This is a genomic window from Saccharopolyspora ipomoeae (assembly GCF_029952525.1).
Lineage (GTDB): Bacteria > Actinomycetota > Actinomycetes > Mycobacteriales > Pseudonocardiaceae > Saccharopolyspora > Saccharopolyspora ipomoeae.
Genome location: NZ_JASAOF010000001.1, coordinates 686368 through 738504 on the forward strand (window position 1 = coordinate 686368; position 52137 = coordinate 738504).

Below are 52137 nucleotides of genomic sequence, written 5' to 3' on the forward strand. Positions count from 1 at the left end.
ACCTGACCCCACTGCCGCATCGGGTCGCCCGCGCCCGGGTCCTCGACCTTGATGACCTCGGCGCCGAAGTCGGCCAGCAGCTGGCCGCAGAACGGGCCCGCGATGAGCGTGCCCGCCTCGATCACGCGGACGTCGGAGAGCGGACCGCTCCTGGTTGCCGTCACTGGTTGTCCTCCTCTTTCTCCTCCGGGCGCAGCAGGGTCGCCCGGGCGGCGAGCACGTGCGACTGCATGACGGCCTGCGCCCAGTCGCCGTCGCCCGCCGCGATGGCCTCCGCCAGCTCGCGGTGCTGGGTGAAGCTGCGGTGCAGCTCGGCGGTCGTGTAGCGGTGGAACGTGCGGCGCACCAGCGGAACCTCGATCACCCGCGACAGCAGCTCGGGCAGCAGCCTGCGCCCGCCCGCCTGGTGGATGAGCTGGTGGAATTCGAGGTTCAGCCGGGTGATCTCCTCGTGCGCCCCGTCGTCGTCGAGCCGGTCCAGCTGCCGCTCCATCGCGTCGCAGAGCTCGTGCAGCCGGGCGGCGTCGGCCTCGCCGCGCAGGGCGGCGTGCCGGGCCGCGTAGCTCTCCAGGACGCTGCGCAGGCCGAACATCTCCTCGAAGTCCTCGGCGCTGAGCGAGACGACCTCGGCGCCGCGGTTGGGCACCACCTGCACGAGCCCGTCGGCCTGCAGCCGGCGGATGGCCTCGCGCACCGGGGTCCGGCTCAGGCCGAAGTCCTCGGCGAGCTGCTCCTCGCGCAGCCGGGACCCGGCCGGGCGTTCGCCGTTGAGGATGTCCTCGCGAAGCGCCTGGTAGGCCCGCGCGGCGGCTTGTGACACGTCCCACGTCCTTTCAAGATTGTGCACAACCTAGCAACCCGATTTGTTCGTGAACAGACCTTGCGCCTGGTTGTTTCGAAGTTCAGGATGGCTTCGAACTCAGATTGTGCACAACATGGAGGCGATCGTGACCGCAGCGCTGCCGTCCAGCGTCGAGATCGTGGAGGTCGGGCCGCGCGACGGCCTGCAGAACGAGAGCACTCTGCTGCCGACCGCGACGAAGGTGGAGCTCGTCGAGCGCGCGATCGAGGCCGGGGCGCGACGCATCGAGGCCGTCTCGTTCGTGCACCCGCGGCTCGTGCCGCAGATGGCCGACGCCGAGGCCGTGATGGCCGCCGTGCCGCAGCGCGACGACGTCTCCTACTCGGGCCTGGTGCTCAACCGGAAGGGCTTCGACCGCGCGCTGGACACCGGGTTGACCGAGGTCAACGTGGTCGTCGTGGCCACCGACACCTTCAGCCGGCGCAACCAGGGCGTCACCACCGAGGAGGGGCTGCGCACCTGGGAGGACATCGCCGCCCGCGCCCACGAGGCCGGGGTCCGGCCGGTGGCCACGATCGCCGTGGCGTTCGGCTGCCCCTTCGAGGGCGCGGTGAGCAGCGATCACGTCGTGGAGCTGGCCCGCCGCATCGCCGACGCGGGGCCCTTCGAGATCGCGCTGGCCGACACCATCGGCGCCGGAGTGCCCACCCAGGTCACCGAGCTGCTCACCCGGGTCCGCGAGACCACCGGCGCCCGCCTGCGCTGCCACTTCCACAACACCCGGAACACCGGCTACGCCAACGCCTTCGCGGCCACCACCGCCGGAGTGTCCACCCTGGACTCCAGCATCGGCGGCATCGGCGGCTGCCCCTTCGCCCCCGACGCCACCGGCAACATCGCCACCGAGGACCTCCACTACCTCCTGGCGGGCATGAACGTCCGCACGGGCCTCGACCTGGAGCACCTCTCCCGCACCGGCACCTGGATCGGCGAACAACTCGGCAAGTCCGAAGTCCCAGCCCTCCTCGGCCGAGCAGGCCCCTTCCCCCCGAACTGACCTCAAGCCGAAAACCCCGGTTCTCAACCCGTTAAGAACCCCGGCTCTCAGTGGTCTCACCTCAGCAGGGGACAGTTTTTCCTCGAATCACCCCATGATCATGTCCGTTATGCCCGGACAGTTTGGACTAAAACTGTCCCCTGCCTGCGCTCCACCGCTACCAACCCGTTCGTCCGCGTCAAGAACTGCGGTTTTCATCGCGCGAAAACCGGGGTTTTCGACGCGGCCGACTCCTGCGGGATGACGGGACGACGAGGTCGCGGTGGCGGGGCGGGATGTCGATGTCGGTGGCGGGATCGCGGTGGCCGGATCGCGGTGGTGGGCTGGGTGGGGGTGTCCACGGGGGTTCTGGTGGTGGGTTCGGGGTGGGAGCGTGGTGGGGTTCGCGTGGAGCGGGTTCCGGGTCGAGGGAGGGGTGGGTGTTGTGCGGTACGCCGAGGGGGTTGCTGAGGGGATCTGGGGGTCCGGGGCCGAGCGGGTGGGGTACGTGCCGTCGGTGACCGTGGCGCCTGTGGTGGAGGCTTTGGTGGCCTCCGACGGGGGTGCGGACGGGGTGTCGCGGCGGGTGACTCCGCTGTCCCGCGAGGAGGAGGCCGTGGGGGTGATCGGGGCCCTGCCGCTGGCCGGGCGTTTCGGGGCTGTCGTCATGCAGGACAACGGGTTCGGGAACGCGCTCACCGCGTTGACCACGTTCTCGCTGGCCTACCACCTGCCGCTGCTGATCTTCGCGAACACGCGGGGTGGGCTCGGCGAGTACAACTCGATGATCCACTCGATCAGCGGGCACGCGCCCGAGCTGCTGCGGACCGTCGGGGTGCCCGTGTTCGAGCTGGACCGCCGCTCGTCGCCGCAGGACTGGCACGACACCACCGCCGAGGCCGGCGTGCACGCGCGGATGACCTACCGGCCGGTCGTCGTGCTCGCCTCCTTCTGGAACACCGACGGGAAGGTCGCCTGATGCGCCGCCTCGAAGCCCTGCAACACCTCGTCGAGCTCACCGAGAACCGCCCGGTCGTGGTGACCTGCGCGGCCACCAGCCGCGAACTCGCCTCGATCGCCGACCGCGACAACCACCTCTACCTGCTCGACTCGATGGGCCTGGCCGGATCGGTGACGACCGGCCTGGCGATGGCCGTCGAGGAAGTTCTCATGAAAACTTCCCCACCTCACGGACCCCGTCCTCAGGGGTGGGGTCTCGTGGGGTCGGACAGTTTTCATGAAAACTTCGCACCCCCCGTCGAGAAGGTGATCGGCATCGAGGGCGACGGCTCGCTGCTGATGAACCCGAACGTCCTGCCCACCGGCGGCTTCACGCGCCCCCGCGCGCTGCTTGTCCTGCTGGACAACCGCGCCTACGGCTCCACCGCCGGTCTGCCCACCTACACCGGCAGCATCGACCTCGGCGCGATGGCCGAGGCCGCGGGCTGGGCGGTCGGCCGCGCCGACGACCCCGCGACGCTGCGCGCGGAGTTCACCCGCCTGCTGGCGTTGCCGGGCCCGTGCTTCCTGCACGCGCGCATCGAACCCGGCAACGCCGCCGACATCCCGAAGCTCCTGGCGGACCCGGTGATGCTCACCCACCGGTTCCAGCGCTGGCTGGCCGCAGCACTCGGATCGTGACGGTGGCCAGAGCCATCGTCACCGCGCCGACCACACCGGTGAGGGCGAAGGCGGCGAAGCCGAGCTCGGCGTGGCCCGCTGCCAGCAGGGTTCCGCCGAGCCAGGGGCCGAAGACCGCGCCGAAGCGGCCCATCCCGGCGACCCAGCCCAGCGCGGTGTCGCGGTCGGCGGGATCGTGATGGGCGCCGACCGTCGCGTAGACCATCGTCTGGCCGCTGAACAGCAGCAGCCCGGCGAAGAACACCACGACGTACAGGGCCGCGACCGGGAGGTGGACGCCCAGCAGGTAGACGAAGACCGAGGTCAGCGCGAACCAGATCACCACGATGCGGCGGGCTCCGACGGCATCGGCGAGGCGTCCGGCGACGAGCATCCCGACGATGCCACCGACGTTGAGCGCCGTGGAGAACAGCAGCGAATCCCCGGTCTCGTAGCCGAGCTCGCCCATGATCTTCGGCAGCCACTGCCCCACCCCGTACACCAGCATCAACCCGGCGAACGAGGTGAGCCAGAACAGCAGGGTCGTCGGCCACTGCCTCCCGCGGAACAGCGCCTTGAGGCTCTCCCACCTGTCGGTGCGCTCCGGCGCGCGGACGACGTCGAGCCCGTGGTCCGCGGCCACCGAGGCCGCGGCCTCGCCGTGCCCCCGACCGGCCAGGATCGCCGGGGACTCGGGCAGCATCCGGAACGCCACCGGCAGCAGGACCAGAGCCGGAACGGCGCTGACGAGGAAGACCCACCGCCACCCGGCGGATTCGACCAGGCCGAGCGCGATCAGCGGTGCGATGGCGCCGCCGGCCTGGTGCGCGGTCATGATGACGCCGGTGGCCAGGGCCTTGCGCGCCCCGGTGGTGAACTCCATGCCGTAGGCGATGGCGATCGGCAGCAGCGCGCCCAGACCGAACCCGCACAACAACCGGAACAGACCGAAAACCGCTGCGCTGGGCGCGATTCCGCATCCGATGGTGGCGACCGTGAACAGCCCGACCGAGGCGAACACGGTCGGGCGACGACCGACCCAGCGCGTGACGGTGCCGGACAGGATCGTGCCCACCAGCATGCCGAAGGTGGTGTAGCTGCCGATGTTGCCCGCCAGAGCGTCGGTGAGGCCGAGGTGACCTCCGTCGATCATGTCGGGCAGCACGGATCCGTAGATGAACGTGTCGATTCCGTCGAGCAGCACCAGCGCCCAGCACACGGCGACGACGACCACGCGCCGTCGTGCCGCGACCGGGGACGCCGTCAGCTCCGGTGATGACGGGGCCTGCGACATGGTGGCTCCTAGTCGACGGTGGGGGTTCCGTGGGTGTGGAAGGACTCGATGGTCTGCAGGCCCCAGGCCTGGCCCTTCTTGCGCTCGGCCTCGGTCCAGGTGACCAGCGGCCAGTCGGGCGCCAGCACCAGCCGGGTCAGCGGGTTGCACAGCTCGACGCGGTTGCCGCCGGGCTCGTAGACGTACAGGAAGAAGGTCTGCTGGATGGCGTGCTTGTGCGGCCCGGTCTCGATGAACACCCCGGTGTCGACGGCCAGGTCGGCGGCGCGCAGCACGTCCTCGCGGCTGTCGGTGGCGAAGGCCAGGTGGTGCAGGCGGCCGCTCGACCCGGTCCAGTCCTCGGTGTGGACGAGGTCGTAGGACTTCTGCGTGAAGGTCTGCCAGCGACCCGCGATCCGGCCGGAGTCGAGCCGGATCTGCTCGGTGGGCCGGGCCCCGAGCGCGTCGATGAGGAACCCGCTGGACTCCTCGACGTCGGCGGCCAGGTAGTTGATGTGGTCGAGCCGCCGGACACCGACGCCGCGCCCGGGCTTGGCCTCCGGCTGGTTCTTCAACGCGGGCGCGGAAGGTGCTTCGTACCAGTCGGTTTCGTAGTAGAGCGCGATCTCGTGGCCGTCCGGGTCGGCGGTGACCCACAGCGGCCCGACACCCGGTTCGTCACGCACCCACCGCCCGCTCGCGCCGGTGGCCTCCACGGCGGCCTTGCGGCGTTCGAGCGCTTCGGGCGAGGAGCAGCGCAGCGCGGTGCGGCCGATACCGGCCTTCTCGCGGCCGGTGACGATCAGGCTGTGGTGCTCGTAGTCGTCCCAGGTCCGCAGGTAGGTGTGCTCGCCGTCGCGCTCGACGACGCTGAGGCCGAGGAAGTCGGTGAAGAACGCGACGGTGTCCTGCGGGCACGGCGTGAACAGCTGCGCGTGGCCGAGGTGGGCGACGTCGCCGAGCGGCGGGCGCGTGGGTGCGTCGGCGACCATGCGCTTGAGGCTGGAGAGGTTCTCCGGAACTGTCATGGGATCTCCTCACACGGGTTCGGGGGTCTGCAGCCGGAGCTTGCGGGTGGCGGGGCCGAAGATCGCGAGGGCGAGGGCGCCGACGATCCAGGTGCCCGCGATGAAGTAGAAGACCGTCATGTAGCCGAAACCGCTGTAGAGGGCGGCGATGATGAGCGGTCCGGCGGCGTTGGACAACCGGCCGATGCCGTAGGAGATGGAGGTGCCCAGCGAGCGACCGCGGGTGTCGAACAGCTCCGGCGAGTAGGCGTAGGCCAGGGCCGTGTAGCCGCGCTCGAACAGGTTCACCATGAAGCCGAACACGACGACCATCACCGGCACGAACGTCAGCCCGTACAGCAGTCCGGAACCGGCGATGATCAGGCCGAACACCACCAGGCACCACTTGCGCTCGAAGCGGTCGGTGACCTGCGCGGCCAGGAACGACCCGAGCGGCGCGCCGACGGTGGTCAGAGCGACGAAGAAGATGGAGTCCTCGACGCTGACGCCCTCGGCGGCCAGCAGCGTCGGCGCCCACGAGGAGAACCCGAAGAAGCCGATGGTCTGCGTGATCCACAGGACCGACAGCAGGATCGTCGGGAACAGGAACCGCTTGTCCTTGAGCATCCCCAGGCTCGGCTTGGCGGCCGGTTCCGCCGCGACCGGTTCCGCGGCGGCGGGCAGCTCACCGTGCTCGGCGGTGGCCCGGGCCTCCAGGTCTCGCAGCACGGTCTCGGCCTCGTCGTGGCGGCCACGGGCCTCCAGCCACTGCGGCGATTCGGCGAGCCCGCGCAGGAACAGCAGGAACAGCACGCCCAGCGCGCCCCACAGGTACACCAGGCGCCAGGTCTGCTCGCCGAGCGGCACCACCAGGGACGCGATGAGGTTGGTGGCGGGCGTGCCGCAGATCCCGATCATGATCACGTAGGCCTGGTACTTGCCGCGCTGCGCGCGCGGGAACACCTCGTTGAGGTAGACCACCGCCACCACGGTCATCGCCGACAGGCCCGCGCTGGTCAGCACGCGGAACACGCCCATCGACAGCATGTCCCAGGCGAACACGGTGGCCAGCGACCACACCGAGAACCACACGGTCGTCAGCGTCAGGGTGCGCTTGCGGCCGAGCCGGTCGGCGAGGCCGCCGGCCACCACCGAGCCGAGGAACATGCCCACGAACGACAGCGAGGTCACGTAGGCGATGTGGCTGACGTCGGACCCCCACAGCACGCGCACCTTGGGCGCGGTGATGGCGAAGGTGTTGATGTCGGCGAACTCGAAGAAGTAGGCGAACGCCAGCGCGGCGATCGTGGTCTTGTGGAACTTCGAGATCGGCAACCGGTCGAGCCGGTTGGCCGAGTTCGTAGCGGAGTGCGGCACTGCGGTCTCCTGGGGGAAGGGGGCGTCGCTCAGGCCTCGTCGGGCCAGTACAGGCGCATCGGGTTGTCCACGAGCAGCGCCCGTTGCTGCTCGGCGGTGACGGCGATGTGCCGGACGTGGTCCAGCAGCAGCCCGTCGTCGGGCATGTGGTCGGTGAGGTTGGGGTGCGGCCAGTCGGTGCCCCACAGCACGCGGTCGGTGAAGGTCTCCACGACGCGGCGGGCGAAGGGCACGACGTCGGTGTAGGCGTGCTGCTCGCCGTCGAGCGCGGGTGGCCCGGTCCGGGTGAGGCGCTCGGGGCAGGAGACCTTGACCCAGGCGCCGGTGTCGGCGACGAAGTCGAGGAATCCGGCGAACTCGGGGTCGTCCAGGTCCCGGCCGACGTCGGGGCGGCCCATGTGGTCGATCACCAGCGTCACCGGCAGCGAGGCGAAGAAGGCCCGCAGCTCGGGCAGGTCGGGGGCCTCGAAGTAGAGGACGACGTGCCAGCCCAGCGAGGCGATCCTGGCGGCGATGGTCTGCAGCGCCTCGGTGGGCGCGGCGTCGACGAGCCGCTTGACGAAGTTGAACCGCACGCCCCGGACCCCGGCCGCGTGCAGGCGTTCCAATTCCTGCTCGCTGACGTCGGCGTCCACCGTGGCCACTCCGCGCGCCCGGCCGCCGGAGGATTCCAGGGCGTCGACCAGGGCGCTGTTGTCGCTGCCGTGGCAGGTGGCCTGCACGATGACGTTGCGGGACAGGCCGAGGTGGTCGCGCAGCGCGAACAGCTGCTCCTTGCCCGCGTCGACCGGCGTGTACTTGCGCTCGGGCGCGAACGGGAACCGCGCGGCCGGGCCGAAGACGTGGCAGTGCGCGTCGACGGCTCCGGCGGGCGCGGTGAAGGCGGGCGCGCTCGGGTTCGGGTGGAAGGGCAGCCAGCCCGGGGTCACGTCAGTCGACATAGGTCAGTCCCGCCTCGGCCAGCTTGGGGCGCATCCCGTAGAGGTCCAGGCCGAGCTCGCCCGCCTGGAACTTCTCCCGCTTGCCGGCCTCGTTCGCCTCGCGCTCGGCGGCGGCCTCGGCGACCTCGGCGGCCTTCGCGGCGGGCACCACGACCACGCCGTCGCTGTCGGCCACGATGACATCACCCGGGTTGACCTGCGCGTTGGCGACCACGACCGGCACGTTCACCGAGCCGAGGGTGGCCTTGACGGTGCCCTTGGCGCTGATCGCGCGGGAGAACACCGGGAAGTCCATCTCGCGCAGGTCGTCGACGTCGCGGCACCCGCCGTCGATGATCAGCCCGCGCGCGCCCCGGGCCCGCAGCGAGGTGGCCAGCAGCTCGCCGAAGAACCCGTCGGAGGATTCGGTGGTGCACCCGGCGACGACCACGTCGCCGTCGCGCACCTGCTCGGCGGCGACGTGCAGCATCCAGTTGTCGCCCGGCTGCAGCAGGACGGTGACGGCGGTGCCGCAGACCTTCGCGCCCTGGTAGACGGGCCGGATGTGGGGGCGCATCAGGCCGATCCGGCCCATCGCCTCGTGCACCGTGGCCACGCCGAAGCGCGACAGGGCCTCGACGGCCTCGCGGTCGGCGCGCTGCACGGCGGTGTGGACGACTCCGATTTCCTGCACTGCGAATTCCCTTCAGCGGTGATGAGTTTCAGCGACCCTGGGCGGTGAGCAGCGCGTCCAGGCGGGGGTAGGCGCGGCGGGCGTTCCCCTCCTCGACGGCGGCGAGGTCGGCGGCGGACAGCCCGGCGTTCTCGACGTAGCGGCGGGTGTCGTCGAAGTGGTGGCCGGTGCGCGGGTCGACGCCGCGCACGGCGCCGATCATCTCCGAGGCGAACAGCACCGACGAGTGCGGAACGACGTCGAGCAGCAGGTCGATGCCGGGCTGGTGGTAGACGCAGGTGTCGAAGAAGACGTTGCCCAGCAGCGCTTCCTCGGGTTCGGGCTTGCCCAGCGCCTGCGCGAGCCCGCGAAAACGCCCCCAGTGGTAGGGAACCGCGCCGCCGCCGTGCGGGATGACCAGCCGCAGCTCGGGGAAGTCGGCGAACAGGTCCCCCTGCAGCAGCTGCATGAACGCGGTGGTGTCGGCGTTGAGGTAGTGCGCGCCGGTGGTGTGGAAGGCCGGGTTGCAGCTGGTCGAGACGTGCACCATCGCGGGCAGGTCGAGCTCGACGAGCTTCTCCCACACCGGGTACCAGTGTCGGTCGGTCAGCGGCGGCGACGTCCAGTGCCCGCCGGAGGGGTCGGGGTTGATGTTGACCGCGACCGCCCCGAGCTCGGCGACCCGCTCGATCTCCCCGAGCACGGTGGCCGGGTCGACGCCGGGCGATTGCGGCAGCATCGCGCCGAAGGCGAAGCGGCGCGGGTAGAGCTCGGCGACCCGGTGGCACAGGTCGTTGCAGATCCGGGCCCACGTCGAGGAGGTCTCGTAGTCGCCGATGTGGTGGGCCATGAACGAGGCGCGCGGCGAGAACACGGTGACGTCGATGCCGCGCTCGTCCATCTGCTTGAGCTGCTGGGTCTCCAGCGACTCGCGGATCTCGTCGTCGCTGATGACCGGCCCGGCCGGGTCCGGCCGCCGCGCCGGGTCGTCGAGCCCGGCGACCTGCGCGTCGCGCCAGCGACCGAGCGGCTCGGGCGCGGTGGTGTAGTGACCGTGCACGTCGATGATCACGCGAAGCGCTCCTTCTCGAACTTCGAAAACCACTGATGTTTCCCGATTTCCATCGGTTCCTCGGCCTTCGGCGACACTCCGGGGATCGATCCTCTTCCCGGGTTCCGCCGTTCCGGTGGGGGCGAAGTTCTCATGAGGACTTCGCCCCCTCCGGAACGAAGACGTCTCCGGCCATCAGCAGCCGCGCGGTGCGCAGCAGCGCCGAGCGCACGACCCGCTGCGGGTCGTCGGGGTCGAGCCCGAGGGTCACGCTGAACTCGCCGGTCGGGTGCTCGACGGACACGGTGGGCTCGGTCCCGGTGATGCCGCGGGCGACGTCGTGGGCGACGCTGCCCTCCAGCACGCAGGCGGTGGCGGCGGTGACGGCGGCCAGCACGCCGATGGACTGGTGCGCGACGCGGGGGATGAGGCTGCGGGTGCTGATGCTGCCGCCGCGCGCGGGCGGGGCCACCAGCGTCATCTTCGGGTAGTTCCTGTCGCCGACGTCGCCGAGCCCCATCGCGTGCCCGCACACCAGGCGCAGCGCCTCGACGCGGGCCTTGAGCTCCTCGTCTGCGTCGATCTCGGCGGGCGTCTCGTAACCGGTGGCGCCGAGCCGCTCGGCGGCGACGATCACCAGCGGCTGGCCGTTGTCGATGAGCGTCACCTCGACGGCCCCGAGCCCGTCGACCTCGACGGTGTCGCGGACCCGACCGGTGGGCAGCAGCGATCCGGCGACCGACCCGGCGGTGTCGAGGAAGCCGATCTCGATCGGCGCCGCGGTGCCGGGAACCCCGTCGATGCGGGCCTGACCTGCGTAGTCGACGTGCCGGGTGCCGTCGGCTCCCGCGGGGGTGCGGACCGTGATCTCGGCGATCATGCCGGTGTTGCGGGTGAGCACGCGGGCGGTGGTGGTCTCGCCGGCGGGCTCGACGATGCCGGTTTCGAGGGCGAAGGGCAGCACCGCGGCGAGCATGTTGCCGCAGTTGGCGGTGACGTCGACGGTCTCGCCGCCGGGCTGGATCTGCCCGAAGGTCCACTCGACGTCGACTCCGGGCCGGGTGCCGGGGGCGACGATGCCGACCTTGCTGGTCAGCGGGTGGGCGCCGCCGATGCCGTCGATCTGGCGCTCGTCGGGCGAGCCGAGCGCGGCCAGCAGGACGGCGTCGCGGGCGGCGTCGTCGGCGGGCAGGGCGCGCTCGTCGAAGAACGGCCCTCGCGAGGTGCCCCCTCTCATGAGCAGGCACGGGATCGCGGTCTGCGAACCGGCGTCGACGGGCATCGGTGCTCCTCACTCAGGTCGGTGTGCCAGCGAACCTAAACGATGGACAGGATTGTTCACAATCCTTTCGACAAAATTCAGCGCGGATATTGCGCACCACTTCTGAGCAGCCGCGACCCACCGGCCGCGCCAGGGCGGCTACCGTTCAGGGGATGCGTGCTCAGGAGAAGCGAGCCGTCGAGGCGGTCACCGACCACCTCGCGGGCCTCGATCGCGCGCCCGACGCGCTGTCCCTGGCGCAGGTCATCGGCACCGCGCTCGGCGCGACCGGCTGCGCGTTCACCATCGCCGGCCGACGCCACCAGTGGGGCAACGGCGCCGAGCGGTGGCACACCCAGCCCGTCTCCTGCGACGGCGAGGAGCAGGCGCTGCTCTCCGTCGCCCCGGAATCGGCCGGACCCGTCGACGCCCTGGCCGCCGCGCTCGGACCGCCGCTGCTGGCGATGCGGCTGGCCGCCGAGACCGACCGGCTGCGCCGCGACGGCGACGCCGCCGCCCGCGAACTCGTCGACGACCGATGGCGCACCACCGTCGAGATGGAGCAGGAGCGGCGGAGCCTGGAGCGCGACCTGCACGACGGCGCGCAGCACCACCTGGTCGCGCTGAAGATGTCGATGGCGCTGGTCGAGCACACCGGAGCCACCGAGGAACGGCTCGCCCAGCTGGAGTCCAAACTGGACGCCGCCGAGAAGGCGCTCACCGACACCGCCGCCGGCATCCTGCCGATCCCGCTGTCCACCGAGGGCCTCGCGGGCGCGCTGGCCGCCGAGCTCGCCGCGCACAGCGACGTCACCCTGGACACCACGGGTTTTCGCCGCCGCTACCCGCCGCTGGTCGAGTCCACTGTGTACTTCGCGTGCCTGGAAGCGGTGAACAACGCCCACAAGCACGCCCCCGGCGCGGCAATCGCGGTCGTCGTCCGCGACACCGCCCGCGGCCTGGAGTTCGGCGTCTCCGACGACGGCCCCGGATTCGCCGCGACCCACGCCCGCCTGCCGAACCTCTCAGCCCGCATGGCCACCGTCGGCGGCACGATCGACATCCGATCAAGCCCCGGTCAGGGCACCACGATCACCGGTTGCGTTCCCCGCTGAGCAGTCCCTCGGCGGTTCGGATCAGGACGTCGCAGACCGAGGCGTCGCGGCCGCCGGTGATCGGGCGGACCGCGTGCGCCCGCCAGCGGTTCGCGGCCCGCTGCGCGGCCACCGACACCTGCTCGTCGTTGGCCTCCGGTTCCAGGCCCAGCCGCGAGCGCGGGTCGGTGCCCTCGGCGCCGAGCAGTCGCGCGGCGTCGTCGGCGACCCCGCGCAACAGGCGCGTCTCCCCGCTCAGCAGCTCGTCGAGCAGGTCGAGCTCGGTGATCTCGTGCGCCTCGGCGGCGATCCGGTCCACCGACCAGCGCAGCGGGTGATCGGCGGGCAGCCCCGGCAGCAGCGCGCGAGCGGAGGTGATCGCCCGCCGCGCGGCGAGCACCGGGGCCCAGGTGACCAGCCTGCGCGCGACGTCGTCCACGCACGACGACTCCGAGAGCTCCACCCGCTGCGCGGCCCGGCGCAGCGCCGCCCGGAACTCCGGCGCGGGCGGGACCCGGCACAGCACCGCGTCGACCGAGCCGCGCGGGCCGTCGTCGGCCAGCAGCTCCTCGGCCAGCTCGCGGTCGGCCGGTCCCTCGGCGAACACCACGGTCACGCCGAGCAGCGAGGCGCTGTCGAGCTCGGATGGGTCGGCGCCGCCGGCGTCGGCGACCACGGCCAGCCGCGGCGGCTGCACCAGCCGCGCCGCGATGGCGTCCCAGCGGGCGCGGGCCGGTCCGGCACCAGCGGCCTCCTGCCCTTGTTTGACCAGGTCGGTGACCCGCTGGAACAGGGCGCTGCCCTCGCCCTGGGAGGTGATCGCCGAGCTCGTCCGGTCCGCCAGCCGCACCGACACCACCGCGGCACCGTCGGTCACCGCGCACTCCAGCGCCCCGCCCAGCACCGCGATCCGCTCGGCGTCCTGGTGCAGCGCGGCCCGCAGGTCCGCCGCCGACAGGACGCCGACGTCGGTGCGCAGCCGGGCGCGCAGCTCCTCCTCGCGACCGAACTCCACCGCCACGGCCGGGTCGTCGCGGTGGATGCCGTCGCCTGCCAGCAGGTTCAGCACCGCCGCGACCGCGTGGTAGAAACCGGACTCGATCTGCCAGCCCACGCGCCTGCCCAGGTCGCCGGTGAAGCGAACCGGGTGCGGGAGCGTCGCCGCCAGCTCCTCCAGCGCGGCCTGCGGGCCCTTGTCCGGCAGCATCGCGGGGTACACGCCGCGCACGACGGTCCGGAACGTGTCGAGCATCTCGTCCACCGCGACCCCGATCTCGGCGATCCGCGCCATCTCACCGCCTTCGGCGAGCTGCTCGCCGAAACCCCGCAACCTGCGGCGCAAGTCGTCGAGATCGCGCAACGTCGAGGTGGTGATCGAGCGGACGAGCCTGCGCCGCTCCAGGTCGCGCACGTGCGCGAGCCGCTCGCGCGCGGCCGTGACCTCGGCGCGCAGCGCGCGGAACCGCTCGTCGGCGTCGTCGTGGTCGGCCCGCAGCCGGTCCACGTCGGAGGTCACGGCGAGCCAGCCCGCGGTCTCGCGCACCGCGGCCTGCTCCTTGGCGCCCCAGCGCCGCGCCCCGGCGACCAGCAGAACTCCCCCGCCGCGCACGGGTTCCCGGAACGAATCGCGATCCAGTCCAGTGTGGATCGAATGCGACGAGGCGGCGACGACCTCGAAGCCCTCCGGCCGGTCGGCGGCGGGAACGCAGTAGGCCGCCTGGCCGCCCACGGTGCGGGCCAACTGGCCCACCAGCTCGTCGGCCAAGCGGTCCTGCGGGACGGACGTGACGAGCTCGTGCGGACGCCGGTTCTTGCGCATGCGGCCTAGCTCTCGATCCGGCTCGACCTCAAGTAGGCGAGCACGGCGAGGACCCTGCGGTGGTGCATCGCCTGGTCGCGGGGCAGGCCGAGCTTGGTGAAGATCGACGCGGTGTGCTTCTCCACGACCTTCGGGGACACGAACAGCTCCTTGGCGATCGCGTTGTTGGCGTGCCCCTCGGCCATCAGCCGCAGCACGTCCAGCTCCCGCTCGGTCAACGTCGAGATCGGGCTGTCGGCGCGCTTGGACGGCGCCTCGACCAGGCGTTTCGCCAGCGTCGGCTCGATGACGATCTCTCCGGCGGCGATCCGGTCCAGGGTGTCGGCGAGCACCTGCACGCCCGCGACGCGCTCCTTGAGCCGGTAGCCGATGCGCTCGGCGCCGATCTCCAGGACCCGCATCAGGTAGTGCGTCTCGGCGTAGTGCGACAGCAGCAGCAGGCCGGTCTCGGGGCTCCGGGCCCGGATCTTCTCGGCGGTGGTCAGCCCGCCGTCGGGTTCCGGCGGCATGCGGATGTCGAGCACCGCGACGTCCACCTGCTCGGTCGCCACGATCCCCAGCAGCGAGTCGCCGTCGCCGACGCAGCCGACGACCTCGTGGCCGGCCGCCTGCAGCAGCAGGACCAGTCCTTCCCGGAACAGCGCGCCGTCCTCGGCGATGGCTACCCGCACAGCAGCACCGCCCGCAAGTTCCGCCGGACCGACGAACCCGGTCGTTGCTCGGTGATGCGCACCCGCACGACCCTCCTGCCTCGCACTCGTACCCGCACGGTCGTACCGGGCTCCAGCGTACGCAGGTGATCGGCGACCAGGAGACCGGTCCGCATCCGGGCCTGCGCGTCCAGGTCGTGCTCCGGCAGGTCGAGCTTGATCCGCAGGTCGTAGCGCTCGGCCACCGACACGCAGGCCGGTTCCAGGCCCTCGGTGAGCACCGGCGGGTGGAGGGCTCCGCCGAGCTGGCGCAGGTTCTCGATGAGCACGTAGACCCGCTCGCGCAGCACCTCCACGCGGGAGGTGAGCCGCAGGTCACCCACCATCGCCGAGAACAGGTCGAGCTCGACCGCCAGCGCCGAGAGACCCGCCGCGGGGCCGTCGTTGAGCGCGCGTTCGAGCTCGAAGCGGTGCTCGGCGGCACCGCGGCCGGGCACGCGCAGCCATCCGGGCAGCAGCCGCCTGCCGCCCACGTCGTACCTGCCCGCACTCCCGACCATCGTCCCAGCCTCGCGCACGCGGACGCGTGGCAAAAGGGTGCCAGCCCGTTGCGGAGGTAGGGCTATCCCTCCCCTGGCGCGACTCGCCTAGTCTTGACGAGACTGGAGTTGTGATTATCTTTTGCTGACGCGAAGGGAGCACACAAGGTGCGTTACGGCGTTGGCATCGACCTCGGGACTTCGTTCACCTCGGCTGCGGTCAGCGGCCCGGGCGGGACCCGCATGGTGTCGTTGTCGCCGGAGGTGGTCATCCCGTCCGTAGCGCACCCGGCCCCGGACGGGACGCTGCTGACCGGGAAGTCCGCTCTGGACTCGGTGTCCGATGCTTCCCAGGTGGCGCGGAACTTCAAGCGCAGGCTCGGCGATCCCACGCCGCTGGTGCTCGGCGGGTCCGCCTACTCCCCCGCCGCGCTGATGGCCGCGCAGCTGCGCTCCGTCCTGGACGCCGTCACCGCCGAGATGGGCGCTGCACCCGATTCGGTCGCGCTGACCTACCCGGCGATCTGGGGCCCGTACCGGCAGGAGCACTTCACCGAGGTGCCGAGATTGGCCGGTGTGGAGGACTTCCGGCTCATCACCGAGCCGGAGGCGGCCGCGACCCACTACTCCACCGAGCGCAGGCTGGAGGACGGCGAGGTCGTGGCCGTCTACGACCTCGGCGGCGGCACGTTCGACACCACGATCCTGCGGATGCGCGGTGGCAGGATGGAGATCCTGGGCACGCCGGAGGGAATCGAGCACCTCGGCGGCATCGACTTCGACGAGGCGCTGCTGGCCCACATCGACCAGAAGCTGGGCGGCGCGATCGGGCGGTTGGACACCAGCGATCCGCGCGCGGCCTCCGCGCTGGGCACCATCCAGGCGATGTGCGTGCGCGCCAAGGAGGAGCTGTCCACCGAGCCGGACGTGCACCTGACGATCCCGCTGCCGTCGGGGCCGCGCGGCGTGACGGTCACGCGGCTGGAGTTCAACGAGATGATCCGGCCGTCGGTGCAGCTGACCACCGAGGCCCTGCACCGCACCACCGCGTCGGCCGGGCTGCGCGCGGAGGACCTCTCGGCGGTGCTGCTGGCCGGGGGTTCGTCGCGGGTTCCGCTGGTGGCGCAGATGCTCTCGGAGGAGTTCAACAAGCCGGTCCGGGTCACGCTGCACCCGAAGTTCACCGTGGCGCTGGGCGCCGCCCGCACCGCGACCCAGCCGCGCCCGGCCCCCGCCCCGGAGGCGAGCGCCGAACCCGTTGCGGCTCAAGAGGTTCCGAGCACTTCGCAGCGCAAGCGCAGACCTTGGCTGGTTCCCGCGCTGGCGACGGCGGCCGCGCTGGTCGTCGGCATCGCCGCCACGATCTACGCCACCGGCCAGGGCGGGCCCGGGACGACGTCGCCGGGCGCGGTCGCCCAGAAGCCCGCCGCTCCGGGCGGTCCGCTGAAGGTCTTCGACGGCAAGACGCTGGAGCCCTTCGCCGGTTATCTCGGTTCGGACGCGAACTGGGGCGGTTCCTACATCTTCGACGAGGGCACCGAGCAGGGAACGGCCATCAAGGCGGTCGACGACCCGGTCAACAAGGGACTCCGGGTGTCCTGGCTGGACGACAAACCGGCCCAGGTCTACCTGCAGACCAACAGCCCCCGCGGCCCGCTCGACCTCACGCCCTACTCCGCCAACGACGGGGCGCTGGTCTTCGACGCCGTCGTGCACGCGCCGCCGGTCGGGGACACCACCAAGATCGGCATGCACTGCGAATACCCCTGCCGCTCCGAGGTTCCCGCGAGCCACCTGTTCGCGAACATGCCGCCGGAGCAGCGCGCCACGGTCAAGATCCCGCTGGCCTGCTTCGTCGACGGCGGCCTGGACCCGAAGCGCGTCAACACCCCGTTCCTGGTCTGGTCCCAGCGCAGGATGGACATCACCTTCGCCAACGTCCGGGTCGAGGCCGAAGTCCACGACGCGACCCCCTGCAACGCCTTGAGCTGAGGACTGGCGGAAGAGGGCGCGGCTCCGCCGCACGCCCCACCAGCGCCTAGGCCGCCATCGGGGTGGCGAAGCGGGTGCGGAGCGATCGGATGGCGTGGTGCAGGCGGCTCTTCACGGTGCCGACCGGGACGCCGAGGTGGGTCGCGGCGGAGGCCGTGGTGCGGTCGGTGACGTAGACCTCGACGACGGCGCTGCGGTGGGCCGGGGACAGGTGGTCGAGGAGTTCGTCGACGACCATCCGGCTCTCCACCTCGTCGCTCGGCGCGGACTGCACGGCCTTGTTGGCCAGGTCCTCGCCCTCGAAGGCGACCTCGGTGGGCCGGGCCTTGCGGCTGCGGTGCTGGTCGACGGCCACGTTGTGGGCGACCCGCAGCAGCCAGCCGCGCACGGACCCGTTGCCGTTGGACAGCCGGTCGGCGTGCCGCCAGGCCCGCAGCCAGGTCTCCTGCACGATGTCCTCGGCCAGGTAGCGGTCACCGGTGAGCCGGGTGGCGTAGGAGAGCAGCGCGGCTCCGTGCTCGCGAATGACACCGTCCATGTCGGTGGCGACGGGCCGAATGGCGTTCTTGGTGTCCATTGCGCTGTTCCTCTCTCGACGGGTGATCCGGGAAGCCCTACCCGGCCGTGTCTTAAGAGGAATGCTTTCGCGTTTCGCGTGGGGAGTCGTCGGGTCTGTCCCTCCGTTCCCCGGTGCTGTCCCGCACTTTCGAGGGAGGCTGCCCCGCAGATCGCGGTAGGGCTATCCCCCACCCGACGACCGCGCCCGCCCGACGACGAGGCGCGTCATCGGGTTCAACGCGCGCTCCCGCCGCCGGATACGCGTGGGGGCGATCACCCCCGGTCGACCTCGGCCCACAGGCTCGGCAGGTTCACCACGATGCCCTCCTGCGTGCTGCGGGCGATGACCACGACGGCCTCCTCGGCGGGGTCGGGGTTCTCCTCGCGGTGCGGGACGTAGGGCGGGACGAAGATGTAGTCGCCGGGCTCGGTCTCGATGCGGACCTCCTCCTCGCCTTCGGCGAAGACGAACACCGGGTGCCCGGACACGACGTAGATGGCGGTCTCGGCCTCCCCGTGGTGGTGGTCGCCGGAGTTGGTGGCCGGGCCGACGTGGGTGCGTCCCATCCACAGCTTCTCGGAGCCGACGGTCGTGCCGGAGATGGCCTCGAACCGGCGCATCCCGGAGGTCTGGTTGGTGTCGGAGCTCAGCGTCCCGCCCCGGATGTGCTCGAGCTTCTGGTGCCAGTCCGCGGTTCCGTCGCGCCGTTCGTCGTTGCCTGCCAAGGAGCTCTCCTAGCTGTTCCTACATAGTGGTCGGGCTTGCCCCACAGCCTGCCACGTCCCTAGCTTGTGGAACGTTCTTTTCGCAATGTGGGAAGCAAGATCGGAGCATCGGATGGCCGTCGAGTTCGTGGGGATGATCCGCACCGCCGACACCTCGGAGATCCGCCCGCCTTCCGGGCCGGCCGTCGACCGCGACTACCTCCGCCGGTTCGCCCAGGCCCACGAGGAGGCCGGGTTCGACCGGGTCCTGATCGGCTACCACTCGTGGGACGCCGACGGTTTCGCCGTGGCGAGCTACGCCGCCGCGCACACCGAGCGGCTCGGGTTCCTGCTCGCGCACCGCCCGGGTTTCGTCGCTCCGAGCTTGGCGGCCCGCAAGCTGGCGACGGTGGACCAGCTGATCGGCGGGCGGCTGGCGGTGCACGTCATCAGCGGTGCCAGCGACACCGAGCAGCGGCGCGACGGCGACTACGCGGACAAGGCGGCCCGCTACCGCCGCACCGACGAGTACCTCGACGTCGTCCGCCGGGTCTGGGCATCGGACGAGCCGGTCGACCACGAGGGCGAGTTCTACCGCCTCGCGGGCGCCCGCTCGGAAGTCAAGCCGGTCAACGGCGCCCTGCCGATCTACTTCGGCGGCTCGTCGGCCGACGCCTACCGGGTCGGCGGCAAGCACGCCGACGTCTTCGCCCTGTGGGGCGAGCCGCTGGCCGAGACCGCCGAGCAGATCGCCGCGGTCCGCAAGGCCGCCACCGAGCACGGCCGCAACCCCGACGACCTGGGCTTCTCGGTGTCGTTCCGGCCGATCATCGGCCGCACCGACGCCGAGGCGTGGGAGCGCGCGCACGGCATCCTCAACACGATCACCTCGCGCACGTCCGGCGAGTCGGGCGCGATGCTGGCGTTCCCGGCCGCCGAGCGCGGGGTGGGCTCGCAGCGGCTGCTCGACGCGGCCGGCAGGGGCGAGGTCCACGACCGCGCGCTGTGGACGGCCCCGGCCCGGGCCACCGGTGCGGCCGGGAACTCGACGGCCCTGGTCGGCAGCCCGGAGACGGTCGCCGAGGCGCTGCTGGACTACGTCGACATCGGGGTCACGACGCTGCTGATCCGCGGCTACGAGCCGCTGGAGGACGTCGTCGACTGGGGCCGCGACCTGCTGCCGCTGGTCCGCCAGGAACTCGCGAAACGCTGACCCGGAAAGGAACCCGGTGTTGTCCTCCCTCCCCGCACGCCTCGCCGTGCTCGTCGCCCTGCTCGCCACCGTCCTCCCGCTCGCCGCCTGCGGTTCGGGTGCGGACAAGCCGGTGCTGAGGGTCGGCGACCAGACCGGCGAAACCGAGTCCCGCCTGCGCGCTGCCGGACTCCTCGACGACCTGCCCTACGAGATCGAGTGGGCCCGCTTCCCGGCCGCGGCCAACCTGCACGAGGCGCTGCGCGCCGACGCCGTCGACATCGGCTCCGCCGCCGACTCCCCGACGGTCGCCGCGATCGCCGGAGGCTCGCCGATCAAGGCGGTCGCGGCCTGGAACAACGGCGGCAAGGGCACCTACGTCCTGGTCCCGAAGGACAGCCCGATCCGCACGCTCGCGGACCTCAAGGGCAAGCGCATCTCGCCCAGCACCCGAGGCAGCGTCGCCCACTACCTGGTCCTCGGCGCGCTCAAGCAGGCCGGGCTCAGCGAGTCCGACGCGACGCTGAACTACCTGTCGCCGACGGACGCCAGCTCCGCGTTCTCCACCGGCAGCATCGACGCCTGGGCCACCTGGGGCGTCTACGCGGCCCGAACCCGGGGCGAGCTCGGCGCCAGGGTCCTCACCGACGGCACGGGCATCAACAGCGGCCTCAGCGTCCTGTCCGCCACCGACAAGTCCCTCACCGACCCCGCCAAGCGCCGGGCCGTCGCCGACTTCGCCGACCGGGTCGACCGGAGCTACACCTGGGCCCAGCGGAACCCCTCGGCGTTCGACGACTGGTACTCCGGCTTCGCCCGCCAACCCGTCGAGATCGCCGCCCAGATCCGAGCGGAACAAACGTCCTACCGCCGAATCCCGGTGGACGGCGCCTTCGCCGACCAGCTCCAAACCACCTACGACACCTGGACCCGTGCAGGGGTCCTCCAAGGCCGGAAGAACCTCCACGACTACGTGGACGGTTCCCTGCAAAATCCCTGACCCGCCATGCGGTGACGGATTGCTCCCGTAAGCAGGGGTCCGGATTACGGGAGCAATCCGCCCTCGCCCGCGTTCACGGACCGAACATCCCGCCCGGGAATCGTCAGGCCGATGCCGATCAGGAGCGCGGGCAGCACGACGTGACCCCAGCGCGACATCACGGGCCGGGTGGCGAAGTGCCGCCCCGCGGCGGGAGCAGCCCCGGGATGGCCCGGGATCGGACCGATAGCCTCGGGCGCATGAGTGATGCGTGCGTGTTCTGCGGGATCGTGGCCGGTGAGCTGCCGAGCGTGAAGGTGGCCGAGGACGAGACGACGTTGGCGTTCATGGACATCCACCCGGCCTCGGACGGGCATCTGCTGGTCACCCCGAAGCGGCACAGCCAGGACCTGTTCGACATCCCCGCCGACGACCTCACCGCCGTCACCCTCGCCGGTCAGCGCATCGCGAAGGTGGCGGCGGAGGAGTTCGGAGCCGACGGCGTCAACCTCCTCAACTGCTGCGGCTCAGCCGCCTGGCAGTCGGTCTTCCACTTCCACCTCCACGTCATCCCCCGTTACCGCGACAAGTCCCACGACACCCTCACCCTCCCCTGGAAGCCCCACGTCCCGGGCGACGCGAACCTCCTCACCGACCTCGGCAACCGCCTCTCCAACGCCCTCAACTAACCCCCGGTGTCGAAAACCCCGGTTTTCGCGCGATGAGAACCGGGGTTTTCGACGGGAGGACCCACGAACGGGTCACGGGGGCAGGAGGTCGGGGATGAGCCTGGTGAGGTCGGGCAGGGTGTCCGCGGCCGTGCTGGGGCGGGCGGTGCACGTGGCGCGGTAGGGGGCGGCGTTGGCGCCCGTGGTGCCGAGGGCTTGGTCGGCGAAGTGGGCGATGGTGTCCGAGGTCTGGTGGGAGTTGCGGTGCAGGGCGGTGTTGTGACCGGCGTCGGGGATGACGGCCGCGCGCAGGCAGGCGTGCGGGTGGAAACCGGGGGCCTCGTAGTCGGCGAGCGCTGAGCCCGCGCGTTCGAGCTCCTCGGGCGCGGCGTGGACGTCGGCGGTGGTGCGGCACGAGGACCCGCCGGGGCCGCAGGCGAAGTCGTCGTGCCGGCCGTTGATGAGGAACGTCGGGATGCGGATCCCCTTGTGCGTTCCGTCGTACTCGCGGCTCAGGGCGAGGGGCTCGGTGGCGGTCATGGGGTTCTGCAACCGGTCATCGACGTCGAGCATCGCGGGATCCGTGCCGGGCTCGTGGAAGAAGGGCAGCTGCGGACGGGTTCCCTGGCGCGAGGCGAGATAGCCGGGATCGGCCTTCCAGGGCGCCGGCGGCAGCACGGGGTGCAGCGCTGCGGGCAGCATCGTGGACAGCAGGTTCACGCCCTGTTCGAGCCGGAACCTGTTGCTGTAGCCCGTTCCGATGACGAGATCGGCGTCGTTGTGGAGCGCGCTCTCCAACCAGACCACGGCCGTGCCGTAGGAGTGACCGACGAGACCGACTCGGGGGTACCGCGTTCCACCGACATCACCGCCGCGGAGCCGGGTGATGAGCTGGTGGACCGTCTCCGCCGCCGCGTCGGGGGTGATGAGCGCGCTCAGCGGGTGACCGCTGCGACCCGCGCCGACCCGGTCGATGTTGAGCGTCGCGTACCCGTGCTCGACCAGGCGGTTGACGGTCGAGTACCTACCGGGCTGGAACGGCGGGTCCCAGTACCAGGTCCCGTAGGTGAGCCCGTGCACGAGCAGCAGCACAGCGGGCGGCGCACCACCGGCCGCCGCGCGGGCCCGCGCGGCCTCGCTCATGCACAGCTCGGCGTGGATCGTGCTGGGCACCGACGGTTCCGGCAGCGCGGGCACGGTGCTCGCGGGCACGGTCACCGCCGGGAGCCGCACGGGCAGCTCACCGACGAAGGGGCAGGTCTTGCCGGACGACCGGGTCGGTGTGCCGAAGTCCCGCGCGTCCTCGACAGCGGGACCGGCAGCGGCCGACGGGACGATCGCCGGCACGGCCAGGACAGCGGTGATCATCGCGAGAGCGCGCCCCCACGACCTCCTGAACGCACGCATGACTCCCCCGAGAATTGAGCGTGACCGGGTGGGCGAACGACCGGATGAGGTCGTTCGCCCACGAGTGCTGGGAACGGGCCGCGGAAGTGCGGCGAGAACGGCAGGTCGCGGCGCCGGACCGCGTGTCAGCGCCTGGAGTTCAGCGCGCGGTCAGCGACGTATGAGGTCGGAGTTGTGGATGCGGAACCTCGTGCTCGCGCGCGTCGCGGCCATGACCCCTCCCGCTCGTCATCCGGCGGAGTCCGCGTCGAGATCGGTTGAGCCTCTGCGGCTTCGCTGGTGAGCGACATTCTCATGTGGACTCGACCGCGCCGCCACTCGAAGATCGCGAGTCAGAAGATGGACCACCCGGTGAGGGTGGTGAAGTGGTCGAGCGCAGCGACCCCGGCGACGGAGTTGCCCCGGGCGTCGAGCCCCGGGCTCCACACGGCGATCGCGCATCGGCCCGGCACGATCGCGAGGATCCCGCCACCGACCCCGCTCTTGCCGGGAATGCCGACCCGGTAGGCGAATTCGCCTGCGGCGTCGTAGGTGCCGCAGGTCAGCATGATCGCGTTGATCCGCTTGGCCTGCCTTCGGGTGAGCAGCTCGGAGCCGTCCCGGCGGACGCCGTGCGCGGCGAGGAACCGCCCGGCCAGGGCAAGATCGCGGCAGCTCATCCCGATCGAGCACTGCCGCACGTACTGGTCGAGCACGGTGGGGACCGGATTGCGCACGTTGCCGTAGGAGGCCATGAAGTGGGTCAGCGCGAGGTTGCGGTCCCCGTGCGCGACCTCGGACTCTGCCACCTCCTCGTCGACGCGCAGGCCCGGGTTGCCGCTCTCGGCGCGCAGGAACGCCAGCAGCTCCTCACCGGCATCGCCCACCCGGGAGATCAGCTCGTCGGTGACGGTCAGCGCACCGGCGTTGATGAACGGGTTCCGCGGAATCCCCCGTTCGTGTTCGAGCTGGATGAGAGAGTTGAACGCGTTGCCCGACGGTTCCCGCCCGACCCGGTTCCACAACGTCCCGTCACCGCGGGACAGCACGAGCGCGAGGGTGAACACCTTCGAGATGCTCTGCATCGAGAACGGCGTCTCCCAGTCACCGGCCCCGCGCACGCGCCCTTCGAGATCGGCGACGGCGATGCCGAAGCGGGCGGGGTCGACCCGCGCCAGCGCGGGGATGTAGTCCGCGACCACCCCGGAGCCGCGCAGCGGCGCGACCTCCTCGACGACACGCCCGAGCACCTGGTTCCACTCCACGAGCAACGATCATCGCACCACCGAGGTCCACAGGGGACCGCGGCGTGCACCGAAGGAGGACGACGATGAGCCTGCGGGGACGCACCGCGCTGATCACCGGGGTCAGCAGGGTCGACGGGATCGGCGCCGCGGTCGCGCGCCGGCTGGCCGCGATGGGCGCCGACCTGGTGCTCCACCACCACCGCCCGCACGACACCGACCAGCCGTGGGGCGCCGACGACCTCGACCGGGTGCTGGACTCGATCCGCCCCCACCTGACCGGAGGCGCGACCTTGACCGATCTACCGGGCGACCTCGCGGCTCCCGGCGCACCCGAAGCCCTCGTCCGCGAGGCCGGGCCGCTCGACGTGCTGGTCTGCAACCACGCCCGCTCCGGCGGCGACGGCACCCTGGCCGACATCACGCTCGACGAGCTCGACGGGCACTGGGCGACCGACGCCCGCTCGGTCCTGCTGCTCACCAAGGCGTTCGCCGCTCAGCACGAACCCGCTCGCCCCGGGGGCAGGGTCATCTGGATGACCTCCGGGCAGCAGCAGGGGCCCATGCCCGGCGAGGTCGCCTACGGCGCGGCCAAGGCCGCCCTGGCCGGCATCACCCCGACGGTCGCCGACGAGCTCGCCGACCAGGGCATCGTCCTGAACACCGTCAACCCGGGCCCGGTCAACACCGGTTTCCTCAGCCCGGGCATGGGCATCGACGACGCGACCCTCGACTCCCTGCGAGAACGCTTCCCCGGCAAGCGATTCGGCACCCCGGACGACCCGGCCCGCCTGATCGCCTGGCTGGTCTCCGACGACGGCGAATGGGTCGTCGGCCAAGTCCTCAACACCGAAGGAGGCTTCCGCCGCGGGTAGACGTCGACGTCCGGCCCGTGAGCGGGTCAACGGGCCGGACGGAGGCGTGCGCGGTCAGGGTGCGCAGGTGCCCGGGTCGAGGTTGAGCAGCGGGTCGTCCGCGGGCACGTCCGAGAACGGCGCCCTGGTCCACTCGCTGATCGAGTTGCCGGTCTGGATCAGCCACGACGTGGTTCCGTCGTAGGTCTCGGACTCGAAGTCGTACTGCGCGCTGACGATGCGCAGCATCGGCCCCTTGCCCGATTCCTCGCACTGGTAGCCGGAGCGGGCGCTGATCCCGCCGCCCTCGTAGAAGGTGAACGGTTCGCCGCCGCTGTCGACGGCCACCACGCCGATCGCCGGGTCGTACTTGAACAGCTGGAAGTGCTGCGTGTTCGCCCCCGTCACCGTGGTCACGGCGACCTCGGCGGCACCGTCCCGGTTCACGTCGGTCACCCGCGGCGGCTGCGGCGCCTGCAGCTGAGCGGGCGCGGTCGTCTCCACCGGCCCCTGCGGCAGGTCGAACGTGATCGACTGCGTCGACTCGTCCAGCAACCGCACCGTCACGGCGTTGGCGGTGCCGTCACCGTCCACGTCGGCGTAGACGGTCTGCGGCTCCCCCTGAGCGGAGGCCACCGGCCCCGCGACCGCAGCCCCGGCACCCGCCAGCGCCACGACCCCGAGCAACACCTTCCCCTTGCGAATCATGAGTCCCCCCAGATCGATTCGAACCACCAGTCCCGGCCCGGCTTCACGCGGGCCTGCCCACAAGACGTCCGGGACCCGCCCCGCGTTGCCCACCCGACCGAAAGTGGGAGCGGACCCGGCCCGGGTCAGGGCGGGCCCCCTCGTCCGCGGGTACGCGTGCGTGGTGCGGCGCGTCCGGGGAGGGGTGGTGCTGGTCGGCCCGGAGGAACGAGTGGAGTTTGCCGGTCCGTTTCGCCGGGTACGCAAGAGCCCGGACCAGGGGGAACGAGGATGTCTGACCTGAGCAATGCGATCGTCGTGGGTGTCGACGGGTCCGATCAGGCGCTCAGCGCGGTGACCTGGGCGGCGAAGGTGGCTTCGGCCCGCGGCCTGCCGCTGCACCTGATCTCGTCGACCGAGCCCTACTTCCGCGGTCCCTACGGCGCGGCCGCCGCGGTGGCGCCCGAGGCGTTCAGCGAGATCGACGAACTGGCCCGCACCCGACTGCGCATCGCCGCCAAGCGCGCGGCCGGGGCCGACGCGGCCCTGGAGGTGACCACCGAGTTCGTGCAGCAGCAGCCGATCCCGCTGCTGCTGCGCCTCGCGGAGAGCGCCCGGATGCTCGCGCTCGGCACGTCCGGGCGCGGCGGATTCACGGGCATGCTGCTCGGCTCGACGGCCGCCTCCGTCGCCGCCCACGCGGCCTGCCCGGTGGCGGTGGTGCGCCCGCCGAAGTCCCCGGACGGCCCGGTCGTGGTGGGAGTGGACGGCAGCGCGAACAGCACCGACGCGCTCGCCGCCGCCTTCGCCGAGGCCTCGTGGCGCCGGGTGGCGCTCGTGGCCGTGCACGCCTCCCGCGACTACGAGCCCTCGATCCGCGAGGTCGGCCTCGGTCGCACCGAACCGGACCCGCAGGAGCCCGAGCTCGTCCTGGCCGCGAGCCTCGCGGGCCTCCAGGAGCAGCACCCCGACGTGCCGGTCGAACGCGACACCGCCAACAGCAGGCCCCGGGACGCGCTGCTGGACTGGAGCGCTCGCGCCCAGCTCGTCGTGGTCGGCAGTCGAGGGCGAGGAGGTTTCCTCGGCATGCTCCTCGGCTCGACCAGCCAAGCCCTCCTCCAGCACGCGCACTCCCCGGTCCTCGTCGTCCACCCCACCCGCTGAACGGGCCCGATCACCCGGCCGCCAGCACGGCGGAGAGGCCGTCGCGGAGGTCGTCGACGAAGTACCCCGGTACCTCCAGCGACGGGAAATGGCCCCCGGACGTCGGTTCGTTCCACCGGACGATCCGGCGGTACCGCTGCTCCGCCCAAGGACGCGGGCACTTCTCGGTGTCGCGGGGGTAGATCGTGATCGCCGCCGGGACGTCGACCCGCAGGTCGGGGTCGAGCGAGTTGTGGCTCTCGTAGTAGATGCGGGCCGCCGACGCGCCGGACCGCGTCAACCAGTAGAGCGTGACGTCGTCCAGGACCCGGTCCCTGGAGATCGTCTCGAACGGGCTGCCCTCGGTGTCCGACCACTCGGCGAACTTGTCGAGAAGCCAGGCCAGCAGCCCGACCGGCGAGTCGACGAGCGAGTACCCGATGGTCTGCGGCCGCGTGGCCTGCTGCTTGGCGTAGGCCGCGCGGCGGTGCCAGAAGTCGTGGGTCTCCTCCGCCCACCTGCGCTCGGTCGCGGTCAGCCCGTCCGTCGTCGAATCGGGCGTGCCCGCCGCGAAGGTCGAGTGGATGCCGAGCACGTGCTCGGGGAACCTGCCGCCGAGCACGGTCGTGATGTTGCCGCCCCAGTCGCCGCCGTGCGCCAGGAACCGGTCGTGGCCGAGCCTGCCCATCAGCTCCACCCACGCGGCCGCGATCTTCTCGGTCCCCCACCCGGTGGTGGTCGGCTTGTCGCTGTGGCCGAAGCCCGGCAGCGACGGGGCCACGACGTGGAACGCCGGCGCAGCCGGGTCGTCCGGGTCCGCCAGTTCGTCGATCACGTCGACGAACTCGGCGACGCTGCCCGGCCACCCGTGAGTCACCAGCAGTGGAACGGCATCGGGTCGCGGGGACCGGCGGTGCAGGAAGTGGATTCCCAGGCCGTCGACCGTCGTGCGGAACTGTCCGATCCGATCGAGGCGCTGCTCGAACGACCGCCAGTCGTACCCGGTGCGCCAGTGGTCGATGACGTCGACGAGGTCGGCGAGCGGAACGCCCTGCGCCCACCGGTCCTCGCCGCGGACGGTTTCGGCCTCCGGTAACCGCGCGGCGGCGAGCCGCGAGCGCAGATCGTCGAGATCGGCATCGGTCGCGCGGGCCTCGAACACCTGAACATCGCTGGGCTGACGGGACATGAGAGCCTCCTGGCCATCGAAGAACCGGCTAAGACGGTTCTAGCATCCGCCGCGGCGACCAGCAACCGGCTAAGCTGGTTCCATGCCCGCTGAGTTCCCCGACTTCCGCCTCGGCACCGAGCTGGCGACCAGCTTCACGGCGACCCTGACCGAGCGCTCCGGTGACCCGGTGGAGCGCGTCCCGACCCCGCAGCGACTCCTCGACTGGCTGGCGCTGCACGACCTCGCCGCGAACTCCTGCTCCGCCGCGCAGCTCGACCGCGCCCGAGAGCTGCGGGAAGCGATCCACGCCGCCGCGACGGCGGCCGCGACCGGAGGCCCTCTCCCCGCACCCGCCCTCCAGGTGATCAACGACAGCAGCGCTCAGGGACGGGCTGCGGCCGTCCTGACAACTGGGGGCGAAAGGCGTTGGCAGCTGGGATCTTCGTCCGTCGAGGACGCACTCAGCGTGATCGCCGCCGACGCGGTCGAGATCATCGCGGGCGAGCGGGCCGGGAGGCTCGCCCTGTGCGCCTCGCCGACCTGCCGAGCCGCCTTCTTCGACACCAGCCAGAGCCGCAGCCGCAAGTGGTGCGACATGAACACGTGCGGGAACCGCCAGAAGAAGGCGCGCTTCAACGCCAACCGCCGCAAGAGCACCCGCACGACGAAGTGACCCGGCGGCACAGCGGCCAGGCCCGGCTCCGAGGCGTCCTCCGAGCGGACAGTTTTAGCCATAATTGACCGGACATTTCGGACATTGATCATGGGTGATTATGGCTAAAACTGTCCACTGCCAACCACCATTGTCACGGTGCTCGGGCAGGCGAACCCGCCCCGCACCGTCACCGGTCAGGCGTCCGCGAACCAGCGTCGCTCGAGAAGTGCGCTGTGATGCCCGGTTCCGTTGCGGGCGTCGTAGGCGCGGGCCCGCTCGCGGGCCTCGGCACGCCGCCGCTCGCCGTGCGCGCCGTCACCGCGCAGCAGGTGGAAGCGCGCCACCGCGGCCAGATCCTCGATCGCGTCCAGCGTGGTGAGGTCGAGGTTCTCCTCGGCGACGTCGACGATCTCCCGCGCGCTCGGAATCGGCGCACCGTCGGTCGCGCGCACCATCGCCCACACCGCGCACCGCCGGGCGACCGCGTCGAGCTCCTGCCCGTCGATGGCCGCCGTCAGCGCTTTCCACGCGTCGTCGGTCTTGCCGCACACCGCGAGGTAGCCAGCGCGGTCGACCTCGATCGTCATGATGCGGTGCGGTGCGCCCACCATCCCGGGGACGCGCACGTCGAGCTCGCGCAGCGCTTCCGCTGCGTCGAATGCCCCCGTGATGGCGCTCATCAACCCGATCGTCATGGCCTTATCCGGTGCCCACCAGTCCGATCCCTCGGCCAGCCACCGATCCATCCAGTCCTCGGCGGCGTCCCGCTCACCGGTGTGCGCGTGCCAGTACGCGCGGGCCACGGCGAGTTCGGGGGCGCCGTGACCGGATCGCCGGGTCTCGTGGTCGAGCTGGTTCAGGAAACCTTCGACGGTCGCGCGCGGCACCCCCGGATCGTCGAGCATCGCCGAGAGCGGTTGGACCACCATCGCCGACATGGCCTCGGCCGTGTTCTCCGGGATCTCGTGCCTGCGCTGCTTCAGCAGCTCCATCGTGGGCACGAAAAGCCGGAACCCCTCGGCGTGCGCGCCGCGCTCGAACACCGAGAACAGCTGGAACATCCGCGCCGACACCATGTGCAGGGCGGAGTCGAGCCGCGCTGCGTCGGCGTACAGCGCGTCGAGGATTCGCTCCTGCTCGGGGCCCGGTTCCATCGCCGCCGCTGCGAGGTAGTTGTCGTTCACCCGCTCCAGCTCGGCGACCTCGTCCTCGCTGAGCCGCGCGAGGTACTCGTCGAACTCGTTCACGGCCTTCCTCCTGCCACGTCGGTGCTGGTCGCTGCGGTGATGAGGGTGCTGAGGCTGTCGCCGAGCAGCAGGTGGTCGTCATCGCTGAGCGCCTGGCCGGTGTGCAGGCGCCCCAGCACGGACAGCGCCCGCACCGCGTGCGCGGCGACGTCGTCGGGCAGCGCACCGCCGAGAGCGCGGACGGCGGGCGAGGCCACGTTGAGCACGAGACGCGGGCCGGCGGGTTCCCAGCGCGCGGCGATTCCGCCGAGAACCGACCCCCAGCCGCTGCTCGCGGCCGAGTCCGGGTGCCACGCGTCGTCCGGGGCGAGTTCGAGCGCGGCCACGGATTCGACGCCGAGGTCGACCACCTGCGCCCGGTGGCCGGGCAGCGCTGAGGCCACGAGCCGCTCGATCGACGCGACCAGGCCCGGGTCTGCGGCGGGCGCCGCGGCCTCGACGAACGCCTCCAGGTCGAGGTGGCGCACCGACACGTCCACATCGGACTGGTCGAGAGCGGCCAGCAGCTGCGGTTCGTGGACGTGGCAGGCGTCGATCAGGACCAGGTCGTGGTGGCGGGCGAGCGGCGCGAGCGCCCGGAACTGCGGGGCGAACAGCACCGGGTGCAGCACCCGGGCAGGCGGCTCGGTGTCCGTGCCCGCGACCAGCTGCCGCAGCGTCCGCTCACCCCGGGACGTGCCGAAACGCAGGTGGTCGTACATGAACGCGAACATCGTCGGGTCGGTGAGCGCCATCGCCCGCAGCCCCACGGCGTGCGCTTCGACGAACCTCCGGAACGTGTCCGGGTGCGAGCGGGCCAGCTCCTCGACGTGCCGCTGGATCTGCTCGCCGACGGCCGCGGCCGCCTCCCGGACCAGCTTCGTGTCCTGCAGCGACTCCCGCGATGCGGTCAGCGGCAGCGTGCCGGCGTCGACGATCAGACGCGCGAAGTACGCCCAGTCGGGTGCCAGCTGGGTGTTGTCGTCGGCCACGAGCATCCCTCGGGCGTGGACCACGTCGCCGCCGCGACGAGCCGAGGCGGTCTCCTCCGGTGTCACGAAGGCGACGCCCCGCACGCCCAGCAGCGGCACGTCGATGCGCACCGTGGTGAGGGGGTCGAAACCGAAGGTCTCGACGCACAGCCGGGCCCTGGTCTCGGCGTCGAGGTCTTGCGGCGCGGTCGCGGTGCTCACCCGCACCGGGACGCCCGCGGCGTCGACGACGTCGACGGGCGTGTCGAGGTAGCGGGCGAACTCCCTCGCCACCCGGACCAGCCGACGCGGGGTCGCCCACGCCCGCTCCTCCGGCCGCGGCCGGACGATGATCCGCGATCCGGGTTCGCGCAGGGCTTCCGGCGCCTCGGTGATCTCGTAGGTCCCGTCGCTGGAACCCACCCACCGCACCGTGGGAGCGTGGTCGGTCTTCGCGCTGCGCGAGATCACCTCGACCGCGTCACCGATGAGGAAGCACGACAGCAGCCCGATCCCGAACCGGCCGAGGAAGTCCTGCTGCGCCCGCTCCAGGTCGGCGCGCTTGGACGACGCGCCGATCGTCGCCAGCAGCGCCCGCATCTCGCCCGCGTCGAGCCCGATCCCGTTGTCCGCGACGACGATCGCTCCGTCCTCGACGGACACCTGGATCAGTCCGGGAGCATCGGCCGCACCCCGCGCCACGACGGCGTCGCGCGCGTTCTGCAGCAGCTCCCGCAGGAACACGCGCGGACTCGAATACAGGTGCTGGGACAGGATTTCCACGACACCGCGCAGATCGACCTGGAACAGCTCAGTCCTACCGCCCGCACCCGGGCTCGCCTGGTTCACGCGGCCCAGCCTAGATGCCGCACCCCGCCGAGAAGCCGGTTTTGCCGCAGAAGGCGAGCGGCCACCCGGCGGACAGGGCCTCCAGACTCGCGTCTCCGCGACCGCGCTCAACGGCTTGCTTGAAGTGATGAATCAGTGGTTCACTTCTTGCATGCCTTATCGACGGACCCCCGCGGTGCAGGCGCGGCTGGACGCGCAGCGGGAACTGGTGCTGGAGGCCGCGATCGCCCTGCTGGCCGAGCGGGGATACGCGGCGTGCTCGATGGCAGCGGTGGCGGCGAAGGCAGGGATCGCCACCGGCAGCGTTTACCAGCACTTCCCCAGCAAGGCCGAGCTGGCCGCCGAGCTGTTCCGCACCGTGGTGTCCCGCGAAGTCGCGGCGGTGTCCGAGGCGTCGCAGCGGCCCGGGGACTTGCGGGAGCGGATCGTGGCGGTCGTCGAGACCTTCGCCGGTCGCGCGCTGAAGGCGCCCCGGCTGGCCTATGCGCTGTTGGCCGAACCGGTCGACCCCGCGGTGGATGCCGAGCGGCTGGTGTTCCGCGAGGCGTTCCGCGACGTCTTCGCCGAACGGATCGCCGAAGGGATCGAGTCCGGCGCGCTACCGGCGCAGGATCCGCGCTTGACCGCCTCGGCGCTGGTCGGCGCGGGCGCGGAGGCGCTGGTCGGCCCGTTGGCCGAGGGCGCGGCGGGACCGGACACGATTCCCGGTCTGGTCACCTTCACCCTGCGAGCCCTGGGAGTTGCGCATGTCAGCGACGCATGAGGTCACCAATCAGGTTCCACCGCTGGTGGACTACGACGTCTCCGACAACCCGACGCCGCTGGAAGGGCTCCGACGCGAAGGCGCGGAGCGGGCCGAGGACGAGGTCCGCGAACTCGGCGCGCTCGCTGCTCCACCAGCACGGCCATCCGGTGTCGCCGACGCCTTGCCTGGATCGCGACCGGGGCGTGGCCTCCGGGACGTTGCCCCCGGTGTGAACGAGGTCCCGCCCGACCCGCCTTCCCCGTGACACCCCGCCCCTCAGCCGCTCACGTCTCAGGAGGTCCACGATGAGCACGACCACGAACTCGCACAGCGGACGGGATCGCGTCGCCGAGCGCTTGCAGCGCTCCTCCGCGAAGCAGTCCTACGACCCCGACGTCGACATCGACTGGGACGCCCCGCTGGTGGACGGGGCCTACGGCAAACCGCCGCACCGCTGCTCGCTGTACGGAACGCCCCTGTGGGAAGGGCTTTCAGAGCAGCAGCGAGCCGAACTGAGCATGCAGGAACTCAGCGCCAGCACGGCTTCGGGAATCTGGTTCGAGCTGATGCTCATGCAAGGCCTGACCCGGTACGCCTACAGCGCCGACCCGACCTCGCACCGCGCGCATTACGCGCTGACCGAGATCGCCGACGAATGCCGTCATTCCACGATGTTCGGCAAGGCCATCGACAAGATCGACGGGAACGTGCGGCGGCCCAGCAGGTACGGCCACCGGGCAGGCAAGGTGTTCGGTGCGGTGGCCGGGCCGACCCTGCTGTTCGCCGGGGCGATCTACGTCGAGGAACTGGCCGACGCCATGCAGCGGGAGATCATGCGCGACGAGAGCCTGCAACCGCTGGGCCGGATGGTCTCGCGCATCCACGTGCTCGAAGAGGCGCGGCACATCAGCTTCGCCAAGGACGAACTCGAACGCGCTTGGCGCTCGCACGGCCCCCTCGCGCGGGAAGCGATCCGCTGGTCCATCGCGGGCATGATGGTGGTGGCAACCGCGGAGTTCCTGCACCCCAAGGCCTACACCTCCGTCGGGCTCGACCCGCGCGAGGCCAAGCGCGTCGCCGGGGCCAACCCGCACTGGCGCCGGACCAAGGCCGACTGGGCGCGCAAAGCGGTCGAGCTCTTCGAGGGCATGGGCATCATCGGCGGCCCCAGCAAGCGGCTCCTGCGCCGCGCGGGACTGGTCGACTGACCGGCGACCGGTTTCGTCGAGACCGAGGCGGACCCGACCCATGACACCCGACGCGTGCTGGTTCGGGCGCCGGACGCCACGGCACCTCCGACGACCACTGAGCAGCACCACCGAGAGGAGCGGACATGACCGACGCGCACGAGGACGACGACTACCGCGGTCCCGCCGTCGTCGTCACCCAGGACCGGGAGATCCGGGTTAACGTGGTGCTGCGCGGGCACTTCCAGCCCATCGACGGCCGCTACCACTGGTACGGGCGCCTGGCCGCGTCCGAGGAGATCACCGAACTGGCCGCGCGCGGCCGCGTCGAGGTGGTGCTGCGCACCGCTGGTACCGAAGCACCCGGCACCCTCTCCGACCGCGACCCCTGGGGACGCTTGCGCATCAGCGGACTCGGGCGCCCACCGTTCGCGCTGCCCACCTCCCTCGACGACCCGGCCGAACCAACGACCACGCCCGCCCCCACGCGGAACCGATCATCAGGGCCGTCCTGATCGGCCCCTTCCACACGCGTTCGAGAGCCCGCACGCGGACGATCGCGGCCACGTGAGTGGGCGGCTCGCTCGCGAAACCGATCCGGGTGGTCGTTGAGCCGCTGAACGCGCTCCAGGCCGCGCGCAGCCACCCGGTGTCAGGACCAATTACACCGACCGACCCACAGGCCCGACCACCAACGGAAGAAGATCGGCGACCCTCTTCTTCTACCGGGCCAGATCATGGAAGCCAACACCCGCCAAGGCTACGAATACACCCTCCGCAAATACCTCCTGCCCGAATTCGCGCCCATGCGCATGAACGAAATCGCCCCGAACCACATTCGCAGTTTCTTCACTCGCCTGGGCACCGACGGCGCCTCGGCCACAACGGGGCAGGCTCAAGACTGGAAGCGTCTTGCACCCTTTTCGATTTTCACCAGGTTCCGACATCGCCGCTGGCCTTTGCCAGGCGATGGAAGGACTCGGTGCCCGCCTGGTAGGCGCCTGATTCGATCTCGTGGATGATCCGGGTGAGTTCCGCGTTGAGCGGCGCCTCGCGACCGATCTTCCGGGCCGCTTCGACGACGCCGCCGTTGATGACGTCGACCTCGGTCGGGCGGGACCGCTGCAGGTCCTGGAGCATCGACGCCTTGGTGGGCCCGGCCCGGGCCATGAGCCGATCGAGGGCGTCCTCGGCGGCGGCGCGGTCGGTGGCGTCGCGGGTGAGCAGCTGATCGGCGGGGGTCGCGAACACCTCTCCCAGCGTCATGCCCAGGGCGCGGGCCGTGTCGTAGCCCTCTCGCCAGAGCTGCAGGGCCACCTCGCGCCCGACCGGGTCGGCCACCACGTCCCGGTACAGGCAGCCGCCCGCCGCACCGAGCCCGGAGAAGGTGCTGTTGAGCAGGAGCTTGGTCCACACCTGGCTGGCGATGGTCGCGGTGGCCTTCGCTTCGGCGATGCTCGCGAGGATCCGTTGCAGCCTGGCGAGCCGTTGCGTGCTGCTGCCGTCGAGCTCACCGACGACCGTGGGGGCGTCGGTGGTCTGCTGCAGGTGTCCGGGACCGAGGTTGGTCGCTCCCCATTCGATCAAACCGACGATCAGACGCTCCCGGCCGACCAGGGACTGCACGAGGTCATGGACCAGACCGTTGCCCAGCGCGACGTAGGTGTCCACCAGCCCCGCCGCGACCAGCGGGGTGACTGCCGACCGCAGCGCGAGGGACTTCACGGTCAGCAGCGCGAAATCGAAGTGCCCGGTCAGCTCGCCGGGGTCCGACACGGCCTGCAGCCGGCGGCGCGAGACCTGGCCGTCGACCTCCTCGAACAGCAGTCCCGGGTCGCGCAGCGAGGCGACGTGCCGGTGGTCGGCGTCGAGCACCGTGACGTCGTGGCCCGCGTTGGTCATCTGCGCGGCCGCGACCCCGCCGATCGCGCCGCCTCCGACGACGATGATGCGTTCTGCCATTTTCGCTCCTTCGAGTTTCAGGTGGCGCCGACGAGAGCGCCGGCCACCGGGGGAACCGCACGCGGCGGACAACCGCAGGTGGTGCCGATGTGGAGTTCGTAGGGCCGGATGGATTCGCGGGTGGGGCCTCCCGCACCGTCGATCCGCCGGATGAGCTGGTCGACGGCCAACTCAGCCATGTGCCGGCGGGGAACGCAGATGGTGGTCAGCTCAGCCAGCATCGAGGCGGGCGGGAAGACCCCGTCGATGCCGGTGACGGCGACGTCCTCCGGAATCCGGATCCCGTGTCCGCGCAGGCTTCCGATCACGCCCGAAGCGATCGCGTCCGACCCGCACACGACCGCGCGCGGCAGGTCCCCGGTTTCGATCAAGCGCTGGGCCGCGCGGTTGCCGCCTTCGGCGGTCAAGCTCGTGGTGAACCTGCGCTCCGGCGGGACCGGGACGCCGAGCCGCTGCGCCGTGGCGACGAACGCCTCCGCCCGGCCGCCCGACGACGAGGAGTTGTGCGGCCCGGTCACCACCGCGAGATCGGTGTAGCCGTGCTCGACGACGTGGCAGAAGATCTCCTCGGCGGCCGTGACGTCGTCGATGCCGATGAAGTCCGCGTGCAAGTCCGGGATCCGGCGGATCAGCTGCACGAACGGCATTCTGGCTCGGCGCAGCCGCCGAACGATCTCGCCGTCGTCGGGGTGCAGCACCGTGAGCACGACGCCGTCCACCCGCCGAGCGATCATCGCCTCGACCACGCTCGCCAGCGTCTCCGGGCTCTCCTGGGTGTGGGCGAGGAAGACCTCGTAGTCCTGGCCGCGTGCCGCGTCGATGGTGCCCGCCGCGACATCGGCGTAGAAGGGGTTGTCGATGTGGGCCAGGACGAGACCGAGCACGCGGGTGCGGTCGGCGTCGAGCTTGGCGTGGTGGCGTTCGAGCGGGTAGCCCATCTCGCGCGCGATCTGCAGCACCCGTTGACGCATCTCGGCGGACACACCGCCACGCCCGTTGAAGACGTAGGAGACCGTGGCCGGCGTGACCCCGGCTTCCCTCGCGACGTCCGCAGCGGAGACCCGGAGGGCTCGGATGCCCGTCTTGCGCCCGTGGTTGCTCGACTTCATACCGGTAGCCTCCTCTCGGCTCCTCTCCGGGGACAACGCAGGCCGGGCTCTCAGCGCTGTCACCGCAGCTGATCGCGACGCTCGACGAGATCGACCTCACCGAGTTCCGCGCGCAGCCGGTCGAGCCCGGCGTAGGCGCGATCGCGGTAGCGGGCCACATCGGCGCCGACGCCGTCGGCGAACTCGTAGAAGCCCTGCCCGGTCTTGAGCCCGTGCCGTCCCCGTTCGACCTGGTCGACGAGCATGCGCGGGGTGCCGATGCGGTCGCCGTAGGCGGCTTCCAGCGTCGTGAACCCGTCGCGGTACACGTCGAGGCCGGCGATGTCGGCGATGGCGAACGGGCCGAAGAACGGCAGCCGGAAGCCGAAAGAGTTGCGGACCACCTCGTCGACCTGCGCCGGGGCGGCCACACCGTCCTCCACCAGGCGCACGGCCTCCCGGAACAGCGCGTACTGGAGGCGGTTCGCGACGAATCCCGGGGAGTCGCCGACCACGGTCGGCACCTTGCCGATACCGCGCAGGAATCCCACGACGTCCTCGACCACCGACGGGCTCGTCCTGGCTCCCGGTATGACCTCCACGCTGGGCACGAACGGAGCGGGGTTCATCCAGTGCACCCCGAGGAACCGCTCCGGCGCGACGACGCTCGTGGCCAGCTCCCCGATCGGGATGGCCGAGGTGTTCGTCCCGATCACGACCTCCGGCCCGACGGCCGACGAGATCCGCTCCAGGACAGTCCTTTTCACCTCGACCCGCTCAGGGACCACCTCGGCGACGTAGCCGACGCCGACGAGCGCCGCCTCGAACGAATCCGCGGCGCGCAGGTGGGTCCGAACGGCATCGGCCATCACTGCCGGGATCAGCCCGTCGGCGGCGAACTCGGCCGCCTCCTCGTGCAGCTGCCGCACCCGGTCCCGCGACCGCTGCGCCGTCTCGTCGACGACGCTGCACTCGAGGCCGCGAGCCGCGAAGGACTGAGCGATGCCGCCGCCCATGTACCCGGCGCCGACCACCGCGACGCGCACGTCCCGGTCCGCCATCCGCCCGCCCATCAGAAGCCCACGGCCGAGCGGCCCTTGAGCTGCAGCATCTCCCGGGCCTCGTCGGGCGTGGCGACCTCGAGGTTGAGCGCCTCCAGGACGGTGCGGATGCGCGTGACCTGCTGGGCGTTGCTCTCCGCGAGCTGCCCGGGCCCGATCCACAGCGAGTCCTCCAGGCCGACGCGCACGTGCGAGCCCATCGCGGCTCCGATGCTGGCCAGCGGCATCTGGTTGCGCCCGGCGCCCAACACCGACCACTGGTAGTCCGCACCGAGGAGCCGGTCAGCCGTGCGGCGCATGTGCATGAGGTCCTCGGGGTGCGCACCGATTCCCCCCAGCAGGCCGAAGACCGACTGGACGAACAGCGGGCCGTCGGTGAGGCCGCGGCCCTGGAAGTGCGCGAGGTTGTTCAGGTGCGAGATGTCGTAGCACTCGAACTCGAAGCGCGTGCCGTTGGCGCGACCGAGCTCGAGGATGGTCTCGATGTCGGCGAAGGTGTTCTTGAAGACCAGATCGCGGCTGTTCTCCAGGTTCTCGCGCTCCCAGTCGTGCTCGAACTCCTTGAACCGGTCGAGCATCGGGTACAGCCCGAAATTCATCGAGCCCATGTTCAGCGACGCCAGCTCGGGCTTGAACTCCACAGCCGGCCGCATCCGCTCGGCGACCGTCATGTGCGGGGAACCGCCGGTGGTGAGGTTGATGACCGCGTCGGTGTTGCGCTTGAGCGAGTCCAGGATCGGCGCGAAGTGCTCGGGGTCCTGCGAGGGGCGGCCGTCCCGCGGATGCCTGGCGTGCATGTGCACGACCGCGGCACCGGCCTCAGCAGCGCCGATCGCGGCTTCGGCGATCTCCTCGGCCGACACCGGCAGGTGCTTCGACATCGACGGTGTGTGGATCGCACCGGTGACGGCGCTGGTGATGATGACTTTCCTGGCCGCGGGCATGGCTACCTCTCATGTCTGGTGGGGTTGTCGGACGCGGTGTGGTGGCCGGCGCGGGAACGCGAGCAGCGCGGGCAAGACTGGAACCGCGAAACGGGTTAAGCAACGTTAAGTAATCTGGAACGGTCGCGCTCGCTCATCGCTGACGCTGACCCGGAAAGCCCGCAGGGACGGTCGATTTGGACTCGTATTCCTGCGGACCTGACCTCCGGTGCGGATCATTCCCCGCACGCGGTCTGCGGACCCGCCTTCGCCGCGTGGTCGTGAACGAGCGGCTCGCGCTTGGGGAATCCGAGCCCGAGCAGGGCACCGATCGCCACGAGCGCGGCGACGAACCACAGCCCGGACACCGCGCTGCCGGTCGCCTCCTCCAGCAGGCCCATCACGTAGGGCCCGACGAACCCGCCGAGGATGCCGAGGGTGTTCATCAGCGCGATCCCACCGGCCAGCGTCGCACCGGACAAGCGCGTGGAGGGCACCGCGAACATGATCGGCTGCACGACGAAGAAGCACGCGGCGGTCAGGCAGAAGCCCAGCAGCGCGACGATGGCCGGAGCGACAGCGGCGATCAGCAAGCCGACCGTCATCGCCGCGAGGCCGCCCACCAGGATGCTGCGGGAGCGCGCGGCGTTGGTCGCGTAGCGCGGCAGCAGGAGAGCACCGGCCGCCGACGCCACCCACGGCAGAGCGGTGATCAGGCCGATGGTGAGGCTGCTCATCTCTCCCCACGAATCGATGATCGTGGGCAGGAAGTAGGTGAGGCTGTAGACCGCGATCTGGTGGCAGAAGTAGATCGCGATGGCCATCACGATGAACTTGTCCCGGAACACCCCGGCGAAGGAGTGCGTGCCGGATTCCGCCGCCCCCGCCTCCTGCTCGGCCCTGAGGTGCGCCTCGAGCCGACCGGCCTGCTCCTCGCTGAGCCACTTCGCATTGCGCGGACCGTCGGGCAGCAGCTTCCACACGACCACCGCGAGGAACACCGCGGGGAGCCCTTCGACGATGAACATCCACTGCCAGCCGTGCAGACCGGCGGCACCGTCGAGGCCGAGGATCGCTCCGCCCAGCGGCGCACCGATGATGTTGGCCACCGGAACCGCTGCGAGGAACAAGCCCATCGCCGCAGCACGTTGGCGGCGGGTGAACCAGTAGGTCAGGTACAGCATGACCCCCGGGAAGAAGCCCGCCTCCGCGATGCCCAGGAGCACCCGCATCACGTAGAACGAGGTCTCACCCTGCACGAATGCCATGCCCGCCGACAGCAGCCCCCAGGTGACCATGATCCGCGTGATCCAGAACCGTGCCCCGAAGCGGTGCATCATGAAGTTGCTGGGAACCTCGCACAAGGAGTACGCGAGGAAGAACAGGCCGGCGCCCAGTCCGAAGGCCGCCGCCGAGATGCCCAGGTCGGCCTCGAGGTGCGTCTTCGCGAGCCCGATGTTCGTGCGGTCGATGAACGAGATGACGTAGGCGATCATCAGCAGCGGCATCAGCTTGCGGGTGATCAACCGCGTCAGGCGCGGATCCTCGGCAGCGGGCACCGCGGACGAGTTCTCAGGAGTGGAGGACATCGTTGTCCCTTCCTCGTTGCGTGGGCGTGTACGTCGTGCCGCAGCGCCCGCTTCGAGTCCCGGCGAGCTTCGGCATCGGGCGAACGTCAACTGGATCGGAGTCGGCCGCCCGGCACTTCGAGCGGCGACGTGTGACGCACGCTAAGTAGGGCCTCTCGCCTTAAGCAACGTTAATCTCGGGCGCCCGGAGCCCCTCCGAGCCCTCAGGTCCGATGTCCGCATCGTGGCAAGTTGCTGGTCCGCCTCAACCAGGAAGGACACGAGCATGGGGACGCCCACGGGGGTGTCTGGGTCATCGAGACGGTCGGCGCGCTCATGGAAGCGCTGGCGTACCGGGGCCCGCAGACCGCGAGGGTTAGAATTGCTCGCCCGACCTTAGATGTTCATGACTTCGAACATCGACATCAGCAGCCGTTGCGCCCCCAACCACAACCCAGCCCGGTCAACCCACGGTCACAAATCCAACCCCGCCACCAGCGAAAAGCTGAACCCGCACCTCAACCACACCCAGATCAGCGCCCAACCCACCACTAAAAGCGCCGCGCAGCGAACAAAATGAACGCGGAACCAGGGCGCCGATTCCACGGTCAACACCACGGTTTCACCGGGCACTAACCGCTGGATGTCTAAAGGCGCGGTCCACGAGCTGCGCCCGGTCTCCAGGGCCACCACCAAGTAGGGCCAGCCCGGCACCATGATGTGCGTGTCCTTACCGCGCCCATAGGTATGACACAGGACCCGCTGCGGCGAGGTATGCGCCTCAGGACGTAACCAGCAGGTGACGTCCACGGCCAGCGCCAGCCGGCCGGCGACGGCCCGGCGATCACCGCGCGACGCAGTCACCGAAATCAAGCTCACCAGCCCCGGCACCCTCGTCGCGGTCATGGGCTACGTGGCGGGCAGCAGCACCATGCGCATCGGGCCTCGCCACACCGTGGAGATCGGCCACCAAGCGAGCGCCCCGGGTTGGTCGACGTCGGCGGTGTTCACCAAGCGCACCGGCGCCGGGATTTGCGGGGGCATGGCGAGGCGTGCGAAATTCGCCCGAGCCAGCATCCCGACCAGCCCAGGCATCGCATCGACCTTCGCGCGGATCGCACCCACAACGGCGGCCCGCTCGGAAAACGCGTTACCGACGGTGATGCAGCGACCGTCGCAGTAGAAGGTGAGCGCCCCGATCTCGCCAGGGACCGTAATCGGACCGGAGGGCAGGTGGGAAGCCACTGCGGAGTACTGGGCAGAGGACGCGAAGTTCCCGGATTCGGGCACAGTCGGCGTCGACGTCAATGTTAGGCACGCCGTCATCGCGACGAGGCCGCCGGCGAGCACCCCGCCGCCGCGTACCCCTGCGAGTCCGAGCATTCCGGCCAATGCCACCGCCATCACCGACGGGCCGAAATACCACACGTACGGCCCGGGATCGAGCGCCAGCATCGTGGTGTAGTAACCGGCCGCTCCGCCGCCGAGTAGCACCGCCGCGCGACCTCCCGGCCCGGGTGTTCTGGCCAGCACCACCAACCCGGTCAATCCCAGCGTCACCGCGGCAGCGGTCAACAGGGCCGCGCTCGGATGCTGCATTACGTAGAGCAGCGGCCCGTTGGCCATCGTAAACATTACGATGTGGTCGCCGTAACCGACCGGCTCCGGCCACACACCACCAGCCTTGAGCAGCAACGTGTCCGGCACCGCAGATCCGAGCGCCCACCACGACCACACGAGCCACGGAGCAGCCACTGCAGCGGCCACACCGGCGGCGCGCCACCAGGATCGTCCGACCAGCACGACGGCGAGCAAGCCGAACACGACTGCGTCCGGACGGGCCAGAGCCAGCAGTCCGCACAGCGCCCCCACCGTCGCGGGTCCGCGCATCACCACCGCCCATGCCAGGCCCGTGACCAGCCCCATCACCAGCGCGGTTTCGAGTCCGATCGTGGCGACCATCAACGGTGAGCACGCCACCAGACTCCCCGCCGCCGGACCCGCCCACCACGACCCGCCGAGCCGTGCCGCGAGCCGATCGACGAAAACGGTGACCATCGAGACGGAGCCGCACCACACCAGCCCGGCCGCGATGATTACCGAACGTACGAGTGCGGTAATCCCACCGAGAACCAGCGCGTTCAGCGGCGAGGTCTGCGAGTTGGCCGCCACGCCGGGCTGCATCCCCCACCAACCGTGCAGTCCGAGAGTGCGCCCGTAGGACAACGAGATTAGAGCGTCGTCGGACAGCTCGTCGCGGGCCAGCACGAACACCACCGCAGCCAGCAACACTGGGCAGACCGAGAGCGACACCCACCGTGCCTCATTCCACACGCGCTCGCCGGATGAGACGCGGGGCGTTTGTTGCTGTGCGGCCTTCTCGGACACGGTCATAGCGCCGAGATTTCCACGAGCAACCCTGGTGGAAGGACCGATCACACGGACGAGGGCGTTTCTCGCCGCCGACGTCGGTCGGGATGATCTCGTCCAGACAACGTTCGACGAACGCGCCATCGTGAGCGTCGGGTTCGAACCGGCCCCGAGGACTGCGGATGCCGTGGAGGGCATCATCTCGCGCGGGTTATTGACCACGGACTCGCCCCCTCGTCTGTCTGAGGAAGCCAGTCATCGATCTCGAAGACGACCACTCCAGGCTGGCTCACAACGAAAACGTGCCGACGAAGGACCTGTATGCCGCCGCCGACTGGGTCTGGCCCGGTGGGCACATCGTGATCACCTGCCGCCCCTGGCGGCGCCACGGAAGGCTGCTCGACCTACCCGGCAAAGTCGGCGACGCCGCCGACGCGATCGGCCTCGTCCCCGCCGACCACTGCATCGCCCTGACCGCACCTATTCGAGGAAATCGGGTGCGCCCGAGAATCGTCAGCCGCGCTGGGCACCTCCCGGAAAATACCGATATTCATGGCCATACCACAGCCATCTCGGCCCATCTTGACGTGCTGGTTCTCCGACTTCCCAACACACGTCGTGAAGAAACTCCGCAGCGAGGTGTCGCGTGAACAGTCTCTACTATCGCGACGAGACCATCGAATTGCATCTCGGTGACGCGCTTCAGGTCATGGCATCACTTCCCAGCTCTTCGGTGGATTGTGTCGTCACCTCGCCACCCCACTGGGGATTGCGTGATTACGGAACCGCAGTTTGGATCGGCGGAAACCCGGATTGCCGACACACCTTGGGGACCACGCCCCATCAACGCCGGACTACCAAGAAACAGGCATCGTCGTGGCTTCATTCGAGCGTGAACAAGAACTGCAGGAAGTGCGGTGCTCTTGCGCGCGATCGACAATATGGTCTGGAACCAACCATCGATGACTACATTGATCGACTGCGAGAGGTGAGTGCGGAAACCTGGCGCCTTCTCACACCACGCGGAACCTACTGGCTCAATGTCCGGGACAGTTTCAGCTACCACAACAGCGGCACAGGAAACACGCGCCGAATCACGGCCGACGCGGGATCCGCGGTGGTGCGTCACAAGAGCCTGATGGGCATTCCGTGGCGGACTGCTCTGACTTTGCAACAAGATGGGTGGATCATTCGCAACGCGATGGTCTGGCACAAGCCCAACGCCATACCGGACCCGGCAGCAGATCGCTTCTCCTCACGCTACGAGATGGTTTTCCTCTTGGTCAAGCAGCCGGACTATTACTTCAACGCAGCCCACGCGCTCGAACCGTTGTCACCGAACCGTCCAGAGCATCGGAATAACCATCGCGGAGGCAACAAGCCGCACACAATCCGATCGCCCTGGAAACCACGAAGGACCGGGAAGAACATCGGAGACATCTGGTCGATATCCACGCGACCACTACCGGAGGCGCATTGCGCCCCATTTCCGGTCGACCTTCCGCAGCGTTGTATTGCGGTCGGCTGCCCTGAAGATGGCGGTGTCCTTGACCCCTTCTCGGGAGCAGGAACTACCGGCCTCGCCGCCCGACGACTGGGCCGGTCCTTCCAGGGAATCGATCTGCGGGCCGATTACCACGACATCTTCCTGCGGCGACTCCAGCAACAGAACGGACGCACCGAGCTCAACGACGAAACGAATCCGGGAGCCAGCGTTGCTTGAAAACAAGGTGTGTGCCGCCAGCAACACGCGTTTTCCCCCAGCACCAGGGCGTAACCGGAAGGCTGTGCAGAGGTGTGTGACGCGGCAGTCGCGACTCAATCCAGCCCGCCGGCGTTACGCTTCCCGCCGCGACGCTCGCGACAGGGTTGAGGGGGCTGCCACATGAACCCGCACGATCCGCTCGCCGATGCCGCTACTCCGGACGCTGACACGATCCCGGCAGTGACGGAACTTGCCTCGGCGGCTCGTGAACTAGCTGGCGCCGTCCGCGCACTTGCCGAACATGCGCCGCATGACCCCGATGCATTGCTCACTGCCGAACAGCTCGGAGACCTCCTGCGGCTATCGCCACGCACGTTGAAGGAGCAGGCAGCAGCAGGGCTCATCCCACACCGCAGGTTCGGGAAGCACTACCGGTTCAGCCGCGAGGACGCCGCAGAAATCGTACGGCTCGCCAGGAAAACGCCCGCGCCTCAGGGACAGGGGAAAAGGAGCGGGTTTCGGGCGGCCTGACTCGGGGCACAGCCCCACACAAATGTCCACCCCGGCACGTCTGCCGAGGTGGCTTCACAAGAGGGAAAGAGCAAGGAAGGAAGTGGTCATGGCCTACGGCCAACAAGACGACAGTGGAGGATGGCGCGCCCGGTTCAAGCGCCCTGACGGGACCTGGGGCAGCAAGTCCGGGTTCCCCTCCGAGCGAGCAGCCGAGAACTGGGGCAACGAGCAGGAAGCACTGATTCGCCGGCACATGTGGATCGACCCTCGCGATGGCGAGACGTCGTTCGGCACGTTCGCACGCGAGTTTCTCGATGCATTGGCGCCACGGCTGGAGCCCAGCACTCTCGCCAAGTACAAGTCCCACCTGGATTCGCAGCTGCTACCGCAGTGGTCCGCGTGGCCACTGATCGGGATCTTCAACAACTACGTGGAGATCGAGAAGTGGGTGTCGGAGCTCCACGATGACTACGCAGATTCGACCGTGGCGTCCGTTTTCGCGACGTTTTCCACGATGTTGAACGCAGCCGTCAGAGCCCGTTGCATGCCTGCCAACCCGTGCTCAGGGATCCGAGTCACCTCCGGTGCCTATGAGTCAGATCGGCTGGTCGCGAACCCAGTCCAAGCTCTCCGCGCCGCTATGCGCCTGCACACCACCGCTGGGCTGTCGGGGGTCGTCCTCTGCCTCATGGACCTCTACACCGGGGCACGCTGGAGCGAGCTGGTCGGCCAGCAACGACATGAGTACGACCGAAAACCGAGCGATCTGCATCCAGGAACCGCTCAAGGAGATCGGTGGGAACCTGTTCAAGGGGGGCCGCCGAGTCGGGCCAGGAGGTGCGCTCGAAGGCATCATCCCAGGATCAGCTTCACAGCGTCCGAAGCGACGGGGAAAAGCGGCCAAGAGGGGACGAACGAAGAGCCCGGCCGGGACCCGGTGGGTACCGCTGCCGCCTGGCATTGCCACGGCGTACGAGACGCTGATGCACTCGCACGACAGCCCTTGGGTGTTCTGCACCCCGGACCGGGCACCACTTCGCCGGTCGAACTTCCGGCAACGCTGTTGGCGTCCCGCATGGGACGGGGTGCGGCCAGACGAGCCCCGACACAGCAGGCACGCCCCGGCGATCTTGTCCGATTTCAGCTTCCACGAAGGCCGACACAGCCACAACACGTGGTTGACCGAGGACGGGGTGCCCGAGGTCGCTCGCCGAGCCCGACTTGGGCAGAAGATGAAGGGCATTGCCCGGGTCTACGACCACGTCACTCCGGCGATGACTGAAGACCTACTTCAGTCATTGGAAACGCGTTGGGTGAAATCCGTCGCCTCGCTGTCGGTCGCGGAACGCGCGCAACTCCTGCTGTGGATCCCGCGGCTTCGAGCCAGCCTGGCCACCGATGAAGACCTAATCGCCATTTCATCGCCATTCGCAAGCTAAAACGGCCCCGCCCCTTGGAGGAGCAAGGCCGCTGACCTGCATAAAGAATTGGTGCGCGATACTGGGATTGAACCAGTGACCTCTACCGTGTCAAGGTAGCGCTCTCCCACTGAGCTAATCGCGCGAGGCGGAGGCGGGAATCGAACCCGCGTACAGGGCTTTGCAGGCCCTTGCCTAAGCCACTCGGCCACTCCGCCGGACTCCGCATCCACACCAAAGCCGGCTGGAACGCCAGAGAACCAGAGCGGATGACGGGACTCGAACCCGCGACCCTCACCTTGGCAAGGTGATGCGCTACCAGCTGCGCTACATCCGCCTGCTGCGACCTCGTGGCCCGGTGTCCCCGGGCCCGTCCGCCGCGTTGCACAGTGAACTCTAGACCACGCCCAAGATCGGGATCAAAGGGGGGTCCCCACTCCGCCTGGCCGCGGCCGGGCAGAGCGGATCAGGCCTGATCAGCCCATGTCGAAGGGCAGCAGGCGGGTGAGCGCGTCATCGACGTCGACCCACAGGTTCTCGTTGCCCGGGACCACCACGTCGTAGGTGCGGTCCAGGAAGTCGGCGAGCTCCTGCGCGGAGGCCTCGAAGACGGCGTGGCCGGACGGCGAGCTCAGCTCGATGGCGACGACCTCCGGGTCGTCGACCGCCGGGCGGATCGTCACGTCGCCCTCGCCGGCGTGCGCGATCAGGCCGTCGGCCAGCAGATCGCGGGCGAAGACCCATTCGACCCATCCGGCGCGGCCGGTGCGGAACGCGGCCACCACGGCGTAGGGGTCCTGGGTGTCGTAGCGCAGCTCGACCTGGACCGGCACTGCGGGTGCTTGCGGAGCCAGCAGATCGAACACGGCCGTAGAACGGAGTGTCACGTGGTCATTACGCATTGTCCTCCCCTTCCTGCTCCCTCCCGGTCCGTATATCGACCGAGCAACACAGTTGTGACGCCTCATCGGGCAGATTTAGTCGCGACTCCCGCATAGATCACCCAGTCGGGCCATGCCCGAATTCGCTGGGCGACCAAACGAGCGCACTCCGTGTTCAATCGCCCCGGGGGTCGGGGTGGTCGCCGGATCCGACCGATCCTCTTCCGATCGGTCGGGCCGCCGTCCACGCCGGAGGTCTCGAACCGCCGCGAACTCTTCCCGATCAGAGCGGCCGGCCCAAGGGACCCGCCTCGCCCAGTAACCACTCTTCGTCACTTTCCGTGACTAGGTCGACTGTGTCCGAGCCCGGTCTGCAGATCGGTCGCTCACGCCCGGTGAATCCTGCCTCCGCGTACCGGTTGACCACCGTGTTCACGCTTCGTCGGGTTCGCCTGACGTGCCTCAAGAATAAGGGACCGAAGGCCTTCGCATTTTCCCGAAAAGGGCTCGGATGAGACGTCCACCACGAGATGTCACCGTTTCGGGCTAATGGTCCTGACCGCGTTGGTTACAGCGCACGCACGGCACCGAACGCACGGTCGAGAGCCGGCTCACAGTGTGACCAGGATCGAAGGCCCGCCTCAGGGTCCAAAGTCCCGGCTTCCGGCGAACCGGACAATGATCCCAGTCACAATTCAGTCACGGCGTCAGGCGTCCAGCACCCGTCTGTCCGCTTGACAGCAAGACCCTGTTTACCGGGTGAGGGCACACTGGCGCGCTACCGACACACCGGCTCATGTGACCCAGTGCACCACCGGGCCCCACCACCGACCGTATCCTGAGCGCGAAGCCCGACGAACGCCCCGAGGTGGACTGCCCTGAACGAGCAAGCCGAACCGGAAGCCCGACCCGCCGGTGCGGACCCGGGCGACCGCGAGCGACCCAAGCACCCGCGACTGCACGCGCTGCGCGAGCGCCTGCACGGCTACCGCGAGCACGTCCGCCGCCGCCCGTCGCTGAACCTCACGTACCGGGTCGTGCTCGGCGTGTTCGGCACCGTGGTGCTCATCGCGGGAATCCTGATGATCCCCTACCCGGGCCCCGGTTGGCTGGTGGTCTTCGCGGGCCTGGGCATCCTCGCCACCGAGTTCCACTGGGCTCACCGGGTCAACATGTTCGCCAAGCGCCACTACCACCGGTGGGTGCGCTGGCTGGGACGCCAGCACCTCGCCACCAAGCTCACGATCATGGCCGCCACCGGTGTGGTCGTGGTGGTGACGCTGTGGCTGCTGGGCATGTTCGGCACGGTCGGCGGCTGGCTCGGCCTGCGCTGGACGTGGCTGGCCTCCCCCCTGTTCGGACCTTAGAAACGATCGTGTATTGTTCTCCTCATCGCCGGGAACGGCGGTGAACAACAGAACAAGGGCGATTAGCTCAGGGGGAGAGCGCTTCGTTCACACCGAAGAGGTCACTGGTTCGATCCCAGTATCGCCCACATTTCGCGGATGCCTCCTGACCGGTTTTGGCCAGGAGGCATCCGCTTTTCGCGTGATTCCCATTCCGATTCTCCCGGTAGTCGAAGTGGTAGCCGTTTCGCCGTTGATCGGCCGATTCCACGCTGTGGACGGGGCCGACTGGGAGTGCGCGGCTCCGTATCGTCGGGGGTGCGACGGATGGAGGAGCCATGAGCACGTTCATCGAGCAGTGGCAGGACTGGCACGCCGACCGGGAGCGCGAGCTCGCCGATCCCCACGGTTGGCTGGCGCTGGTGTCCCTGGACTGGCTGAGCGAGATCCCCACCACCTACTCGGCGGCGCCGGGCGTGTGGTGGCAGGACGCCGAGGCCGCCTACGTCGACCCGCAGGGCGCGGAGCTGTCCTACGAGGGCGAGCCGATCACCGGGGTCCAGCGCTTCGAGCTGGTCAACAGCGGGGCGGGCACCCGCGTCTCGGCCGGTGACGTGGAGGTCGAGGTGGCGCGCCGCTCGGGCTACCTGATCCGGGTGCACTCGCCGAAAGCCCCGGCGCTCCGCGACTTCCGAGGCGTCCCGGCCTACGAGCCCGACCCGGGCTGGGTGATCACCGGAACGTTCGAGCGGTTCCCCGAGCCCCGGCCGACGACGGTCGGCGCGGTCACGCCCGGCCTGCACCACGTCTACCAGGCCCCGGGTCTGGTGCGCTTCGAGCACGACGGCGTCGAGCACGAGCTGACGGCGTTCAACGGAAAGTCCGGCAGCGGACTCAACATCCTGTTCACCGACGCCACCAGCGGCGTCACGACCTACCCGGCGAACCGCTCGCTGCTCACCGCCGAACCCGCCGCCGACGGCACGGTCACCCTCGACTTCAACCGCGCCATCAACCTCCCCTGCGCCTTCACCGACTTCGCCACCTGCCCCCTCCCGCCCGAGGGCAACGACCTCCCCTTCGAGGTGACAGCAGGAGAACGAATCCCCCACGAACGCACCGACAGCTGATCTCTCCTCGTTCCGGCGAGGAGTTGCCGGGTGGAACGTCCTGGAGCCCGCTGATCTTCGCCCTCAGATCGGGGCCGGTCCTCGGGCAGCAGTCAGGTGCTCCAGAACTAGCCTGTCCGCATGCCTGAGCTGCTCACGCCCACCGCGCGCCTGCACACCGCTTGGCTCGATGCGCACGCCGAATGGGGGCCGGGTGCTCACGAGGACGGTTTCGGGTTGCTGCCGTCCGATGTCGTCGCGTCCGCCGCCGGATTCGCAGCGTGGGTCGAACGGCTGTCGCAGGAATCGGATCGCGGTGTGTGCAGTTACCGGTGGATCGTCGAGGACCAGCAGGTGCTGGGAGGGATCGCGCTCCGGCACGGGGACGACGACCTCGTGCGCTCCGTCGGCCACATCGGCTACGGCATCCGCCCATCCGCACGTCGACGCGGTCTGGCCACCTGGGCGCTGCGCGGCATGCTCGACGAAGCACGAGGACTGGGCATGGACCGGGTTCTCCTGGTCTGCGCCGAGGACAACGCCGCCTCGCGGAGGACGATCGAGCGCAACGCAGGTGTCCTGGAAAGCGTCCAGGAAACAGCCCTCGGCCCCGCGCACCACTACTGGATCAACCTCCGCTGACCGTCCGGCGAGCACGAGCTCTGGGAGGTGGTGGAGCGGCTCGTCAGTTGGTGGGGCGTTCGGAGTCCGGGAGGTCCTCGACCGCGCGGTCGAGGAGGCAGAACTCGTTGCCTTCCGGGTCTGCGAGGACGACCCAGGTGTCGTCCGGGGATTGGCCTACGTCGACTCGGTGGGCGCCGAGGGATTCGAGGCGGTGGAGTTCTTCCGCCGTGGTGCGGTCTTCCGCTCTGAGGTCGAAGTGCAGGCGGTTCTTGAGGGTCTTGGTCTCCGGGACCTCGTAGACGTCGATGCGCGGCCAGTTCCGGTTGGGCGGGCCGATGGCGATGCCGTCCTCATCCCGGTCCACGACGCTCCACCCGAGCACCGCGCACCAGAACGCCGCCACCTTCTCGGTGTCGTGGGCATCGATGACCACCACCGCCAGCCGGCTGGACATGCGCCGAGTATGACCAGCCACTTCCCCACCCGCATCCGTATTCCCGTTGCAGCGGACGCTCCCCGCGACGAACCATGACGGGCATGGAGAAGATCGCGATCCGACCCGCCGGTGCCGATGACCTGCGGTTCCTGGAGGACATGCTGGTCGAGGCGGCGAACACGCCCAGCCACCCCGGGCGGAGCCGTGCCGAGACGCTCGCCGAACCCGAGGTCGCGCACTACCTCGCAGGCTGGCCGCGGGCGACCGACCTCGGCGTCGTGGCGGAGCGGTCCGGACGTGCCGTGGGGGCCGCGTGGCTGCGGTACTTCGACGAGACCGCACCGGCCTACGGCTTCGTCGCCCCGGACGTCCCCGAGCTCGCGATCGGCGTCGATGCCGCGAGCCGTGGCGGCGGGGTCGGGCGGATGCTCCTGCGGGAGCTGGTCGAGGTGGCGAAAGCGCGTGGGATCGCCCGGATCAGCCTCAGCGTGGAACGCGCCAACCCCGCCGCTCGCCTCTACGCGGCCGAGGGATTCGCGGTCGTGCAGCACCGCGACAACGCCGACACGATGGTCCGATCTCTCTGAACGCGCTGATCCCGACTGATCGGGCACCTTCAGGGCGAGTTCCGGATCAGCGGGCGTAGTGGTCGGTGGCTTCGACGAGGGCGTTGAGGATTCCGGGTTCGTCGTAGGCGTGGCCTGCGTCGGGGATGATGCGGAGGTCGGCCTGGGGCCAGGCTTCGGCGAGGTCTAGGGCCGTGACGGGCGGGGTGATGACGTCGTAGCGGCCCTGGACGATCGTGCCCGGGATGTCGTGCAGGCGGTGGGCGTGGGCGATCAGCTGCCCCTCGTCGAGCCAGGCGCCGTGCACGAAGTAGTGGGTCTCGATGCGGGCGAAGGCCGCGGCGAACGCGGGGTCGCCGAAGTCCTCGACCAGCTCCGGGCGGGGCAGCAGGCCGATCAGGCTCGCCTCCCAGCGGCTCCAGGCGACCGCGGCCCGCTCGCGGACCTTCTCGTCCGGGTCGAGCAGCATCCGGTGGTAGCTGCGCAGGACGTCGTCGCGCTCGGAATCCGGGACCGGGGCGAGGAGTTCGGCCCAGCGCTCCGGGAAGAGGTTCGCCGCTCCCCCGCCGTACATCCAGTCCAGCTCGCTGCGGCGGCAGGTGAACACGCCGCGCAGCACGAGCTCGCTGACCCGCTCCGGGTGCGTCTCGGCGTAGGCCAGGGCCAGCGTGCTGCCCCACGAACCTCCGCAGACCAGCCAGGACTCGATGCCGAGGTGTTCGCGGATCCGCTCGACGTCGGCGACCAGGTGCCAGGTGGTGTTGGTGCTGAGGTCGGCGCCGAGCCGGCCCGCGTCGGGGGTGCTGCGGCCGCATCCGCGCTGGTCGAGCAGCACGATGCGGTAGCGGTCGGGGTCGAACAGGCCGCGGTGCGCGCGGGCGCTGCCCGCACCGGGTCCGCCGTGCAGGAACACGGCCGGTTTCCCGTCCGGGTTGCCGCTCTCCTCCCAGAAGACGAGGTTGCCGTCGCCGACGTCGAGGTGTCCGGAGGCGTGGGGTTCCCGCTGGGGGTGGAGAGAGCGCATCACATCATCGTGACGGACGGATTCCCGGCGCGGGAGAGCTTTTCGGGTGCGGCGCAGTTTTCATGAAAACCTCCCGACCCTCGGTGACGTGAGTGGGATGGAGTGGTGACAGTTTTCATGAAAACCTCCCCACCCCCGGAGACACGAGCGGGAAGGAGTGGTGACAGTTTTCATGAAAACCTCCCCACCCCCGGAGACACGAGCGGGAA

54 protein-coding genes and 4 tRNA genes (1 of these 58 only partly in view) are annotated in these 52137 nt (G+C 70.1%); 25 read left to right on the top strand and 33 right to left on the bottom strand.

Annotation, left to right across the window (positions count from 1 at the left end; translation table 11 throughout):
- Nucleotides 1-164: the start of a CaiB/BaiF CoA transferase family protein gene (locus tag QFW96_RS03185; RefSeq protein WP_281453948.1), read on the bottom strand. Its footprint begins 1042 nt before the window's first position; only the first 164 of its 1206 coding nucleotides appear in the window; its start codon is at nucleotides 162-164; its stop codon lies off the left edge, out of view.
- Nucleotides 161-820 carry a GntR family transcriptional regulator gene (locus QFW96_RS03190; protein ID WP_281453949.1) on the bottom strand — a complete coding sequence of 220 codons (660 nt, stop codon included), beginning with the start codon at nucleotides 818-820 and terminating at the stop codon, nucleotides 161-163. Before QFW96_RS03190 ends, QFW96_RS03185 begins: the two co-directional genes overlap by 4 nt.
- Before the next feature lie 127 nt (nucleotides 821-947).
- Between QFW96_RS03190 and QFW96_RS03195 the strand changes: the two genes are divergently transcribed.
- From QFW96_RS03195 to QFW96_RS03205, 3 genes are all read left to right on the top strand, one after another.
- The gene (locus tag QFW96_RS03195; protein ID WP_281453950.1) at nucleotides 948-1859 is read left to right on the top strand and encodes a hydroxymethylglutaryl-CoA lyase; all 912 of its coding nucleotides are present in this window, start codon (nucleotides 948-950) and stop codon (nucleotides 1857-1859) included.
- Nucleotides 1860-2274: 415 nt separating this feature from the next.
- Entirely contained in the window at nucleotides 2275-2817 is a 543-nt protein-coding gene (locus QFW96_RS03200) for a thiamine pyrophosphate-binding protein (protein ID WP_281453951.1), read from the top strand.
- Nucleotides 2817-3479, top strand: a complete 663-nt coding sequence (locus QFW96_RS03205) for a thiamine pyrophosphate-dependent enzyme (RefSeq protein ID WP_281453952.1) — start codon at nucleotides 2817-2819, stop codon at nucleotides 3477-3479. The genes QFW96_RS03200 and QFW96_RS03205 overlap by 1 nt, the downstream gene beginning before the upstream one ends.
- On the opposite strand, the gene QFW96_RS03210 is transcribed toward QFW96_RS03205, so the two are convergent.
- The 7 genes from QFW96_RS03210 to QFW96_RS03240 all read right to left on the bottom strand — a co-directional run bounded on the left by QFW96_RS03210 (nucleotide 3433) and on the right by QFW96_RS03240 (nucleotide 11041).
- Nucleotides 3433-4752, bottom strand: a complete 1320-nt coding sequence (locus QFW96_RS03210; protein WP_281453953.1) for an MFS transporter — start codon at nucleotides 4750-4752, stop codon at nucleotides 3433-3435. The genes QFW96_RS03205 and QFW96_RS03210 overlap by 47 nt on opposite strands.
- An 8-nt stretch (nucleotides 4753-4760) precedes the next feature.
- Nucleotides 4761-5759: a VOC family protein gene (locus QFW96_RS03215; protein WP_281453954.1), complete on the bottom strand. Its 999-nt coding sequence runs from the start codon at nucleotides 5757-5759 to the stop codon at nucleotides 4761-4763.
- Between the two features lie 9 nt (nucleotides 5760-5768).
- On the bottom strand, nucleotides 5769-7115 hold the full coding sequence (locus QFW96_RS03220; protein WP_281453955.1) for an MFS transporter: 1347 nt from the start codon (nucleotides 7113-7115) through the stop codon (nucleotides 5769-5771).
- Between the two features lie 29 nt (nucleotides 7116-7144).
- Nucleotides 7145-8056, bottom strand: a complete 912-nt coding sequence (locus QFW96_RS03225) for an amidohydrolase family protein (protein ID WP_281453956.1) — start codon at nucleotides 8054-8056, stop codon at nucleotides 7145-7147.
- A complete protein-coding gene (gene ligK / locus QFW96_RS03230) occupies nucleotides 8046-8729 on the bottom strand; it encodes a 4-carboxy-4-hydroxy-2-oxoadipate aldolase/oxaloacetate decarboxylase (protein WP_425524709.1) in 684 nt (227 codons plus the stop codon). The genes QFW96_RS03225 and ligK overlap by 11 nt, the downstream gene beginning before the upstream one ends.
- A 28-nt stretch (nucleotides 8730-8757) precedes the next feature.
- Complete coding sequence (locus QFW96_RS03235) at nucleotides 8758-9780, bottom strand: amidohydrolase family protein (RefSeq protein WP_281453957.1); 1023 nt, start codon at nucleotides 9778-9780, stop codon at nucleotides 8758-8760.
- 130 nt (nucleotides 9781-9910) lie between these two features.
- Nucleotides 9911-11041, bottom strand: coding sequence for a 4-oxalomesaconate tautomerase (locus QFW96_RS03240; RefSeq protein WP_281453958.1), 1131 nt, complete (start codon nucleotides 11039-11041; stop codon nucleotides 9911-9913).
- Between the two features lie 152 nt (nucleotides 11042-11193).
- Here QFW96_RS03240 and QFW96_RS03245 point away from each other — a divergent pair, with 152 nt between their 5' ends.
- On the top strand, nucleotides 11194-12135 hold the full coding sequence (locus tag QFW96_RS03245; protein ID WP_281453959.1) for a sensor histidine kinase: 942 nt from the start codon (nucleotides 11194-11196) through the stop codon (nucleotides 12133-12135).
- Here the strand turns inward: QFW96_RS03245 and QFW96_RS03250 are convergent.
- Genes QFW96_RS03250 through QFW96_RS03260 form a run of 3 tightly spaced genes read right to left on the bottom strand, consistent with a single transcriptional unit; the run spans nucleotide 12113 to nucleotide 15143 of the window.
- Entirely contained in the window at nucleotides 12113-13933 is a 1821-nt protein-coding gene (locus QFW96_RS03250; RefSeq protein WP_281453960.1) for a hypothetical protein, read from the bottom strand. The two genes, QFW96_RS03245 and QFW96_RS03250, sit on opposite strands and share 23 nt — an antisense overlap.
- A 5-nt stretch (nucleotides 13934-13938) precedes the next feature.
- Nucleotides 13939-14604 (bottom strand): response regulator transcription factor, encoded by a 666-nt coding sequence (locus QFW96_RS03255; protein WP_281453961.1) that lies wholly within the window; start codon nucleotides 14602-14604, stop codon nucleotides 13939-13941.
- A complete protein-coding gene (locus QFW96_RS03260) occupies nucleotides 14595-15143 on the bottom strand; it encodes a hypothetical protein (protein ID WP_281453962.1) in 549 nt (182 codons plus the stop codon). Before QFW96_RS03260 ends, QFW96_RS03255 begins: the two co-directional genes overlap by 10 nt.
- A gap of 147 nt (nucleotides 15144-15290) precedes the next feature.
- On the opposite strand from QFW96_RS03260, the gene QFW96_RS03265 reads away from it, so the two are divergent.
- The gene (locus QFW96_RS03265) at nucleotides 15291-17114 is read left to right on the top strand and encodes an Hsp70 family protein (protein WP_281453963.1); all 1824 of its coding nucleotides are present in this window, start codon (nucleotides 15291-15293) and stop codon (nucleotides 17112-17114) included.
- A gap of 46 nt (nucleotides 17115-17160) precedes the next feature.
- Here QFW96_RS03265 and QFW96_RS03270 read toward each other — a convergent pair whose 3' ends face one another.
- Both QFW96_RS03270 and QFW96_RS03275 read right to left on the bottom strand, forming a co-directional pair.
- A complete protein-coding gene (locus QFW96_RS03270; protein ID WP_281453964.1) occupies nucleotides 17161-17691 on the bottom strand; it encodes a sigma-70 family RNA polymerase sigma factor in 531 nt (176 codons plus the stop codon).
- Between the two features lie 254 nt (nucleotides 17692-17945).
- A complete protein-coding gene (locus QFW96_RS03275; protein WP_281453965.1) occupies nucleotides 17946-18398 on the bottom strand; it encodes a cupin domain-containing protein in 453 nt (150 codons plus the stop codon).
- Between the two features lie 112 nt (nucleotides 18399-18510).
- Between QFW96_RS03275 and QFW96_RS03280 the strand changes: the two genes are divergently transcribed.
- The 3 genes from QFW96_RS03280 to QFW96_RS03290 all read left to right on the top strand — a co-directional run bounded on the left by QFW96_RS03280 (nucleotide 18511) and on the right by QFW96_RS03290 (nucleotide 21237).
- Nucleotides 18511-19590: an LLM class flavin-dependent oxidoreductase gene (locus QFW96_RS03280; protein ID WP_281453966.1), complete on the top strand. Its 1080-nt coding sequence runs from the start codon at nucleotides 18511-18513 to the stop codon at nucleotides 19588-19590.
- Between the two features lie 16 nt (nucleotides 19591-19606).
- Entirely contained in the window at nucleotides 19607-20569 is a 963-nt protein-coding gene (locus tag QFW96_RS03285) for an ABC transporter substrate-binding protein (protein WP_281453967.1), read from the top strand.
- Between the two features lie 239 nt (nucleotides 20570-20808).
- Entirely contained in the window at nucleotides 20809-21237 is a 429-nt protein-coding gene (locus tag QFW96_RS03290; RefSeq protein ID WP_281453968.1) for an HIT family protein, read from the top strand.
- Nucleotides 21238-21309: 72 nt separating this feature from the next.
- On the opposite strand, the gene QFW96_RS03295 is transcribed toward QFW96_RS03290, so the two are convergent.
- Both QFW96_RS03295 and QFW96_RS03300 read right to left on the bottom strand, forming a co-directional pair.
- The gene (locus tag QFW96_RS03295; RefSeq protein ID WP_281453969.1) at nucleotides 21310-22584 is read right to left on the bottom strand and encodes an alpha/beta hydrolase; all 1275 of its coding nucleotides are present in this window, start codon (nucleotides 22582-22584) and stop codon (nucleotides 21310-21312) included.
- A gap of 371 nt (nucleotides 22585-22955) precedes the next feature.
- Nucleotides 22956-23867: a glutaminase gene (locus QFW96_RS03300; RefSeq protein ID WP_281453970.1), complete on the bottom strand. Its 912-nt coding sequence runs from the start codon at nucleotides 23865-23867 to the stop codon at nucleotides 22956-22958.
- Between the two features lie 65 nt (nucleotides 23868-23932).
- Here QFW96_RS03300 and QFW96_RS03305 point away from each other — a divergent pair, with 65 nt between their 5' ends.
- The gene (locus tag QFW96_RS03305; RefSeq protein WP_281453971.1) at nucleotides 23933-24721 is read left to right on the top strand and encodes an SDR family oxidoreductase; all 789 of its coding nucleotides are present in this window, start codon (nucleotides 23933-23935) and stop codon (nucleotides 24719-24721) included.
- Between the two features lie 54 nt (nucleotides 24722-24775).
- On the opposite strand, the gene QFW96_RS03310 is transcribed toward QFW96_RS03305, so the two are convergent.
- Complete coding sequence (locus tag QFW96_RS03310) at nucleotides 24776-25390, bottom strand: hypothetical protein (protein WP_281453972.1); 615 nt, start codon at nucleotides 25388-25390, stop codon at nucleotides 24776-24778.
- Between the two features lie 288 nt (nucleotides 25391-25678).
- Between QFW96_RS03310 and QFW96_RS03315 the strand changes: the two genes are divergently transcribed.
- Complete coding sequence (locus QFW96_RS03315; RefSeq protein ID WP_281453973.1) at nucleotides 25679-26551, top strand: universal stress protein; 873 nt, start codon at nucleotides 25679-25681, stop codon at nucleotides 26549-26551.
- Between the two features lie 10 nt (nucleotides 26552-26561).
- On the opposite strand, the gene QFW96_RS03320 is transcribed toward QFW96_RS03315, so the two are convergent.
- Nucleotides 26562-27719 (bottom strand): epoxide hydrolase family protein, encoded by a 1158-nt coding sequence (locus QFW96_RS03320; protein WP_281453974.1) that lies wholly within the window; start codon nucleotides 27717-27719, stop codon nucleotides 26562-26564.
- Between the two features lie 82 nt (nucleotides 27720-27801).
- On the opposite strand from QFW96_RS03320, the gene QFW96_RS03325 reads away from it, so the two are divergent.
- Complete coding sequence (locus QFW96_RS03325; RefSeq protein WP_281453975.1) at nucleotides 27802-28374, top strand: CGNR zinc finger domain-containing protein; 573 nt, start codon at nucleotides 27802-27804, stop codon at nucleotides 28372-28374.
- Nucleotides 28375-28550: 176 nt separating this feature from the next.
- On the opposite strand, the gene QFW96_RS03330 is transcribed toward QFW96_RS03325, so the two are convergent.
- A complete protein-coding gene (locus QFW96_RS03330; RefSeq protein WP_281453976.1) occupies nucleotides 28551-29603 on the bottom strand; it encodes a hypothetical protein in 1053 nt (350 codons plus the stop codon).
- On the bottom strand, nucleotides 29600-31402 hold the full coding sequence (locus QFW96_RS03335) for an HSP90 family protein (RefSeq protein ID WP_281453977.1): 1803 nt from the start codon (nucleotides 31400-31402) through the stop codon (nucleotides 29600-29602). Before QFW96_RS03335 ends, QFW96_RS03330 begins: the two co-directional genes overlap by 4 nt.
- Before the next feature lie 151 nt (nucleotides 31403-31553).
- On the opposite strand from QFW96_RS03335, the gene QFW96_RS03340 reads away from it, so the two are divergent.
- The 5 genes from QFW96_RS03340 (at nucleotide 31554) to QFW96_RS30195 (ending at nucleotide 34356) form a co-directional block, all read left to right on the top strand.
- Nucleotides 31554-32165 (top strand): TetR family transcriptional regulator, encoded by a 612-nt coding sequence (locus tag QFW96_RS03340; protein WP_281453978.1) that lies wholly within the window; start codon nucleotides 31554-31556, stop codon nucleotides 32163-32165.
- On the top strand, nucleotides 32149-32412 hold the full coding sequence (locus tag QFW96_RS03345) for a hypothetical protein (protein WP_281454034.1): 264 nt from the start codon (nucleotides 32149-32151) through the stop codon (nucleotides 32410-32412). The genes QFW96_RS03340 and QFW96_RS03345 overlap by 17 nt, the downstream gene beginning before the upstream one ends.
- A 40-nt stretch (nucleotides 32413-32452) precedes the next feature.
- On the top strand, nucleotides 32453-33355 hold the full coding sequence (locus tag QFW96_RS03350; RefSeq protein ID WP_281453979.1) for an AurF N-oxygenase family protein: 903 nt from the start codon (nucleotides 32453-32455) through the stop codon (nucleotides 33353-33355).
- 125 nt (nucleotides 33356-33480) lie between these two features.
- The gene (locus tag QFW96_RS03355; protein ID WP_281453980.1) at nucleotides 33481-33849 is read left to right on the top strand and encodes a DUF4873 domain-containing protein; all 369 of its coding nucleotides are present in this window, start codon (nucleotides 33481-33483) and stop codon (nucleotides 33847-33849) included.
- Nucleotides 33850-34071: 222 nt separating this feature from the next.
- Nucleotides 34072-34356 carry a tyrosine-type recombinase/integrase gene (locus tag QFW96_RS30195; protein WP_425524710.1) on the top strand — a complete coding sequence of 95 codons (285 nt, stop codon included), beginning with the start codon at nucleotides 34072-34074 and terminating at the stop codon, nucleotides 34354-34356.
- Here QFW96_RS30195 and QFW96_RS03360 read toward each other — a convergent pair.
- The 7 genes from QFW96_RS03360 to QFW96_RS03390 form a co-directional block, all read right to left on the bottom strand.
- Entirely contained in the window at nucleotides 34265-35296 is a 1032-nt protein-coding gene (locus tag QFW96_RS03360) for a ketopantoate reductase family protein (protein WP_281453981.1), read from the bottom strand. The genes QFW96_RS30195 and QFW96_RS03360 overlap by 92 nt on opposite strands.
- Nucleotides 35297-35313: 17 nt before the next feature.
- On the bottom strand, nucleotides 35314-36405 hold the full coding sequence (locus QFW96_RS03365; RefSeq protein ID WP_281453982.1) for a LacI family DNA-binding transcriptional regulator: 1092 nt from the start codon (nucleotides 36403-36405) through the stop codon (nucleotides 35314-35316).
- A gap of 59 nt (nucleotides 36406-36464) precedes the next feature.
- The gene (locus QFW96_RS03370) at nucleotides 36465-37445 is read right to left on the bottom strand and encodes a 3-hydroxyacyl-CoA dehydrogenase family protein (RefSeq protein ID WP_281453983.1); all 981 of its coding nucleotides are present in this window, start codon (nucleotides 37443-37445) and stop codon (nucleotides 36465-36467) included.
- A gap of 11 nt (nucleotides 37446-37456) precedes the next feature.
- Nucleotides 37457-38389 (bottom strand): 3,5-dioxohexanoate:acetyl-CoA acetone transferase, encoded by a 933-nt coding sequence (kce, locus tag QFW96_RS03375; protein WP_281453984.1) that lies wholly within the window; start codon nucleotides 38387-38389, stop codon nucleotides 37457-37459.
- A gap of 215 nt (nucleotides 38390-38604) precedes the next feature.
- A complete protein-coding gene (locus tag QFW96_RS03380; protein ID WP_281453985.1) occupies nucleotides 38605-39957 on the bottom strand; it encodes an MFS transporter in 1353 nt (450 codons plus the stop codon).
- A 453-nt stretch (nucleotides 39958-40410) separates the two neighbouring features.
- Nucleotides 40411-40815 carry a transposase gene (locus QFW96_RS03385; protein WP_281453986.1) on the bottom strand — a complete coding sequence of 135 codons (405 nt, stop codon included), beginning with the start codon at nucleotides 40813-40815 and terminating at the stop codon, nucleotides 40411-40413.
- A 30-nt stretch (nucleotides 40816-40845) separates the two neighbouring features.
- The gene (locus QFW96_RS03390; RefSeq protein ID WP_281453987.1) at nucleotides 40846-42330 is read right to left on the bottom strand and encodes a hypothetical protein; all 1485 of its coding nucleotides are present in this window, start codon (nucleotides 42328-42330) and stop codon (nucleotides 40846-40848) included.
- A 278-nt stretch (nucleotides 42331-42608) separates the two neighbouring features.
- On the opposite strand from QFW96_RS03390, the gene QFW96_RS03395 reads away from it, so the two are divergent.
- From QFW96_RS03395 to QFW96_RS03410, 4 genes are all read left to right on the top strand, one after another.
- Nucleotides 42609-42956, top strand: a complete 348-nt coding sequence (locus QFW96_RS03395; RefSeq protein ID WP_281453988.1) for a hypothetical protein — start codon at nucleotides 42609-42611, stop codon at nucleotides 42954-42956.
- Nucleotides 42953-44029: a DNA-methyltransferase gene (locus QFW96_RS03400; RefSeq protein ID WP_281453989.1), complete on the top strand. Its 1077-nt coding sequence runs from the start codon at nucleotides 42953-42955 to the stop codon at nucleotides 44027-44029. The genes QFW96_RS03395 and QFW96_RS03400 overlap by 4 nt, the downstream gene beginning before the upstream one ends.
- A gap of 162 nt (nucleotides 44030-44191) precedes the next feature.
- A complete protein-coding gene (locus QFW96_RS03405) occupies nucleotides 44192-44542 on the top strand; it encodes a helix-turn-helix domain-containing protein (protein WP_281453990.1) in 351 nt (116 codons plus the stop codon).
- 1160 nt (nucleotides 44543-45702) lie between these two features.
- The gene (locus tag QFW96_RS03410) at nucleotides 45703-45963 is read left to right on the top strand and encodes a hypothetical protein (RefSeq protein ID WP_281453991.1); all 261 of its coding nucleotides are present in this window, start codon (nucleotides 45703-45705) and stop codon (nucleotides 45961-45963) included.
- Nucleotides 45964-46012: 49 nt separating this feature from the next.
- On the opposite strand, the gene QFW96_RS03415 is transcribed toward QFW96_RS03410, so the two are convergent.
- From QFW96_RS03415 to QFW96_RS03430, 4 genes are all read right to left on the bottom strand, one after another.
- Nucleotides 46013-46087: transfer RNA gene (locus QFW96_RS03415), tRNA-Val, on the bottom strand.
- A gap of 1 nt (nucleotide 46088) precedes the next feature.
- A tRNA-Cys gene (locus tag QFW96_RS03420) sits at nucleotides 46089-46160 on the bottom strand.
- 46 nt (nucleotides 46161-46206) lie between these two features.
- Nucleotides 46207-46279, bottom strand: a tRNA-Gly gene (locus QFW96_RS03425).
- Between the two features lie 139 nt (nucleotides 46280-46418).
- Nucleotides 46419-46844 carry an SsgA family sporulation/cell division regulator gene (locus QFW96_RS03430; protein WP_093412952.1) on the bottom strand — a complete coding sequence of 142 codons (426 nt, stop codon included), beginning with the start codon at nucleotides 46842-46844 and terminating at the stop codon, nucleotides 46419-46421.
- 956 nt (nucleotides 46845-47800) lie between these two features.
- Between QFW96_RS03430 and QFW96_RS03435 the strand changes: the two genes are divergently transcribed.
- From QFW96_RS03435 to QFW96_RS03450, 4 genes are all read left to right on the top strand, one after another.
- Nucleotides 47801-48190 carry a TIGR02611 family protein gene (locus QFW96_RS03435; RefSeq protein ID WP_281454032.1) on the top strand — a complete coding sequence of 130 codons (390 nt, stop codon included), beginning with the start codon at nucleotides 47801-47803 and terminating at the stop codon, nucleotides 48188-48190.
- Nucleotides 48191-48246: 56 nt separating this feature from the next.
- Nucleotides 48247-48318 (top strand) — tRNA-Val (locus QFW96_RS03440).
- Between the two features lie 189 nt (nucleotides 48319-48507).
- Nucleotides 48508-49299 carry a DUF1684 domain-containing protein gene (locus QFW96_RS03445; protein ID WP_281453992.1) on the top strand — a complete coding sequence of 264 codons (792 nt, stop codon included), beginning with the start codon at nucleotides 48508-48510 and terminating at the stop codon, nucleotides 49297-49299.
- A gap of 120 nt (nucleotides 49300-49419) precedes the next feature.
- Nucleotides 49420-49920 carry a GNAT family N-acetyltransferase gene (locus tag QFW96_RS03450; RefSeq protein ID WP_281453993.1) on the top strand — a complete coding sequence of 167 codons (501 nt, stop codon included), beginning with the start codon at nucleotides 49420-49422 and terminating at the stop codon, nucleotides 49918-49920.
- Nucleotides 49921-49963: 43 nt separating this feature from the next.
- Here QFW96_RS03450 and QFW96_RS03455 read toward each other — a convergent pair whose 3' ends face one another.
- Nucleotides 49964-50356 (bottom strand): VOC family protein, encoded by a 393-nt coding sequence (locus QFW96_RS03455; protein ID WP_281453994.1) that lies wholly within the window; start codon nucleotides 50354-50356, stop codon nucleotides 49964-49966.
- A gap of 83 nt (nucleotides 50357-50439) precedes the next feature.
- Between QFW96_RS03455 and QFW96_RS03460 the strand changes: the two genes are divergently transcribed.
- Entirely contained in the window at nucleotides 50440-50925 is a 486-nt protein-coding gene (locus tag QFW96_RS03460; protein ID WP_281453995.1) for a GNAT family N-acetyltransferase, read from the top strand.
- Nucleotides 50926-50971: 46 nt separating this feature from the next.
- Here QFW96_RS03460 and pip read toward each other — a convergent pair whose 3' ends face one another.
- Nucleotides 50972-51928, bottom strand: a complete 957-nt coding sequence (pip, locus tag QFW96_RS03465) for a prolyl aminopeptidase (RefSeq protein ID WP_281453996.1) — start codon at nucleotides 51926-51928, stop codon at nucleotides 50972-50974.
- Between the last annotated feature and the right edge of the window lie 209 nt (nucleotides 51929-52137).

What these genes read in the sequence shown, in the direction of transcription:
- QFW96_RS03290 (WP_281453968.1), top strand. Translation starts at nt 20,809, where the DNA reads ATGAGTGATGCGTGCGTGTTCTGCGGGATCGTGGCCGGTGAGCTGCCG.
- QFW96_RS03445 (WP_281453992.1), top strand. Translation starts at nt 48,508, where the DNA reads ATGAGCACGTTCATCGAGCAGTGGCAGGACTGGCACGCCGACCGGGAG.
- QFW96_RS03450 (WP_281453993.1), top strand. Translation starts at nt 49,420, where the DNA reads ATGCCTGAGCTGCTCACGCCCACCGCGCGCCTGCACACCGCTTGGCTC.
- QFW96_RS03340 (WP_281453978.1), top strand. Translation starts at nt 31,554, where the DNA reads ATGCCTTATCGACGGACCCCCGCGGTGCAGGCGCGGCTGGACGCGCAG.
- QFW96_RS03205 (WP_281453952.1), top strand. Translation starts at nt 2,817, where the DNA reads ATGCGCCGCCTCGAAGCCCTGCAACACCTCGTCGAGCTCACCGAGAAC.
- QFW96_RS03325 (WP_281453975.1), top strand. Translation starts at nt 27,802, where the DNA reads ATGCCCGCTGAGTTCCCCGACTTCCGCCTCGGCACCGAGCTGGCGACC.
- QFW96_RS03210 (WP_281453953.1), bottom strand. Translation starts at nt 4,752, where the DNA reads ATGTCGCAGGCCCCGTCATCACCGGAGCTGACGGCGTCCCCGGTCGCG.
- QFW96_RS03345 (WP_281454034.1), top strand. Translation starts at nt 32,149, where the DNA reads ATGTCAGCGACGCATGAGGTCACCAATCAGGTTCCACCGCTGGTGGAC.
- QFW96_RS03355 (WP_281453980.1), top strand. Translation starts at nt 33,481, where the DNA reads ATGACCGACGCGCACGAGGACGACGACTACCGCGGTCCCGCCGTCGTC.
- QFW96_RS03315 (WP_281453973.1), top strand. Translation starts at nt 25,679, where the DNA reads ATGTCTGACCTGAGCAATGCGATCGTCGTGGGTGTCGACGGGTCCGAT.
- QFW96_RS03390 (WP_281453987.1), bottom strand. Translation starts at nt 42,330, where the DNA reads ATGACCGTGTCCGAGAAGGCCGCACAGCAACAAACGCCCCGCGTCTCA.
- QFW96_RS03295 (WP_281453969.1), bottom strand. Translation starts at nt 22,584, where the DNA reads ATGATCACCGCTGTCCTGGCCGTGCCGGCGATCGTCCCGTCGGCCGCT.
- QFW96_RS30195 (WP_425524710.1), top strand. Translation starts at nt 34,072, where the DNA reads ATGGAAGCCAACACCCGCCAAGGCTACGAATACACCCTCCGCAAATAC.
- QFW96_RS03430 (WP_093412952.1), bottom strand. Translation starts at nt 46,844, where the DNA reads ATGCGTAATGACCACGTGACACTCCGTTCTACGGCCGTGTTCGATCTG.
- QFW96_RS03365 (WP_281453982.1), bottom strand. Translation starts at nt 36,405, where the DNA reads ATGAAGTCGAGCAACCACGGGCGCAAGACGGGCATCCGAGCCCTCCGG.
- QFW96_RS03280 (WP_281453966.1), top strand. Translation starts at nt 18,511, where the DNA reads ATGGCCGTCGAGTTCGTGGGGATGATCCGCACCGCCGACACCTCGGAG.
- QFW96_RS03245 (WP_281453959.1), top strand. Translation starts at nt 11,194, where the DNA reads ATGCGTGCTCAGGAGAAGCGAGCCGTCGAGGCGGTCACCGACCACCTC.
- QFW96_RS03270 (WP_281453964.1), bottom strand. Translation starts at nt 17,691, where the DNA reads ATGGACACCAAGAACGCCATTCGGCCCGTCGCCACCGACATGGACGGT.
- QFW96_RS03360 (WP_281453981.1), bottom strand. Translation starts at nt 35,296, where the DNA reads ATGGCAGAACGCATCATCGTCGTCGGAGGCGGCGCGATCGGCGGGGTC.
- QFW96_RS03260 (WP_281453962.1), bottom strand. Translation starts at nt 15,143, where the DNA reads ATGGTCGGGAGTGCGGGCAGGTACGACGTGGGCGGCAGGCGGCTGCTG.
- QFW96_RS03350 (WP_281453979.1), top strand. Translation starts at nt 32,453, where the DNA reads ATGAGCACGACCACGAACTCGCACAGCGGACGGGATCGCGTCGCCGAG.
- kce (WP_281453984.1), bottom strand. Translation starts at nt 38,389, where the DNA reads ATGCCCGCGGCCAGGAAAGTCATCATCACCAGCGCCGTCACCGGTGCG.
- pip (WP_281453996.1), bottom strand. Translation starts at nt 51,928, where the DNA reads ATGCGCTCTCTCCACCCCCAGCGGGAACCCCACGCCTCCGGACACCTC.
- QFW96_RS03320 (WP_281453974.1), bottom strand. Translation starts at nt 27,719, where the DNA reads ATGTCCCGTCAGCCCAGCGATGTTCAGGTGTTCGAGGCCCGCGCGACC.
- QFW96_RS03455 (WP_281453994.1), bottom strand. Translation starts at nt 50,356, where the DNA reads ATGTCCAGCCGGCTGGCGGTGGTGGTCATCGATGCCCACGACACCGAG.
- QFW96_RS03405 (WP_281453990.1), top strand. Translation starts at nt 44,192, where the DNA reads ATGAACCCGCACGATCCGCTCGCCGATGCCGCTACTCCGGACGCTGAC.
- QFW96_RS03225 (WP_281453956.1), bottom strand. Translation starts at nt 8,056, where the DNA reads ATGTCGACTGACGTGACCCCGGGCTGGCTGCCCTTCCACCCGAACCCG.
- QFW96_RS03460 (WP_281453995.1), top strand. Translation starts at nt 50,440, where the DNA reads ATGGAGAAGATCGCGATCCGACCCGCCGGTGCCGATGACCTGCGGTTC.
- QFW96_RS03240 (WP_281453958.1), bottom strand. Translation starts at nt 11,041, where the DNA reads ATGCCCGTCGACGCCGGTTCGCAGACCGCGATCCCGTGCCTGCTCATG.
- QFW96_RS03380 (WP_281453985.1), bottom strand. Translation starts at nt 39,957, where the DNA reads ATGTCCTCCACTCCTGAGAACTCGTCCGCGGTGCCCGCTGCCGAGGAT.
- QFW96_RS03305 (WP_281453971.1), top strand. Translation starts at nt 23,933, where the DNA reads ATGAGCCTGCGGGGACGCACCGCGCTGATCACCGGGGTCAGCAGGGTC.
- QFW96_RS03250 (WP_281453960.1), bottom strand. Translation starts at nt 13,933, where the DNA reads ATGCGCAAGAACCGGCGTCCGCACGAGCTCGTCACGTCCGTCCCGCAG.
- QFW96_RS03215 (WP_281453954.1), bottom strand. Translation starts at nt 5,759, where the DNA reads ATGACAGTTCCGGAGAACCTCTCCAGCCTCAAGCGCATGGTCGCCGAC.
- QFW96_RS03370 (WP_281453983.1), bottom strand. Translation starts at nt 37,445, where the DNA reads ATGGCGGACCGGGACGTGCGCGTCGCGGTGGTCGGCGCCGGGTACATG.